The sequence below is a fragment of the Anaerocolumna sp. AGMB13020 genome (assembly GCF_033100115.1).
Lineage (GTDB): Bacteria > Bacillota > Clostridia > Lachnospirales > Lachnospiraceae > Anaerocolumna.
Genome location: NZ_CP136910.1, coordinates 5,273,014 through 5,330,684 on the forward strand (window position 1 = coordinate 5,273,014; position 57,671 = coordinate 5,330,684).

The 57,671-nt window shown below is 40.2% G+C and carries 48 protein-coding genes (2 of these 48 only partly in view); 44 read left to right on the plus strand and 4 right to left on the minus strand.

From position 1 onward, the window contains the following. The 11 genes from miaB to R2R35_RS22180 form a co-directional block, all read left to right on the plus strand. On the plus strand, positions 1-432 hold the end of the coding sequence (gene miaB / locus R2R35_RS22130) for a tRNA (N6-isopentenyl adenosine(37)-C2)-methylthiotransferase MiaB (protein ID WP_317732029.1). Its footprint begins 1,020 nt before the window's first position; 432 of the gene's 1,452 nt are visible here — the last part of the coding sequence; its start codon lies off the left edge, out of view; the stop codon is at positions 430-432. A 447-nt stretch (positions 433-879) separates the two neighbouring features. Next, the gene (rny, locus tag R2R35_RS22135) at positions 880-2,430 is read left to right on the plus strand and encodes a ribonuclease Y (RefSeq protein ID WP_317734840.1); all 1,551 of its coding nucleotides are present in this window, start codon (positions 880-882) and stop codon (positions 2,428-2,430) included. A 362-nt stretch (positions 2,431-2,792) separates the two neighbouring features. Then, entirely contained in the window at positions 2,793-3,593 is an 801-nt protein-coding gene (proC, locus tag R2R35_RS22140) for a pyrroline-5-carboxylate reductase (RefSeq protein ID WP_317732030.1), read from the plus strand. A gap of 62 nt (positions 3,594-3,655) precedes the next feature. Next, positions 3,656-4,192 (plus strand): NUDIX hydrolase, encoded by a 537-nt coding sequence (locus tag R2R35_RS22145; protein ID WP_317732031.1) that lies wholly within the window; start codon positions 3,656-3,658, stop codon positions 4,190-4,192. Between the two features lie 83 nt (positions 4,193-4,275). Next, complete coding sequence (locus R2R35_RS22150; protein WP_317732032.1) at positions 4,276-4,881, plus strand: stage II sporulation protein M; 606 nt, start codon at positions 4,276-4,278, stop codon at positions 4,879-4,881. A gap of 548 nt (positions 4,882-5,429) precedes the next feature. After that, positions 5,430-5,807, plus strand: a complete 378-nt coding sequence (locus R2R35_RS22155) for a BlaI/MecI/CopY family transcriptional regulator (RefSeq protein WP_317732033.1) — start codon at positions 5,430-5,432, stop codon at positions 5,805-5,807. Position 5,808: 1 nt separating this feature from the next. After that, on the plus strand, positions 5,809-6,894 hold the full coding sequence (locus R2R35_RS22160; protein ID WP_317732034.1) for a M56 family metallopeptidase: 1,086 nt from the start codon (positions 5,809-5,811) through the stop codon (positions 6,892-6,894). 68 nt (positions 6,895-6,962) lie between these two features. After that, positions 6,963-7,826, plus strand: a complete 864-nt coding sequence (locus R2R35_RS22165) for an ABC transporter ATP-binding protein (protein WP_317732035.1) — start codon at positions 6,963-6,965, stop codon at positions 7,824-7,826. Next, positions 7,823-9,994: a hypothetical protein gene (locus R2R35_RS22170; RefSeq protein ID WP_317732036.1), complete on the plus strand. Its 2,172-nt coding sequence runs from the start codon at positions 7,823-7,825 to the stop codon at positions 9,992-9,994. Before R2R35_RS22165 ends, R2R35_RS22170 begins: the two co-directional genes overlap by 4 nt. Next, positions 9,987-10,703, plus strand: a complete 717-nt coding sequence (locus tag R2R35_RS22175; RefSeq protein WP_317732037.1) for a hypothetical protein — start codon at positions 9,987-9,989, stop codon at positions 10,701-10,703. The genes R2R35_RS22170 and R2R35_RS22175 overlap by 8 nt, the downstream gene beginning before the upstream one ends. Positions 10,704-10,912: 209 nt before the next feature. Then, on the plus strand, positions 10,913-11,797 hold the full coding sequence (locus R2R35_RS22180) for a tyrosine recombinase (RefSeq protein WP_317732038.1): 885 nt from the start codon (positions 10,913-10,915) through the stop codon (positions 11,795-11,797). A 356-nt stretch (positions 11,798-12,153) separates the two neighbouring features. Here R2R35_RS22180 and R2R35_RS22185 read toward each other — a convergent pair whose 3' ends face one another. Continuing rightward, positions 12,154-13,182, minus strand: a complete 1,029-nt coding sequence (locus R2R35_RS22185; protein ID WP_317732039.1) for a 3-deoxy-7-phosphoheptulonate synthase — start codon at positions 13,180-13,182, stop codon at positions 12,154-12,156. Positions 13,183-13,520: 338 nt separating this feature from the next. On the opposite strand from R2R35_RS22185, the gene R2R35_RS22190 reads away from it, so the two are divergent. The 6 genes from R2R35_RS22190 to R2R35_RS22215 all read left to right on the plus strand — a co-directional run bounded on the left by R2R35_RS22190 (position 13,521) and on the right by R2R35_RS22215 (position 18,866). Then, on the plus strand, positions 13,521-14,846 hold the full coding sequence (locus R2R35_RS22190; protein ID WP_317732040.1) for a pyrimidine-nucleoside phosphorylase: 1,326 nt from the start codon (positions 13,521-13,523) through the stop codon (positions 14,844-14,846). A 21-nt stretch (positions 14,847-14,867) separates the two neighbouring features. Further along, positions 14,868-15,422, plus strand: a complete 555-nt coding sequence (locus tag R2R35_RS22195) for a hypothetical protein (protein WP_317732041.1) — start codon at positions 14,868-14,870, stop codon at positions 15,420-15,422. Between the two features lie 84 nt (positions 15,423-15,506). Continuing rightward, positions 15,507-15,854, plus strand: coding sequence for a YmaF family protein (locus R2R35_RS22200; protein WP_317732042.1), 348 nt, complete (start codon positions 15,507-15,509; stop codon positions 15,852-15,854). Between the two features lie 309 nt (positions 15,855-16,163). Then, positions 16,164-16,409 (plus strand): PRD domain-containing protein, encoded by a 246-nt coding sequence (locus R2R35_RS22205; protein ID WP_442872259.1) that lies wholly within the window; start codon positions 16,164-16,166, stop codon positions 16,407-16,409. A 92-nt stretch (positions 16,410-16,501) separates the two neighbouring features. Then, entirely contained in the window at positions 16,502-17,680 is a 1,179-nt protein-coding gene (locus R2R35_RS22210) for an MFS transporter (RefSeq protein ID WP_317732044.1), read from the plus strand. Positions 17,681-17,885: 205 nt separating this feature from the next. Continuing rightward, positions 17,886-18,866 (plus strand): family 43 glycosylhydrolase, encoded by a 981-nt coding sequence (locus R2R35_RS22215; RefSeq protein ID WP_317732045.1) that lies wholly within the window; start codon positions 17,886-17,888, stop codon positions 18,864-18,866. 114 nt (positions 18,867-18,980) lie between these two features. On the opposite strand, the gene R2R35_RS22220 is transcribed toward R2R35_RS22215, so the two are convergent. Then, positions 18,981-19,922, minus strand: a complete 942-nt coding sequence (locus R2R35_RS22220; RefSeq protein ID WP_317732046.1) for an ArsR/SmtB family transcription factor — start codon at positions 19,920-19,922, stop codon at positions 18,981-18,983. Between the two features lie 400 nt (positions 19,923-20,322). Between R2R35_RS22220 and R2R35_RS22225 the strand changes: the two genes are divergently transcribed. Continuing rightward, a complete protein-coding gene (locus tag R2R35_RS22225; protein ID WP_317732047.1) occupies positions 20,323-21,975 on the plus strand; it encodes a glycoside hydrolase family 43 protein in 1,653 nt (550 codons plus the stop codon). A 191-nt stretch (positions 21,976-22,166) separates the two neighbouring features. Here the strand turns inward: R2R35_RS22225 and R2R35_RS22230 are convergent, their stop codons facing one another. After that, a complete protein-coding gene (locus R2R35_RS22230; protein ID WP_317732048.1) occupies positions 22,167-23,138 on the minus strand; it encodes an ArsR/SmtB family transcription factor in 972 nt (323 codons plus the stop codon). Between the two features lie 331 nt (positions 23,139-23,469). Between R2R35_RS22230 and R2R35_RS22235 the strand changes: the two genes are divergently transcribed. The 8 genes from R2R35_RS22235 to R2R35_RS22270 are packed head-to-tail and all read left to right on the plus strand — an operon-like array spanning position 23,470 to position 36,214. Then, a complete protein-coding gene (locus tag R2R35_RS22235) occupies positions 23,470-26,436 on the plus strand; it encodes an extracellular solute-binding protein (RefSeq protein ID WP_317732049.1) in 2,967 nt (988 codons plus the stop codon). 24 nt (positions 26,437-26,460) lie between these two features. Further along, positions 26,461-27,369 (plus strand): carbohydrate ABC transporter permease, encoded by a 909-nt coding sequence (locus R2R35_RS22240; protein WP_317732050.1) that lies wholly within the window; start codon positions 26,461-26,463, stop codon positions 27,367-27,369. 16 nt (positions 27,370-27,385) lie between these two features. Next, positions 27,386-28,264: a carbohydrate ABC transporter permease gene (locus R2R35_RS22245; RefSeq protein ID WP_317732051.1), complete on the plus strand. Its 879-nt coding sequence runs from the start codon at positions 27,386-27,388 to the stop codon at positions 28,262-28,264. A gap of 29 nt (positions 28,265-28,293) precedes the next feature. Continuing rightward, positions 28,294-30,351: a YIP1 family protein gene (locus R2R35_RS22250; RefSeq protein WP_317732052.1), complete on the plus strand. Its 2,058-nt coding sequence runs from the start codon at positions 28,294-28,296 to the stop codon at positions 30,349-30,351. Then, positions 30,344-32,677, plus strand: a complete 2,334-nt coding sequence (locus tag R2R35_RS22255) for a DUF5696 domain-containing protein (protein WP_317732053.1) — start codon at positions 30,344-30,346, stop codon at positions 32,675-32,677. Before R2R35_RS22250 ends, R2R35_RS22255 begins: the two co-directional genes overlap by 8 nt. After that, positions 32,677-33,660 (plus strand): carbohydrate ABC transporter permease, encoded by a 984-nt coding sequence (locus tag R2R35_RS22260; RefSeq protein ID WP_317732054.1) that lies wholly within the window; start codon positions 32,677-32,679, stop codon positions 33,658-33,660. The genes R2R35_RS22255 and R2R35_RS22260 overlap by 1 nt, the downstream gene beginning before the upstream one ends. Then, a complete protein-coding gene (locus R2R35_RS22265; protein WP_317732055.1) occupies positions 33,657-34,649 on the plus strand; it encodes a carbohydrate ABC transporter permease in 993 nt (330 codons plus the stop codon). The genes R2R35_RS22260 and R2R35_RS22265 overlap by 4 nt, the downstream gene beginning before the upstream one ends. Before the next feature lie 56 nt (positions 34,650-34,705). Beyond that, positions 34,706-36,214 carry an extracellular solute-binding protein gene (locus R2R35_RS22270; protein ID WP_317732056.1) on the plus strand — a complete coding sequence of 503 codons (1,509 nt, stop codon included), beginning with the start codon at positions 34,706-34,708 and terminating at the stop codon, positions 36,212-36,214. A gap of 444 nt (positions 36,215-36,658) precedes the next feature. On the opposite strand, the gene R2R35_RS22275 is transcribed toward R2R35_RS22270, so the two are convergent. Continuing rightward, positions 36,659-37,036, minus strand: coding sequence for a zinc ribbon domain-containing protein (locus R2R35_RS22275; protein ID WP_317732057.1), 378 nt, complete (start codon positions 37,034-37,036; stop codon positions 36,659-36,661). A gap of 660 nt (positions 37,037-37,696) precedes the next feature. Here R2R35_RS22275 and R2R35_RS22280 point away from each other — a divergent pair. From R2R35_RS22280 to lgt, 18 genes are all read left to right on the plus strand, one after another. Further along, positions 37,697-38,617 carry a serine hydrolase domain-containing protein gene (locus R2R35_RS22280; RefSeq protein WP_317732058.1) on the plus strand — a complete coding sequence of 307 codons (921 nt, stop codon included), beginning with the start codon at positions 37,697-37,699 and terminating at the stop codon, positions 38,615-38,617. Positions 38,618-38,882: 265 nt separating this feature from the next. Further along, entirely contained in the window at positions 38,883-39,677 is a 795-nt protein-coding gene (proC, locus tag R2R35_RS22285) for a pyrroline-5-carboxylate reductase (RefSeq protein ID WP_317732059.1), read from the plus strand. A 3-nt stretch (positions 39,678-39,680) separates the two neighbouring features. Further along, positions 39,681-40,001: a pyrimidine/purine nucleoside phosphorylase gene (gene ppnP, locus R2R35_RS22290; RefSeq protein WP_317732060.1), complete on the plus strand. Its 321-nt coding sequence runs from the start codon at positions 39,681-39,683 to the stop codon at positions 39,999-40,001. A 606-nt stretch (positions 40,002-40,607) separates the two neighbouring features. Then, positions 40,608-42,089, plus strand: a complete 1,482-nt coding sequence (locus R2R35_RS22295; protein ID WP_317732061.1) for a UDP-N-acetylmuramoyl-L-alanyl-D-glutamate--2,6-diaminopimelate ligase — start codon at positions 40,608-40,610, stop codon at positions 42,087-42,089. A gap of 20 nt (positions 42,090-42,109) precedes the next feature. After that, entirely contained in the window at positions 42,110-43,603 is a 1,494-nt protein-coding gene (locus R2R35_RS22300) for a UDP-N-acetylmuramoyl-tripeptide--D-alanyl-D-alanine ligase (protein ID WP_317732062.1), read from the plus strand. Between the two features lie 33 nt (positions 43,604-43,636). Continuing rightward, a complete protein-coding gene (gene priA, locus R2R35_RS22305) occupies positions 43,637-45,877 on the plus strand; it encodes a replication restart helicase PriA (protein ID WP_317732063.1) in 2,241 nt (746 codons plus the stop codon). Positions 45,878-46,362: 485 nt separating this feature from the next. Beyond that, positions 46,363-46,836: a peptide deformylase gene (gene def / locus R2R35_RS22310; protein WP_317732064.1), complete on the plus strand. Its 474-nt coding sequence runs from the start codon at positions 46,363-46,365 to the stop codon at positions 46,834-46,836. Positions 46,837-46,851: 15 nt separating this feature from the next. Continuing rightward, positions 46,852-47,781, plus strand: coding sequence for a methionyl-tRNA formyltransferase (gene fmt, locus R2R35_RS22315; protein ID WP_317732065.1), 930 nt, complete (start codon positions 46,852-46,854; stop codon positions 47,779-47,781). Between the two features lie 85 nt (positions 47,782-47,866). Next, positions 47,867-48,568 carry a zinc metallopeptidase gene (locus R2R35_RS22320; protein ID WP_317732066.1) on the plus strand — a complete coding sequence of 234 codons (702 nt, stop codon included), beginning with the start codon at positions 47,867-47,869 and terminating at the stop codon, positions 48,566-48,568. Beyond that, a complete protein-coding gene (rsmB, locus tag R2R35_RS22325; protein WP_317732067.1) occupies positions 48,561-49,937 on the plus strand; it encodes a 16S rRNA (cytosine(967)-C(5))-methyltransferase RsmB in 1,377 nt (458 codons plus the stop codon). The genes R2R35_RS22320 and rsmB overlap by 8 nt, the downstream gene beginning before the upstream one ends. Positions 49,938-50,112: 175 nt before the next feature. After that, positions 50,113-51,156, plus strand: a complete 1,044-nt coding sequence (gene rlmN / locus R2R35_RS22330; protein ID WP_317734843.1) for a 23S rRNA (adenine(2503)-C(2))-methyltransferase RlmN — start codon at positions 50,113-50,115, stop codon at positions 51,154-51,156. A gap of 29 nt (positions 51,157-51,185) precedes the next feature. Then, a complete protein-coding gene (locus tag R2R35_RS22335) occupies positions 51,186-51,911 on the plus strand; it encodes a Stp1/IreP family PP2C-type Ser/Thr phosphatase (protein ID WP_317732068.1) in 726 nt (241 codons plus the stop codon). A 14-nt stretch (positions 51,912-51,925) separates the two neighbouring features. Next, the gene (pknB, locus tag R2R35_RS22340) at positions 51,926-54,094 is read left to right on the plus strand and encodes a Stk1 family PASTA domain-containing Ser/Thr kinase (RefSeq protein ID WP_317732069.1); all 2,169 of its coding nucleotides are present in this window, start codon (positions 51,926-51,928) and stop codon (positions 54,092-54,094) included. 1 nt (position 54,095) lies between these two features. Further along, positions 54,096-54,977 carry a ribosome small subunit-dependent GTPase A gene (gene rsgA / locus R2R35_RS22345; RefSeq protein WP_317732070.1) on the plus strand — a complete coding sequence of 294 codons (882 nt, stop codon included), beginning with the start codon at positions 54,096-54,098 and terminating at the stop codon, positions 54,975-54,977. A gap of 96 nt (positions 54,978-55,073) precedes the next feature. After that, a complete protein-coding gene (rpe, locus tag R2R35_RS22350; protein WP_317734844.1) occupies positions 55,074-55,742 on the plus strand; it encodes a ribulose-phosphate 3-epimerase in 669 nt (222 codons plus the stop codon). An 81-nt stretch (positions 55,743-55,823) separates the two neighbouring features. Beyond that, positions 55,824-56,477 carry a thiamine diphosphokinase gene (locus R2R35_RS22355; RefSeq protein ID WP_317732071.1) on the plus strand — a complete coding sequence of 218 codons (654 nt, stop codon included), beginning with the start codon at positions 55,824-55,826 and terminating at the stop codon, positions 56,475-56,477. Between the two features lie 13 nt (positions 56,478-56,490). Further along, positions 56,491-57,588 (plus strand): redox-regulated ATPase YchF, encoded by a 1,098-nt coding sequence (gene ychF / locus R2R35_RS22360; RefSeq protein ID WP_317732072.1) that lies wholly within the window; start codon positions 56,491-56,493, stop codon positions 57,586-57,588. Between the two features lie 14 nt (positions 57,589-57,602). Further along, a protein-coding gene (lgt, locus tag R2R35_RS22365) for a prolipoprotein diacylglyceryl transferase (RefSeq protein ID WP_317732073.1) crosses the window boundary here: on the plus strand, positions 57,603-57,671 show its beginning. It continues 867 nt past the right edge of the window; 69 of the gene's 936 nt are visible here — the first part of the coding sequence; the start codon lies at positions 57,603-57,605; its stop codon lies off the right edge, out of view.

Sequence of the window (57,671 nt, forward strand, 5' to 3'; positions counted from 1 at the left end):
GATATTTCCCTGACTACAGACATTATTATTGGCTTCCCGGGTGAGACGGAGGAGGATTTCTTAGAGACCCTGGAGGTTGTGGAAAAAGTGCGTTATGACAGTGCGTACACCTTTCTTTATTCCAAACGTTCCGGTACTCCCGCTTCGGTAATGGAGAATCAGGTAGAAGAATTGGTTGCCAAGGATCGTTTTGACAGATTGCTAAAGGTGGTTCAGAAGATTTCCTCCGAAATGACAGCAAGAGTAGCAGGAAATGTGGAAGAAGTACTGGTAGAAGAGATAAATGGGCAGGATCCTTCTCTTATGACTGGAAGGCTCAGCAATAATATTCTTGTACATTTTAAAGGATCTGAGGAACAGATCGGTAAAATAGTTAAGGTTAAGCTGGCTGAATGCAAAGGATTTTATTATATGGGAGAACTATGTAATTGATATAAATTTTTGTACCTATAAAAGCATAAAATACCTTAGTTTAAGCATTTTTATACTTTGACAGGGAAATGAAAATCAATGAAAGGGTCTATAATACTAAATAGAAGCCAACAAGATAAGTTGAATCATAATAATCTATTTCTTCAGGTTATTTGATCCTGAAAAATCGATTATAGGGTTCAACTTATTTATCTTTCTGTAAATGAAAACATCCAATATAATAACCTTTTTCTTATTACTGGAAGAAAATAATTATTTTATAGAACTGTTAGCAAGAATATAAGAAAGTCATGATGGGTTTTAGGTTATTGTGTCTAATTTCGGTGGAATTTGACATAATGCATAAAAATTTAATGGGGATACTTGACATACTCATGAAAACAGTATAAAATTTATATGTTGTATATTTGTACAATGAAAATTCAATAAGGAGGTGCTCCAGTGCCGATACCAGTTTGGGTAATAATAACTATTATTGCAACCTCGGCCATCGTTGTTCCTCTTGTCTGGAAACTTGCTATTTCCTACCATGTTAAGGTTGTAGAAGCCAAGATAGGTACTGCAGAAGAAAAAGCAAGGGAAATCATAGATGAAGCTTTAAAAACAGCTGAAACTAAGAAAAGAGAAGCCTTACTTGAAGCAAAGGAAGAGTCTTTAAAGACTAAGAATGAGTTAGAGAAGGAAACGAAGGAAAGACGAGCAGAAGTTCAACGTTATGAAAAAAGGGTTCTGTCCAAGGAAGAAACCTTAGACAGGAAAATCGAAGCACTCGAGAAGAAAGAATCCAGACTCTCTGCAAAAGAGGCTGAACTTGACAAAATCAAGGCAGAAGCTGAAGAGCTTCATGCAAGACAGCTGCAGGAATTGGAGAAGATTTCAGGACTTACCTCCGAACAAGCGAAAGAATATCTTTTAAAGACAGTTGAAGACGAAGTTAAGCATGAAACTGCAATGTTAGTTAAGGAACTTGAAAGCAAAGCAAAAGAAGAAGCAGACAAAAAAGCAAAGGATTATGTTGTTACTGCAATACAGAAATGCGCAGCAGATCATGTGGCAGAAACTACCATATCCGTTGTACAGCTTCCAAATGATGAGATGAAAGGAAGAATTATCGGAAGGGAAGGAAGGAACATTCGTACCCTTGAGACCCTTACAGGTGTTGATCTTATAATTGATGATACTCCTGAAGCCGTAATTCTATCCGGATTTGACCCTATCAGAAGAGAAGTGGCAAGAATTGCCCTTGAAAAGCTGATTGTGGACGGACGAATCCATCCTGCAAGAATTGAAGAGATGGTGGAAAAGGCTCAAAAAGAAGTTGAAGTCATGATTCGAGAAGAAGGTGAAGCAGCAACTCTTGAAGTTGGTGTTCATGGAATTCATCCTGAGCTTGTCAGACTTCTCGGTAAGATGAAGTTTAGAACAAGTTATGGACAAAATGCTTTAAAACATTCTATAGAAGTTGCCCAATTATCCGGATTACTTGCCGGTGAGATAGGCGTTGATATCAGAATGGCAAAGAGAGCCGGATTACTGCATGATATTGGTAAATCTGTTGACCATGAAATGGAAGGCTCACATATTCAAATCGGTGTTGATTTGTGCAGAAAGTATAAGGAATCTGCAATTGTAATTAATGCAGTAGAATCCCATCACGGCGATGTGGAACCTGAATCATTGATTGCGTGCATCGTACAGGCTGCGGACACCATTTCGGCTGCGAGACCAGGTGCCAGAAGAGAAACATTAGAAACATACACAAACAGATTGAAACAATTAGAAGATATCTCCAATAGCTTTAAGGGAGTAGATAAGTCATTTGCGATACAAGCAGGCAGAGAAGTACGTATTATGGTAGTGCCAGATCAGATATCTGATGCAGACATGATATTACTTGCCCGTGACATATCAAAGCAAATTGAGTCTGAGCTGGAGTATCCGGGTCAGATTAAGGTTAATGTAATCAGGGAATCACGAGTGACAGATTACGCAAAATAATGAATAGTTATTAAGATGGTCGAAATTCCTAATATAGGAATTTCGCCATCTTTTTTTGAAATCAGGTAATTTAATACTTTAATCTGATAAAATGATATGGTTTAAGCTGGCATTGAGGAAGTATGAAATAAAGGGCTTACGCATTCTGAATTGTTGTATTACCATATTTGTAAGCAGATGCTGTAGGTAATGGGCAGCTAATGTGATAAAGTAGTTTTATACTTCTTATTTGGACTATAACTTAATAGGGCTTGCAATATAATGGGAGATAGTTTGTTATTTGTTAGATTTTGTGATATTATTAGTATACAAGTCCTGATAAAAAATTCAGGGTAGCAGGGAATGGAACCAGGAGGATTACAATGGATAAAATCGGATTTATAGGTGTCGGTAATATGGGATTACCAATGCTTATGGGAGCTGTAAAGGTGTTTGGAAAGGAATCTCTTTTGTTTAATTGTGTGAGAGCTGAAAGAAAAGAATTCATAAATCAAAAGACCGGAGTTAATTTTGCAAATAACAACAAGGAGTTGGTCCAGTCCTGTAAATATATTGTATTAGCGGTTAAACCTCAGTTTTTTCATGAGGTATATGCTGATATAAAGGATAGTCTGACAACGGAGCATATCTTGATTTCTGCAGCGGCAGGTATTACGATTGCTGCTATGAAAGAGGCACTTGGTGTTTCAGTCAGAGTTGTTCGCTCTATGCCAAATACTCCCGCCCTTGTAGGAGAAGGAATGACAGCAGTCTGCTATTCCAAAGATGAGTACACTAAGGTTGAGAAAGAACTGCTTCACAGGTTCTTTGAAGCTTTTGGTAAATACGAGGAGTTTGAGGAAGGTTATATAAATGCTTTAATCTGTGCCAGCGGCAGTTCACCGGCATACGTTTATATGTTTATTGAAGCGTTGGCAGACAGCGCAGTAAAGTATGGGATTCCAAGAGAGAAGGCATACAAGCTGACCGCTCAGGCAGTACTGGGAGCAGCAAAGATGGTATTGGAAACAGGAGAGCATCCCGGAAAATTAAAGGATCAGGTGTGTTCTCCAGGTGGAACCACAATAGCTGCCGTAGCAGCTCTGGAAGAATCCGGATTTCGCAATGCGGTAATGAAAGCCACGGATGCCTGCTACGAAAAGGCGGTATCTCTTAGTAAATAAAATAGTGAAAAGTACTGGTGCTTGGAAATAAAAGGTGCCAGAGAAAATAGATGGGAGTAAATATGGATAACGAATATAAGCGTTTAAAAAGAACACCAGTCCACAAAGGTCATATCATTGATGTCTATACAGACACTATGGGACTGCCAAGCGGAAAGACAGCTGATTGGGATTTTATCAGTCATAAGGGGGCGGCTGCTATTGTCCCGGTTACGGAGGATGGCAAGATTATTATGGTCAGACAATACAGAAATGCAGTGGAAAAATATACCCTTGAGATACCTGCTGGAGGCCTGAATCCCGGAGAAGATATGAAAACCTGTGCCGGAAGAGAATTAGAGGAGGAGACAGGTTACAGAACAGATCGGATTGAGCATTTATTTGATCTTTATACAACGGTTGCTTTCTGTAATGAAAAAATAGGCATCTATTATACAGAGCATTTAATTCCTTCGAAGCAGAACCCTGATGAAGATGAATTCGTATCAGTGGAAAGCTATACGGTAGAGGAGCTGGTTAATTTTATTTTTACAGGGCAGATTGAAGATGCGAAAACGATTGCAGCCATTTTGGCTTATAAAACCAAACGAAATAAATAACTTATCTATGCCGGCTTAATAGCCGGCATTATTTTTGTATAAGCTTCATATGTTATCTTATAGACGTTGGCACAGGTGTTATTATGGATTTTGTGAAGCAGCAATTGCGCAGACTGGGAGAAGTAAAGGCCGGTCTGCTGTTAATGGCAATGGGAGCTGTTCTCGGTATCGTATTCGCCAGAGTATTTAAGAGCTTCTATCAGGGGAATATAAATATATTGGATAAAGATTATTTGTATCAGATAAGGACAGCCTCCATCGATTATAAGTTATTATTGAAATATGTATACTGGGATCTTTTTAAGAATTTTATACTCTTTTGGATGGTATGTGTAACCTCCCTTGGTATTCCGTTTATTTGCCTATGCCTGGTTTATCTCGGATTTCAGGGTAGCTTTTTTATCTCGGTAATCCTTATGAAATATCATTTTAAGGGACTCTTATTGATCTTTGGTTACACTTTCCCTCAATATCTGATTTACATACCGGTTGCACTGATTTCCATTCGATGCGCATATTGGCTCTGCAAGAGTCTGCGATATGACATGACTAGTAAGAAAGGAAAAAGAGAAAAGATTGGAAAATATATGTTTCTGGTAATATTATTGGGGATGGTTCTGGCACTGGGAGGACTATCGGAGGCTTATATAGGCTCCTATATAATCAGAAAAATATTGTATTTCTTTTAAGCTGGGATACGGGAGATTCTTAACATGTTTCAGGTTTGCCAAAACAAAAGTTATTAAAGGAGCAAAAGTTCAGCTGGATTAGTAGAGGCGATAGACAATAAGCAATAAGTCTATGGCCTCTATTATTATAGCTAAAGATATTTTAGGCAATTGTAAAAAAAGAATTGACTTTTATTTTAGACAAGTGTAAAATATGATTATAATTGTTAAAATAAGGGTTTTGATTTGAATTTAGGAGAGAAAGAAACAGACAGAAAGAGGGAAGGACAGAAGGTTAGAAGGAAAAAAGGAAAAAAGGAAAAAAGGAAAAAAGGACAAAAGGATAGAAGGACAGGAGGACAGGAGGACAGGAGGACAGAAGAACAGAAGGAGAGATGGAAAAATAGATATGTAAACAGAAGGTGATTTATAGTGAGAAGAAGAGTGCTGAATAAAAAATTTAAATGACGGAAGTGTAAAGAGGGCCGGATGATATCAAAAGACATAGAAAAACAGCATAAAAAACAGCATAAAAGACAGCATAAAAGACAGCGGAAAGAGAGGCTAATATGAAAGACATTAAGAAACTACCGGAGGCAGAATTTGAAATAATGAAAGTTATCTGGATGAATGAACCGCCTATTACTACGAATATAATTATGGAGCAGTTGGGGAATACCCGTGGATGGAAAGCGCCTACAATTATTTCTTTGATGCTTCGATTGGTAGATAAAGGTTTTCTTAAGACAGAAAAGAATGGAAAAGAGCGAATTTACTTTCCCTTAATCACCCGAGATGACTATCTTAAGCTGGAAACAGGAAACTTTATGAAAAACTATCATGAGAACTCTTTTCTTAGCCTTGTCAATACCCTTTATGATGATAAAAAAGTCAATGACAAGGACCTGGAGGAACTGATGGAGTGGGTTAAAAGCAGGAGGAAATAGCATGGAGAGAATTTTGGAATTACTTGTGGCAAACTCTGCTGCCATGTCGTTGTTAATCATCTGCTTTCTTATCCTAACACCACGATTGCTGAACAGATATCATGCCAAATGGATCTATTATTCCTGGCTGTTTCTTGTAATCGGTTTAGTTATCCCCTTCCGTATACATTTTCAAATCATGTTTGAACGTCCCTCAAGTGAACCCATATTTATTTACAATTATTATCAGGGCAATGACCAGGATATGTATCTGAGGGAAGGAAAGGAGACTGAGAGTGAAAGCCTCCCCTCACATCAGATAATTGAAAGCGTATGGCTTATTGGATTCATAAGTTTTATCCTTTGCCAGGGACGAAAGCATTACCGATTCACAAAGCTGTTAAGGCGTTGGGGAGAAGAGGATAAGGCTTCTGCGGAATACAAGCAGTTGCAGAAGCTAAGCCGTGATATGGGAATATCAAAACCTGTCAGATTACTGATTAGCCCATGTATTTCAAGTCCAATGCAGATAGGCTTTGTAAAACCGGTTTTAGTACTTCCTGCTATGGATTTATCCGATGAAGAGCTTTCTCTGATATTGCGGCATGAGCTGATTCATTTTATAAGAAAGGATCTTTGGTATAAGGGCTTGGTGCTGATAGCAACAGCAATCAATTGGTTTAATCCTCTGGTATACCTTATGGGCAAAGCAATCGGAGAGCAATGCGAATTATCCTGTGATTATGAAGTGGTGAAAGGCTCTGATACCGAGAAAAAAATACGGTATTGTGAAACGATTATAGGAATGATGCAGGGGCTTTCCAAAGCAGAGCCAGTTTTTTCTGCCAATTTATCAAATGGTAGGAAGGGCATAATGAAAAGAATCTATTCTATTATGGATGGTAGCGAGAAGAAAGCAGGTGCCGTGATACTAGGTATGGCCTTATTCGGAATCATACTGACAGGAGTCGATTTTAACACAACAACGGTACAAACAGTAATTGCTGTAACCACTGATATAACCACTGAAATAATTGAGGCAGGGGAAGACGAAGAAATTGGTGTCAGCTCAGAAAGCAGTTATTATTTGGACAGGCAGATGAAATAATTCAGGGATTAAGGTTATAGGTAGTTTAATTTGGAAAGAGAAATTTCTAATATAGAAAGGGGTTTATAATGGATATCTCAATTAATCAGATCAATAAAATTTATCCGGGAGGGAAAAAGGCTCTTAATGATGTTACCATTGAGATGAAAAGTCCTAACTTAATCGGATTGGTTGGACCAAATGGTGCCGGTAAATCAACACTTATGAAACTGCTGGTAGCTGAATTGCTGCCTACTTCCGGTAATATAGCAGTGAATGGAGTGGAATTACTAAAAAATGAAAAAAAATTAAAAGCTTCATTGGGTTATCTGCCTCAGACCTTTGGTTTATATGATGAGCTGACAGTATATCAGTTTTTGGATTACATGGCTGCTTTAAAAGGAATTAAGAATAGTAAAGAAGCGATTAAGGAAGCAATAAAGGAAACGAATCTGGGGGAGAAAAGCAAATCCAAGATCAAAACGCTCTCAGGAGGACAAAGACAAAGAGTTGGTATCGCACAGGCATTCCTTGGCAATCCTGATTTGCTTATATTTGATGAACCTACCGTAGGGCTTGATCCCGAGGAAAGAATAAATTTCCGAAATCTGTTTTCAAAAAAAGCAGAGGATAAAATCGTAATATTATCTACCCATATTATTGAGGATGTACAATCTATCTGCAACCGGCTGATTGTATTACATGAAGGCAGAATACGATATGACGGTACACCGGAGGAGCTAATCTTAATGGCCTGGGAGCATGTAGGTATCCTGGAAGAGGATAAGCAAGCAGAACAGGGGGATTACCATGTAACAACCCGCATCAATACTGCAAATGGGGTGAGATGCCGTATCGTAGCCAAGGAATTACCTCCGGAGGCCAAGCAAACGGAGCCCACTTTAGAGGATGCTTATATGTATCTGATAACCAGAGAGGATGTGGACATATGAATTTCCTGACCTATCTAAAAGTTGAAACAGGGCGTATCCTTCGAGCCAGATTTACCTGGTGTATTCTGCTTCTTACTGTTCTTACTCCGCTGGCTGGGTATTTCCTCTACAAACCTTCTAATACCTTAATGAGATCAGCGGCTTATATTGCTAACCCTGCACTGGCAGGTGCATTTGGAGGTGCTTTTCTATTTTCCATATTAGCTCTTTATGAATTTGATATGGTACATAGAAATAGAACTGCCGTGATAACAGACAGTATCGTATCACCGGTTCTGCTTAATGTCGTAAGGATGACATCGCTAATAATAGCTGCAATCCTATGTGGTATCCTGTTAACAATCCTGTATCTGCCGTATACAGTAATTGTGCTTGGAACTGTATTTCAGCTGTCCTTATATTTAAAATGCTTCTGGTTTGTCACGGTTCCTGCCTATATCATTGCTGTATTGGCAGTAACGGGAATATATCAAATCGTAAAACGGGTGGATATAAGCTTCCTTCTCTTTTTTATTTTTGCCTGCGCTAATTTAACGGGATTAATGTATAACAGCTTTATCTTGCGTTGGATTAACCCGGTGATTCCGGTACTCTCCGACGATTTTGGCAACACCTATGTATTGATGATGGTATTGTATAACAGAATATTCTGGCTGCTTTTACTTGGCGGTATCTGGATATTTTCATTACTATGCGTTCGCAGATATGCGAAAGGTCTACCTGGTTCCCTGATTCATAACAGCAGAAAGGTGTTTTTGCCGATTATGTCCATCGTTATGATCGCAGGTTCTGTCTGCTTATATAACGAACAGCCTTTTATTGATAACAGCCCTCTTGAAATAAATTACGATGCCTATAATAAACTGGTCTATAACGAACAAATACAGCTTAAGAAATATTATGTTCAGATAACGCCGGATGTAAAAAGCGGACAACAGCATGGAATACAGACGCTTCAATTGATAAATGACAGCGGTCAGGAGCAGGTGGGTATGGTATCTGTTAATCCCGGTTACAAAATTCTTAAGATGACTGCCAATTCAAAAGCTATTGATTATACTGATCTTGAAGATGATGATTTAAATCAGAAACAAATCAGCTTTACCCTGCCAAAGGACAAAGAGATAGAGCTTGTTATTGAATATGGAGGTTTTCCTAAGTTATGGAGTATTGAAGAAACCTTTCCCGGACAAACGGAAATTAGCAAGGATTATATATTTCTTGTAAATCAGGATTTTGCTCCCCTTCCAGGCTTTTATGGTGCCGAGGAAACCATTGCGGACATTACAGTGCCTTCCAATCTGATACCTGTTACGGCAGGAGATACCATAGAGGTGCTTCAGGAGAATAAGGATGGTACAACAACCTGGCGAAGCACCGGTGGAGGAATTATCTGGCATCTTTATGCTGCGGAGTATGATGTGAAGCATATTGAAGCTGCTGGAGCCAAGATTGATTTTTATTACAGTGCCAAACATAAAGCTGCTATGGAACGTGTTAAGGTTGATGATACATTAAAGGAAGTATTTGAATATTGCAGTAAGCATTATGGTGCCTTTCCTTTTATAACAGAAGAACATCCCTTTAAGCTGGTAGAACTCACCGCTTATATGGGAGGCGGATTTGCGATGGACGGTATAAGTGTAATGGATGAAAACTGCTTCAGTGAAGAAGGTTTAAAAGACCCACTAAAAGGAGCTTCAGGCAATGAAGTTATGGCACATGAAATCATACATCAGTGGTGGGGCCTTGGAAAGATGTTTCCCTGGGATACTGATAGCGGATGGTCTGGCGAAGGCTTGACGGTTTATACCACCTACCGGTTAATGAAGGAAAAGTATGGTTCGGAGTATGCCAGGAAACATTACGTTGATGTATGGGAAAAGGAAGTTTCAGACTATTATCTAAATTTTTACCACAGAAATCCTGAATACCTGAACAAACTGCCGGAAACTTATCAGGCAAGGATTAAAAACTCAAAAATTACTGTTATGAATTACTGTGAAATTCCACTTAAGATCCTAAAGGCCGAAGGGCTGGTAGGGGGAGAAGAAAAAATGGATCAGATACTGGCTGAAATATTTGGTAATTCGAACCAGCCGGAACTGAGTTATCAAGAGTTTCTTGATGCCTGCGGTCTGACAAAGGAGGACTTAAACCTTGATTAAATTATTTGGATATGAAGCAAAACGGCTGTTGTGGAACAAATTCTATATAATACTTTTTGCAATTACTATATTCAATGGCTGGTATACCTTATTTGGTAATGTAATTATGGGAATTTCGAATACAGCACCTTTCTCACCCTGGAGCTTTGGTTATTATCTGGCGCAGGTAATGCCTGTTCAATTAATCTGTACTTTATTTTTTGTTACCTATATCTATTCGGCGAAAGAAAAAAGTGTCCAGCGGTTAACTCTTGCGACTTCGATGGATACGGTGAAGTTTATGCTGGTCCGCATTACTGTTATCACGATTGGGTATTTGCTTTTATGCATTGGTGTCCTTGTACTTGGTTTCACCTTTTATGCTGTGGTATTTCAGTTAAAGGATTTTTCAGCGTTTCTTCTGCCGGCTCTTGTAGTGCTGATTCCCCCTGTAATATTTGTGCTGGGAATCGGATTAATAGCCGGAAGGTTTCATAACAGTCTGGTTTATGGATTGATGGCAGTAATTTTTATCATCAGTTTTATTGGTTTACCCTATACCGTGGATTTAATAGGCGGAGGTGTCTTCCTGCATTATCCGATTGCTTTGGGTTCGCTGGATCCGGCATTTGCTCTGCCTGTGTCATTTGTACTTGGCAGAATTGGCTATACAGCAATTGGATTGGCATTGATTTGTTATTGCTGTAAAGCTGAAGTTAAAAGAACTTAGAGGGAATATTGCACTTTCTTATAAACCATGTGACTAGTACTGTCTTGTATAATTATTGATTAATATCAGTGTCTTAAACTTTTAGGGAGTATAGGAATGAATATAACCTCAAAGAACTGTAATATTTGATTTGCAATTCCCAAAACTAGCAATTATAATGATAATAACAGGACATATGTTATATTATTTCGTTAAAGGAGAATTGCTGTATGAAGGCTGCACTGCAGGAATTTATTACATATATGACAGAGGTTAAGAATGCAAGTGTAAACACCTGTCTTTCTTACAAAAATGATTTGACCAAGTTAATCAATTACATGTATAAGCAAAACATTACGGAAGAAGATAAAATCAGCGAAACCAGTTTAAATTCCTACGTTCTGACTCTGGAAAAGGAGGGATTGTCACCGGCTACGGTTTCCAGGAATATTGCTTCTATCAAAGCATTTATCTTATATCTTATCAAGCATGGTAAAATGAAGCATGACCCCACAGAGAGAATGAAGTCTCCTAAAATTGAAAAGAAGCCTCATACTTCCCTGTCAACGGAAGAAGTGAGCGGACTATTGGATCAGCCAAATATCAATACCATAAAAGGTATGAGAGATAAGGCCATGCTGGAACTGCTATATGCTACAGGTATCAGGGTAACGGAACTTATATCCATCAAACTGGAGGATCTGAACCTTAAGAACAGATTTCTAAGATGTGCCGGTGCCAAAAAAGAAAGGCTTATTCCTTTTGGAAATATGGCCAAGCATGCTCTTGAGAATTATTTCAGCTTTGGCAGACCGAATCTGGTAGGAAGTGTAAGTACGGATTTTCTCTTTACGAACCTTTCTGGAGAGCCTATGAGCCGTCAGGGATTTTGGAAGCTGCTGAAGAGTTATGGAAAAAATGCCGGAATTACCATGGAAATAACACCGCAGATTCTAAGAAACTCATTTGCTGCACATATGATTGAAAATGGAGCAGATTTAAGAAGCATTCAGGAATTTTTGGGCCATGCGGATATCTCCACTACGCAATTTTATTTACAGAGCGGGGACCGGAAGCTGACGAAAGTATATACAGATACACATCCGAGGGCTTAGCATTCGAAATTGAAAGGTCATATTAAATATAACAATGCAAGAAAATGAAGTATACAGGAATTGTAAGAGAGAAATTATAGGCGCTTTTTCACCAAGGCTTTAACCTTAAGAGTGTTAATCGTGATATGGATTACAGGGGAGTTGCTGTTATGCCATCAATTGATTGGAACAGGGATTCCTGCATATGTAGGATATAAATATAACAAAGGCTGCTGTTTTAAACTTAGCAGGAAGACATTTATTGATTATCTCCCTGTTTATGTGTTAAAACAGTAGCCTTGTGCATTATTATACAATTTTATAACAGAATAGTAAGGGACTGTTAGGAAAGCGGACTAAGTTTAGTCCAGAATTCGTTAAATGTGATCAGCTATTGCATAAATCAGCTTTTCGGATTCAGCCCATCCTAAGCAGGCGTCGGTTATGGATTTTCCGTAGGTGTGTTCTGATACCTTCTGATTACCAGGCTCGATATAGCTTTCGATCATAACACCTTTTACCAGTTTGGAGATATCCGGATTCACGGATCTGCTGTGCAGGATTTCCTTGACAATACGGGGCTGCTCAAAATACAGCTTATTGGAATTGGCATGGTTCGCGTCTATGATGGCAGCGGGATAAGTGAGCTCTCTTTCATTATACATTTCGAGCAGATGTATCAAATCTTCATAGTGATAATTGGTAATAGCCTGTCCGTGTTTGTTGACAGCACCTCTTAATATACAGTGCGCCAGAGGATTGCCTGTGGTTTTTACCTCATAGGCACGGTAGAGGAAGGTATGAGAAGCTTGTGCGGCTACACAGGAATTCAGCATGACAGATAAATCTCCGCTGGTGGGATTCTTCATGCCGGCAGGGCAGTCGATGCCACTGATGGTGAGGCGGTGCTGCTGGTTTTCTACGGAACGTGCGCCTACGGCCACATAAGAGAGGATATCCTCCACATAAGGCCAGTTCTCTGGATAAAGCATTTCATCAGCAGCGGTAAGGCCGGTCTCTTTGATTGCCCTTAAGTGAATTTTTCTCATGGCTATAAGACCTTCCTGCAAGTCAGGTTTCTTTTCGGGATCCGGCTGATGGGCGATGCCCTTGTAGCCCTCTCCGGTAGTACGGGGTTTATTGGTATAGATTCTTGGTATCAGAATTAACTTATCCTTAACCTTCTCCTGTACTTTGGCAAGTCTGTTAATGTAATCGCAGACAGAATCTTCATTATCAGCAGAGCAAGGTCCTATAATTACTATAAATTTATCGGATTTCTCCATGAAAACGTCTTTGATCTCTTGGTCTCTTTCTGCTTTAGCAAGTCGTTCCTGTTCTGTCAGAGAATAAGTACTCAGTAGTTCGGCAGGAGATATAACTTCTTTTCGGTAATCGAAACTCATAATAATGCTCCTTTGCGTATAGTAGTCAAAACTTATTATAGAGCATTGTATCTTTTTTTGAAAGCCAAGTCAACAAAATTTATAAATATGCAAAGTCCTAAATGAAAAGCATCAAATATGCTTTTCATATTATATCCTCCTAGGTCTGATGTGTGTATTTTTGGGGTCTGACAGGTGTATTTTTAAGGTTTAAGTTGAATAATACCACTTAAAAGAATATAATAATAAGGAACCCTTTAAGGTGTGTATGCGAAGGAAATACAGTTATCATACACATCCTGATGATTGGAAAAAAAGAAACTCAAATAAATAGATGGAACCCGATGGAGGAAATTATAATGAACATGTATGACCTTATTACAAAAAAGAAAAATGGACAGGCTTTGACCGAAGATGAGATTACTTTTATCGTAGATGGCTTTACAAAAGGTACAATTCCCGATTATCAGATGTCAGCCTTTTTAATGGCAGTATGCTTAAAAGGCATGAACAAGGAAGAGACCATAGCTTTGACCATGGCTATGGCAGCCAGTGGAGATATGTTGGACCTTTCAGAAATTGAAGGGGTTAAGGTGGATAAACACAGTACCGGTGGAGTGGGAGATAAGACTTCCATGGTGCTCTCTCCTATGGTGGCATCACTGGGGATTCCGGTTGCCAAGATGTCAGGCAGAGGGCTGGGGCATACAGGCGGTACCATTGACAAGCTGGAGAGCTTTGAAGGATTTTCAACGGCTATTCCAACGGAACAGTTTATCGCCAATGTCAACCGCATGAAGATGGCAATTGTAGGACAGACAGCGAATCTTGCTCCGGCGGATAAGAAAATTTATGCTTTAAGAGATGTAACAGCCACAGTGGACAATATTTCATTAATAGCCAGCAGTATCATGAGTAAAAAAATTGCCTCCGGTGCAGATGTAATTGTACTGGATGTAAAGACAGGCAGTGGCGCATTTATGAAGACTTTGGATGAATCCATTGCATTAGCCCAGGCTATGGTGGAAATTGGTAACGGTGTTGGAAGAGAGACGTTCGCCGTAATTACAGATATGAATGAGCCCCTTGGAAATGCAGTGGGTAATTCCATTGAAGTAAAAGAAGCCATTGATACCTTAAATGGAAAAGGGCCAAAGGATCTTCTGGAAGTAAGCTTAACCCTTGGAAGCTATATGGTTTATGGTGCCGGGAAAGCTGCAACGGTAGAAGAGGCAAGAAAAGCCTTGGAAGCTACGATAACAGACCGTACAGCCTTGGATAAATTTGCGGAATTTGTACGTGCACAGGGTGGGGATGACAGTTCTGTATATGATACGGATAAATTCCCTAAAGCAACTATCATAGAAGAAGTTAAGGCTCTTACAGAGGGTTATGTTACCTCTATTATAACAGATGAGATCGGAATGACTTCCCTTGTTTTAGGCGGTGGAAGAGAAACAAAGGATAGCGAAATTGATTTAGCAGTTGGAATTGAGATTGTTAAAAAAATCGGTGATAAGATCAATAAAGGAGATACTCTTGCAGTGCTTTATGGCAATGTTCCTGCGAAGGTTGAGGCAGCAAGACAAAGGCTGCTTGGAGCTTATGTTATAGGTTCACAGCAGGTAGAGCCGGTGAAGTATATTTACGGTATTGTTACCAGAGACGGACTTAAATTGTTCTGATAGATAAAAGGAGAGTCATAGATGGAGGACAAAAGGGGACCCGCAGCCGGACAATTATTTTTGGATAAAGAGAAGAAACTCCTTCAGTTTATTCTGATTGCAACTAATCAGGATAACGGGAAAGAGATTGCGGTATATCAGGATTTATCGGGGGATTATAAGGTTTATGCCAAAGAGTTAAGCAGCTTTCTTAGAGTAATGATTCCGTATGAACCATCAATTCCGTATGAATCATCAATTCCGTACGAATCATCAACTCCGTATGAATCATCAACTCAGCCCAATGTAATACAAGACATGGAAGAGATTAAGACCAGACTTAAGGAAACAGCTTTTGTTCCGGAGGAGAAGGATGCTGTCAGCCCTGTCCTGCTTGCATTTCTTGACGCTGACACCTACGAGGAGAAGCTGAATGTCCTGATTGGCTGCCGTAAGAACCTGACAGACAGGATTGTAAACCATATGGCAATCTCTATTGATTGTATTGTAGAAGACGGCGATATGGAAGAACGAATCAACAATCTTATTTATTGTCTGAAGACCCATGCCAGATTTGAAGACAAGAGGCTTCGTTAAGGTTAGCACCCTTTTTATACAATAAGCATATGATACTCTTAGGCACAAAAGCATACAGGATGGTGTCTTAAGGAGTTGAAGAGCTTGCATTATATAAAATTAAGAATGAATAGCAATGACTCACAATATAAGAATCATGTGCATGAAGTGCAGGGATATGTGAAGATGGCAGAAGATAAGCACTATCACAAATTTTCTTTTGTTACCGGAGAGGCTGTGTTTACAGGGAATGGTGAACATTATCATGAAATTGCCTTTCATACGGATAATGCGGAGGGACATTTTCACACTTTTGAGGGAAAGACTTATAGGGCTGTACCCATGGGCGACAGACATGTACATTACCTGGAAGGAGATACCTCTAACGAGAATGGGCACAGACATGGCTTTCGTCTGGTTACATTAATGAATAATCCCACAGACATTTTATAGAAGCATAATTAGAGATAGATGATCTTTGAGAAAATTTTTCATGTGTTCTTACATTTTAAATAGATCAATTGCTATTTTGTTGTTCAGAAGAAAAATGATAATATGCAGATAGTATGCCCGGAGTCTGAACTATGGCTCTGGGTTTTTGACATTGCTTTTCATTTTATCAACGCACAGCACAATAATCCGTATAATGCTAACAATCGTATTATAACGCAGACATTAAAGGATATTCTGGATATTGTTAAATATAATTTCATACTTTGTTAGGATGAAGAAAGTATTGCTTATTCCAGATTTACAACACATTTGAGGCTTTTTGCCCAAAGGCTGCTTACAGACTGCCAGATGCCGGAGGAATCAAATGACCTTTTGTATCATCAAATAATATCCAATTGCAAAAAGGAACATGCCTGTGTGAAGAAGGTTGGAAAGTATATTCAGGAAAGGTTCCAAACAGCTTTGACGGCTACCGAAGAATTATATCTGACAATCCATATTCACAGAGTACTGGGAGAGTACAATCAAAAAAAAGGAGGCACGGCAGAAATATAGCCCGCGATTGCGGACAAACATGAGTTTATATGATAAACTTTCATTATCTTGAAATAATTATTCGTATAAAGTGGACGGATGGGAGCTATAAGGTGAAGAAAATTTCTAAATATCAGGAGATAATATTCCTGGCAATGGTATCATTATTCTGGTTTGCGCAATATGTTTATATGCCATATCAGACCATGTATTTAACGGCATATGGAGTCACAAGCAGTTTTGTGGGAGTAGTAATAGGGGCATATGGAATATCACAATTACTGCTTCGTTTTCCTATCGGGTTAATGGCAGATTCCGCAGGACGGCATAAGCTGTTTATTGTGACTGGTGCATTGGCAGCAGGAATGGCTTCCCTTATAAGAATTTTTTGGCCTGGAGGTGCGGGATTTCTGGCAGCGAACCTTTTATCCGGGCTTGCTTCCTCTATGTGGATATCTTTTATGGTATTCTATACCAACTGTTATGTAGATAATCAGCAGCAGACTGCAACCAGCCGTATCATCCTCTTTAATAATTTGGGCATTCTTTTGGGATTTGTCACCAGTGCACTACTTTATGACTGGCTGGGTATGCAAACGATCTGTATTTTAAGTTTTGCGGCAGGCGCACTTGCATTTTGTCTGGGTCTGCTGATAAAAGAACCAAAGGAAAACCATGAAACCATAGCTGTGAGGAAATTGATAAAAATATGTTTGAATAAAAGGATCTGGATGTTTGCCTTTATTGCCCTGATTCAGCAAGGAATCCAATTGTCAACGACCATGTCGTTTACTTCTCAGATATTGAGAGATTTAGGAGCAACAGGAGCAAAAGTAGGGCTGGCGTCCATTGTCTATATGATTTCTGCTGTCGGTTTTTCGGGATTTGCTTCCTCGAGGTTCTGTGTTAAGAGAGGACCAAAGTTTTGGATTCCTTTGGTATTGGTATTTATCGCATTGTACTGTATTCTGGTACCAAGCGTAAATTCTGTCCCTGTTATTTTCCTGCTTCAAATATTACCTGGTATGTCCACGGGAATTCTTTTTTCTTTTGCAACCTCAGAAGCCATGAAAGAGGTGCCAAAAGAAAAAAAATCAACTGCTATGGGATTCTTTCAGGCATTTTATGCTATAGGAATGACACTGTTTCCTGTTCTTACCGGGGATATAGCATCCAGATTTAATATACGGACCGCATATTTTGTATTGGCTGGAATTGCAGTTATGGGTTGCTTTTTTGTATTATATTTTTACATATCAAAAGATAAGTTAAAAAAAGTTGTTAGGCATTGAATACAGACTGGAAGAAGTCCAATTGCTCTTATGCTGGCTGAAAGCAAGATGTCGTTTATAGATAATTAAAACCAGTTGACAAGTAACATAGGTATAAGCTATTATTTTAATATGTTTAGAAAATTATAAAATATTTTAATATTATACGAATGTTATGCAGAAGAAAGACTGGAATTGTTATTTTGCAACAGAATGAGAGGAATTTATGAACAGAGATAACTTTAAAGAAACCTATTATAACAAACCCTTAATAACCGAAAGGGCTGATCCCTATGTATATCTGCATAGTGATGGATATTATTACTTCACTGCATCTGTACCTGCCTATGATAAAATTATACTTCGTAAAGCCAAGGAACTGAAAGGGCTTGCAGCTGCTGAGGAGCAGGTTATATGGAACAAACATGAAAGTGGTCTTATGAGCTACCATATATGGGCGCCGGAGCTTCACTATATAGATGGGAACTGGTACATCTACTTTGCAGCCGGTGAGAAAGAGGATATCTGGCGAATCAGACCTTATGTATTGACCTGTAAAGAAGCTGATCCGGCAACCGGCAGTTGGGAGGAGCTTGGCCCGATGCAGAGTACCGATGAGGATGAGTTTTCCTTCCGGTCTTTTTCCCTGGATGCAACGGTATTTGAAAATAACGGCAGGAATTATTATGTATGGGCAGAAAAAGTAGGTGTTGGTAAGATGATATCCAACCTGTATATCGCTGAATTAGAAACACCCTGGAAATTAAAGACAGTTCAAGTGCTCTTAACTACCCCGGATTACAGTTGGGAAAGGGTAGGCTACTGGGTAGACGAAGGTCCGGCGGTGTTGAAACGCGACAACCGGATTTTCCTTACCTTTTCATCCAGCGCTACCGGAGAATGTTATTGCGTGGGAATGCTTTATGCAGATACAGCCTCTGACCTGTTAGACCCAATATCCTGGAGAAAACTGAATCAACCGGTACTTACTTCTGATAGAGAAAAAGGAGTTTTCGGGCCTGGACATAACAGCTTCACGAAATCGGAAGATGGTACAAAAGACATTATGGTATTCCATGCCCGACAATATGATGAGATAATTGGCGACAGTTTAAGGGATCCGGGAAGACATGCCATGCTGCTGGAAGTGAAATGGGATGATCGCAATATGCCGGTATTTTCCCTGGAGAATAAAATAAATCCTTAGAATAACGCCATTATAGGGTATAGATTAACCTGGTAATTACGAAAGGCTGATGCATTTGATAAGTGTTCATTTGCAGCAGCCTTTCTATTGTTGTAGTAGCAGTTATAGAGTTTACTAATTGGAAGTTAACGGAAGGTTATCTTCTTGGGGGCTGAAATGGATTCGTACATTCATATTCTGATTATAATTGCCGAAGTTTCTGCCAAATATGGTTAAGCCACCTACATGCTCGGAGTCTTCCTTAACAGATAAGCGGAATTTAATTGTACTCTTATAGTCAAAATTAAATTCCTTTAAAGAAATATTTGATATCTGGATACCGTCAAGATATGTGCCGGTATTATTTATTGTAATATTCTTAAGCATTCCATATTGATTCCAGTTGTTATACCACCAGTCTGGTGTGAAGATTCCTTTGACATCCCCGAAATCTCCGGGACTCGTCCACATACCGATGGTTGTACCGTTTAAAGAAAAATAGATATCAGAAGGCCAGACATTGTTAATACCAGGGGCCTCTGAACTAAGTTCGGCAGAGATGGATATCTGATCGATTTTCTGGTACGCAGGAACAAAATTGGGAATCACATATTCTACATAACCCTTTGTAAACCATAAAATATCTGAATCCACTCTGCCGGGATGAGCAAAGTATCTGGGATCGTCTACTTCACCAATAAGCTGAGAGGCAGTTGCAAGTCCGCAGGTGGGATATATCTGAAAATCAGTATAATGACCTACACGTATCTCAGTTTCATAGATGTTCTTTCTGTATTCTTCCGTCTCGAATTCAATCAGTATCTTATCCAGATAAACCATACATTTCTTTTGATTGCCGTGACCAGCTGATTCATTGACAATGGAGACAATTCCGCAATCCTCCAGCTTTTTAATATGGCTCGTCAGTGCACCGTTGGTAATGTTTAAGCTGGAAGCCAGCTCATTCATATTCATACCCTTGTTTTTCAGTAACAATTTAATTATGGTGATTCTCACATCGGAACCAAGTGCTTTAAAAACATCCAGGCCTTCATCCAGGGTTTTAATGTGCAGCATATAGTTTATTATCCTCCTTTGGTTATCTGCCTATAACCTTTTCTATGCCTGTGAGACAGGAAGCAGCCTTGCAAACATAGAAAAGACTACAAGTACTTACATATACTGGATCCGATTCGTAAACAATAAAAACTCACGTTATCCGCAATGATTAAGTAAATTATATTGTAAAATCTAAAATAAATCAAGTTATCCTATAGGGAGTTCCTAAATGTTATTATAACTTATTTTCATACAGCAGAACTGCCATAATTCTAATAGTAAACTGAAAGAGTATTAAAAGGATTGACATTTCGCAGAAATACAGATATCATAAAGTTGTTTAGTTATAAATAAAATAGTTTATTTTTAAGTCAACAATAAGATATATACAGTCAAATGAATAAAAGGAGCAGGTGTAGTGAAGAAAAAGCTGATAACAGCAATGGTTATAATGTGCATGGGTTTCGCAGCTGGTTGTTCAACAGAGAATAATGAAGGAAAAACTGTTGAGAAACAGAGTGATGCTGCAGCAACAGAGGAGAGTAAGGGGGAGGAAGCGGATATGACAAATGAAAGCAACAAAAAAAGTACCGGGATGAAGGAAACTACTAAAAGGGATGGGGATTTCGTTAAAAAAACGGAGGAGGGAGCTGATACATATAAGATATTGATACCTGAGGATATAAAGCTAACTGCAGATAAGCCTGTTACCTATGATTTTCAAAATGTATCCGTTCATGACCCCTCTGTTCTTAAAAGTAATGGTGTTTATTACATATTTGGCTCTCATTTGGCAGGAGCTAAATCGGAGGATCTTATAAACTGGACCTTAATCGGATCCGGTGTAACAGCAAACAATCCCATTATACCGGATGCGAAAAAGGAAATGGAGGAAGCTTTCAAGTGGGCGAAGACAGAGACCTTTTGGGCGCCGGATGTAATACAGTTGGCTGACGGCAGATATTATATGTATTACTGCACCTGTGAGGGCAGTTCACCCTTAGCAAGCCTTGGAATTGCGGTGTCTGACAAGGTGGAAGGACCTTATAAGGATTTGGGCATTATATTAAAATCGGGTATGGGAGCAGAGGTGTTAAGTGAAGCGGGAGATATCTATGATGCCACAAAACAACCCAATGTTGTTGATCCCTGTGTATATTATGATACAGAGGGCAGGCTCTTTATGATGTACGGATCCTACTCCGGCGGCATATTTGTTCTGGAGCTGGATCCTCAAACGGGTTTTCCCCTGGAAAAAGGTTATGGAAAGAAGATACTTGGCGGTAATCATGTAAGGATTGAAGGGGCTTTCGTGCAATACAGTCCGGAAACGGAATATTATTATATGTTCTTAAGTTTTGGAGGTCTGGATTCCGATGGCGGTTACAATATACGCGTGGCTAGATCTGAAAACCCGGATGGACCTTACTATGATGCAGCAGGTAATGATATGATACATTGTAAAGGTGCTGACGGTACATTTTTCAATGATGCTTCCATTTATAAATATGGTACGAAGCTGATGGGAAATTTCCGATTTGCCTGGGTGGAAGGAGAAGAAAATAAAATTAGAACGGGATATGTATCTCCGGGACATAATTCCACTTATTATGAGGAGGAAAGCGGGAAGTATTTCCTGCTATTTCATACCAGATTTGAAGCAAAAGGGGAAGGGCATGAAGTAAGAGTTCATCAGATGTACATGAATGAAGAGGGTTGGCCTGTAGTTCTTCCTTACCGCTATGTGGGTGAGACAATCGGGTCTTATCAAGAAGATGAAGTGGCAGGAATCTATAAGTATATTAACCACGGTAATACTATAAGTGCAGAGGTTACTGTCTCGGAACTAATTGAGTTAACAAGTGACCATAAGATCATCGGAGCGGCTGCTGGCAGCTGGAAGCTGAAGGAGGATGGAAGAACTCTTGAGCTTGAGATAGAAAACGAAGTATATAACGGTGTAGTAAGCCTCCAGTGGGATGAACCGGGGAAAAAGAATGTTATGGTATTTACAGCCCTATCTGAGAAGGGCATAGCAATATGGGGCAGTGGATTGGAAGTGATTGAATAAAGACAGAGTGGCGCGGGGATATGATTCGCAGTGCCACTTATTCATTAAAGAGTGACTGAGACTTGGTATATTAAGCTCAGGAGGGTGGGATACAAAAGACGCGCTTTCACTAATGTGACAGCGCGTCTTTGCCAGAGTCTGATAAACCGGATTCTTTGTTTTATATGTAAATTGATTCTTTTGTATTTGTCTTAAGCCTGCAGGCTCTGTAGAGCTGCCTTGTGGGAAGCAACAGACTGGCTGCTGTCATCCAGAGGGCTGTAGTGTATCCTGACCTTTATATCCTGGTTATAATTGCCGAAGTTTCGTCCAAAAATCGTCAATCCGCCTACATGTTGTGCGTCATCTGGAATAGCCAGCTTGAATTTGATATTACTGCCGTAATTTAAGTTCAGATCCTTTAGACATACCTCAGAAATCTGCAGGCCATCAATGAAGGTTCCGTTCTCATTGATAACGATCAGTTTTAATAAGCCGTACTGATTCCAGTTGGGATACCACCAGTCAGGGGTAAAGATTCCCTTCACATCACCGAAATCTCCGGGACTGGTCCAGGTGCCAAGGCATATTTCGTTCAGGTAAAAATGTATATCGGAAGGCCAGGCATCATTAATACCAGGGGCTTCGGAGCTTAATTCTGCTGAAATGGTAATTTGGTCTATTTTTTGTGAAATCGGTATGAAATTTGGTATCACATATTCTACAAAACCTCGTGTAAACCATAAGATATCGCTGTCTACACGGCTTGGATGTGCAAAGTATCTGGCATCATCCACTTCGCCGATGAGCTGGGCAGAAGTAGCCAGCCCGCAGGTGGGAAATACCTGATAACCGGAATAATGGCCGATCTTTATTTCGGTTTCGTAGATGTTTTTCTTATTTTCTTCACTTTCCAATTCTACTAAAATCTTGTCCAGGTGGACCATACATTTCTTTTGATTACCGTGGCCTGCTGATTCACTGACAATCGAGACAATTCCGCAGTCCTCCAATTTCTTAATATGGCTGGTCAAAGCACCATTGGTGATATTTAAGCCGGCGGCCAGTTCGTTCATATTCATACCTTTATTTTTAATTAAAAGCTTTATGATAGAAATCCTGACTTCGGAACCGAGAGCTTTAAACACATCCAGACCTTCATCCAGTGTTTTAATATGCAGCATGCATGATGCCTCCCTTTTATCAAGTATTAAAATATTATAAAGTAAAAACTAAAATAAATCAATAGTAAAGTAAAAAGTAAAACAATGGCAGAATATATGTAATCATATAGAATAAAATAAATAATAACAAGCAAGTTGTAAAATGTGCACAAAAAATATAATTTAAATATTGACATATAGGAATTATGTATATATAATTAAAAACAAGTTTATATAAATCTAAAATATTTTAGAACAAAAATGAAACGTAGTAAAAACTAAAATAATTTAGAAGAATATTCAGGTGTCATGTTTCCATTAGCAAAAACAATAATGTATGGAGGGACTAGGAATGAGGCGCAAGAAGTTAAGCCGTTTTATTGCTTTGACAGTTATGACTGCCGTCATGTCCGGCAGTATAACCGGCTTTGCAGAAAAGGAAAACAGTCAGGAGACAGCAGGTACTTCCGCAAATGCAGAATACACCAATGATATGATTGGAAGAAATTATACGGTTGTCAGTAAAAACTACACCTATAGCGCATACACGGGAGAAAAACAAGAATTTTCCACGGAAGATGCCTATGTAGAAGGCTCTGGTGGCAGTCTGGTGACGGATAATTATCAATACAAAAATAAGGTACTTAATCTAAAGATTGGCGAAACCGGTTCTTTTCTAATTAATGCGCCGGAGGATGCAGTTTACTGTATCAGCTTTGATTATCTGAATGATTCGGATTCCATATTGCCTGTTCAGATGACGCTTTCCGTGAATGGAGAAGTTCCTTTTTACGAAGCAAGCCGTCTGGTATTTGAAAATACCTGGGTGGACAAAGGCGAGATCAGCTATGACCGGTATGGGAATGAGCTTGTTTCTGTCCCGGATAAATTAGTCCGTTGGGAAAATAAATACATAATGGATGCCAGTTACCGTTATTCCACACCTTTGGCAGTAGAACTTAAAAAAGGTGAAAATAAATTGGATCTGACTGTATCGGAAGGAAGCATCCTTCTTGGAAATATCTATCTGGAAACAGAACCCCAGGTTATGGAGGAGGTTCAAAGGGAACCGGCAAAGGGAAATAACCTGATTATCGTAGAAGCAGAAGATACTGCTTACCGTAACGATTCTTCCATCCGACCCAGTTCTGAATTCGACACAGCCCTGACTCCTTATAAGACTTCCAATAAGGTTCTGAACATTTTAGACGGTGCTTCCTTTAAAGAGGCAGGACAGTCGGTAACCTATGAATTCAATACAGAACAGGCGGGCTGGTATAATATCGGCTTTGCCTATAAACAATCGGATAAAGCGGACTTTCCTGTGTTTGCTGACATCCTCATTGACGGAAAACTTCCGGAAACAGTGTTCAGGGCCTATCCCTTTGCTTACACCAGAAGCTATAAGAATATGACGGTAAAGGATGAGAACAAGGACAATGCTTCTGTTTATCTGGAAGCAGGAACCCATACCCTGACCCTGACCATAAGCGGCGATAATACAAGAATTGTATTGGAAACTGTTGACCGTATTATGAGTGAGATTAACGATCTTGCCCTTGAAATTACAAAAGTAGCGGGTAAGAACAAAGATAAATACAGAGATCTCAATTTAGTAAAATACATACCTGATGTACAGGACAGACTGATAAAGTGGGCAGAGCAGTTAGAAACATTACAGGATGGTGTAAAAAAATATAATCCTGGGGTTAAGAAAATCGCTGCTTTTTCACCTTTAAGCGTTGCTTCCAGCGGTTTACGAAGTCTTGCCAAGGAGCCAAACAACATTCCATACAGAATCAACGAATTGGCACAGAGTACCAACTCCGTTACACAGTATCTGGCGAACCTTATCGATACAGTGAATCGTAATGCCTTAAGTCTTGATAAGATTTATATTTATCAAAAAGATGCAAAACTTCCGAAGGGAGCAGGTTTCTTTAAAAGCATTTATTTAAATGTTTCAAGATTTTTCTCCTCCTTTACCAATCAGGCTTATTCCTCGGCAAGTGTGGATAAAGAACATCTGCAGGTATGGGTAAACCGCTCCAGACAGCATGTGGAAATTCTGCAAAAGATGATCGATGAAGAGTTTACACCAGAGACCGGGATCAAAGTGGACGTCTCCATCATGCCGGATCAGAATAAGCTGGTGCTTGCCAATGCTTCCGGAGAAGCACCTGATGTTGCTGCATCCATTAATTATTCCATACCTTTTGAACTTGGTATCAGAGGTGCCATAAAGGATTTGACGGAATATGAGGATTACAGGGAAGTGTTATCCAGAAGTACGGAAGGCCTTTTGATTCCTTCTGTTATAGGAGATGGTATTTATGCAGTGCCGGAGACCATAAATTTCTGGGTTTTATATTATAGAACAGATATTATGAATAAATTAGGCCTGGAGGTGCCAAATACCATTCAGGAGGTAAAGGAAATGCTGCCGGAACTTCAGATGAGGGGCTTAAACTTCTATTATCCCACTGCCGGTATGTCATCATTAAAGACCTTTCATGGAACTACACCGCTATTATTTCAATACGGTGCCTCACTTTACGGTAAGACTGCCGGGGATACCATGGTCAACAGCGACAAGGCCATGAAAGGGCTAACGGAACTGACAGAGTTATTTACGATCTATAATCTGCCGGCTGATGTTCCGAGCTTCTATCAGCATTTCAGGAACGGAGATATGCCAATCGGAATTGCTGAGTATAACATGTATAATCTTCTTACCAATGCCGCACCGGAAATAGCAAATTCCTGGGATATTGCTTTGGTACCAGGTGTGGAGGATGAGAGCGGAGAAGTCAAACGTTATGCTTCCGGTGGTGCTGAGAGCTGTGTAATCTTTAACAGTACGAAAGAGCGGGAAGAAATGGCCTGGAAATATCTGAAATGGTGGACAGATAAAGAGACCCAGGTAGAATTCGGTCAGACCCTGCAGGTTACCTATGGTGATGAATATATCTGGAATACTGCTAATACGGAAGCCTTTACCGAGCTCCCCTGGAAATCAGAGGATAAGAAGGTCATCCTGGAGCAGACAGAATGGATGTTGGAAGCTCCAAGAATCCTGGGAACATATATGGTTGAGCGAGAACTGAGCAACTCCTATAACAAAGTAGTAATAGACGGTAAAGACCTGAGAACTACCATTGATTCTTCCGTAAAAAGAATTGACCGGGAAACAGAGCGAAAGCTGATGGAATTCGGGTACCTGTCAGAGGACGGCACAGTTCTTAAGGAATATGAAGTGCCGGATATCGAGACTGTCAGACAGATATTGTCAGGACAGGAAAGCAGGACACAAGAATAAAAGAAAGGCATTAATGGTATAGAGATGAAAAAAAGAAGTAAAATTGCCAGAAAAGAATATGGTAACAAGCAGGCCTATGTATTTTTAGGACCATACCTGATACTGTTTATAATATTTATCGTCGTTCCCATCGCCATCGCCATTGGATTATCCTTTACCAATTTTAATACACTGGAAAAACCGAATTTCGTCGGTTTCATGAATTACATAACCCTTTTGACCAAAGATGAGATCTTTATGCAATATGTACTGCCTAATACGGTGACCTATGCCTTGATCGTGGGTCCAGGAGGATATGCTCTGTCCTTTTTACTGGCCTGGGCATTGGCACAGCTTTCACCGGCACCAAGAACCATACTGGCATTGATTTTATATTCTCCTTCTATAACCGCCGGTGTTGCCATGACCTCTCTTTGGAAAATATTATTCAGCGGGGATCAGACAGGTTACATTAATGCCTGGCTGATCAATGCCGGTATACTTACAGAACCTATTCGCTGGCTGACGGATGTCCGTTTCCTGCTGCCGATAATTATCCTTATCGGTTTATGGAGCAGTATGGGAGTTGGTTTCCTGGCCATTCTGGCAGGTATCTTAAATTCAGACGAAAGCTTGTATGAAGCAGCTGCAATTGACGGAGTTAAGAATCGTTTTCAGGAAATGATATATATAACAATTCCTACCATGAAACCTCAGATGCTCTTTGCAGCGGTTATGACTATTGTAGGAGCTTTTCAAAACGGTGCAATCGGAGTGCAGCTGGCAGGAGCCAATCCAACGCCTGGATATGCAGGACAGCTCATTGTAAACCACATCGAGGATTATGGCTTCATCCGTTATGAAATGGGATATGCTGCGGCTGTATCCGTAGTGCTGTTAGGAATCGTTTATCTATTCTCCACAGTTTCCAAACGGTTATTTCAGTCAGAATAGAGAGGAGGAGTAAAGAATGGCCAGATACAAAGGCAGTAGGATAAATCCGAAGAAATTTGAAAGAGGACAGATCAAGATCATACTTATGGTTTTACCCCTTGCTCTGTTTATGTTATTTCCTATTATATTTATTTTTTGTCACGCCTTCAAACCCATGGATGAATTATTTGCTTACCCTCCCAGATTTTTTGTATCAAGACCCAGTCTTGATAATTTTGAGAATCTGTTTCGTACAGCCAGGACATCGGGTATACCCTTAAGCAGATATGTATTTAATACTGTTTTGGTTACCGTGCTTGTAGTGCTGGGGTCAGTGGTTCTATCCACCATGGCGGGTTTTGCCTTATCAAAACTCCGCTTTAAGGGGAAATTTGCAATTATGGAACTTAACAATGCTGCACTGATGTTCGTACCCATTGCAGTAATGATTCCAAGATACCTAACCATTAATACACTCGGTATTACGAATACCTATCTGGCACATATCCTGCCGCTGATCTCCATGCCGGTATGTCTGTTCCTAATCAAACAGTTTATTGACCAGGTTCCGGATGCGTTAATTGAAGCTGCCTATATCGATGGAGCCAGTGATTTCAGGGTATATAGAAAAATTATTCTTCCCCTGATCAGGCCTGCGATTGCTACAGGAGCTCTTTTGGCTTTCCAGCAGGTATGGGGAGATCTCCAGAGTTCAACTTACTATATCAGTAATGACGGACTGCGGACTCTGGCCTTTTATATGAGTACCTTGACCAGTGCCACGAGCAGTAATACCATTGCAGGTCAGGGTATGGCAGCAGCAGCCTCACTGATTATGTTTATTCCGAATCTTATTCTGTTTATCATACTGCAGCGTAACGTAATGAACACAATGGCACATTCGGGTATTAAATAGAGAGGATAAGAAGTGGAGGAGATTGTATTATGTGTAATAAATTGCTGCAAAGAGGTCTGAAACAAAGATTATTACTTCTTTCCCTGTGCCTGATTACTTGCATGTTGCTGACCGGGATAACGGTGTTTGCAGAAACACCTTATAAGACCTTTACCCAGGACGGCTACGGCAGAATCGTGGAAACCCAGACTGCTTATGTGCCCTTTTCATCCATCACAAAAATCGGAGACCTGTCCTTTAAAGGCGCAATGGACATGAAAATCCTGGGGGATGAGATATACATAGCCGATACAGAAGGCAAAAGAGTGCTGGTATCCGACCTGGAGGGTAATTTCCTTCGGGTATACGGAGAAGGTACTTTGAAAAATCCTACGGGTATCTTTGTTACAGCCGATAAGACGTTATATGTGGCTGACAAGGAAGCGGGGAAAGTTATTATTTTTAACAATGCCGGTGAAGTTGTCAAAGAGTATACGAAACCGGAGCATCCGCTCTATGGTGAAGAGATGGCCTTTAAACCGCAGAAGATTGCAGTGGATTCCAAGGGTATCATGTATATCATCTGCGAAGGTAATACCAACGGTATCGTGCAGATAAGCCCCACAGAAGGGGGAACCTTCTTAGGGTACTTTGGTACCAATATGACATCCACCAGTTTACTGGATATTTTTCGCAGAATCGTGCTTACCGATGAACAGTTAGCCAAGCTGCCGAAGAATCTGCCTCCAACTCCAAACAATTTGATGATTGATAAAAAGGGTATGGTATATACCACAACCCAGGGAGTTGGTACGTATTCATTAAAGAAACTGAATGTAGCCGGTAAGAATCTGCTGGAACCGGATAGCTATGATCTCTTGCCTACGGCAGTAACAGTCGGAAATTATGAAAATATCTATATGCTGTCAGAAGACGGTTATGTGTACGAATATAACAAGAACGGCAGTACCCTGTTTATTTTCGGAGGAAAGGATTCGGGACGCCTTCGAATCGGACTATTTCAAAAAGCTGCTGCTATCGGAGTAGATAAAAATAATCGTCTCTACGTACTGGATCAGGAGAAAAACGAGATTCAGGTATTTGAGACCACGGAATTTACGGACCTTGTCCATGAAGCACTGTATCTGTACCAGAATGGTGAATATACCAAAAGCAAGGAGCCGCTTAACCGCATCCTGGATATGAACAGCCTGTTCGATTATGCGAACATGGCAATGGGGCAGGCTTACCTGCAGGAAGAAAACTATACGCTGGCTTTGAAATATTTCAGAATGGCAAAGGACTTTCAGGGATATTCCGATGCATTTTGGGAAGTTAGAAATGTATGGCTGAATAAAAATCTGATTCCCGGTGTTGGAATACTGCTTGGACTCTTTTTTCTGAGGAAGGGAGTTAAGTACCTGCAAAAGAAGCGAAAGACCTTTTCCTCCGTAATTACCCTTAAGGATAAGCTGTTTCATAAGCCTCTTATTAGCAGATTAAACTATACGATGTATTTTATGAAGCATCCAATAGACGGCTGTTACGGCGTAAGAAGAGAAGCAAAAGCTTCCTATGCCAGTGCAAATATTCTGCTGGCAGTGTTTATGGTGGTCTATCTGGTGAATAAATATGCTACCGGTTTTATACTCAAAACGGTGATGGACGGCAGATATGATATATTTACCGATGTGCTGTATCTGCTTGGAATTTTTCTTCTTATGACAGCCTGTACCTATCTGATCAGTACCATAAATGACGGCGAAGGCACCTTCAAACAGTTGTACACGGCATTTGTATATGCACTCGGTCCTTACATGATAATAAAACCACTGGTTATCGTTATCAGTAATATTATTACTTACAATGAGGTATTCCTTGTGAGGTTTTCGAACTTCTGCATGTATACCTGGGTGGTCATACTGCTGTTCCTGGCGGTAAAGGAGATTAATAATTACACAGTAAAAGAGACCGTTAAGGTTATTCTTCTTACCTTTTTCTGTGCACTGATTGCAGCTTTATTGTTATTTATCCTGTATGTATTAGTGTCTCAGGTAAAAGATTTCGCACAGGCAATTTACGGAGAGGTGGTGTATCGGCTTGAATAGAAAAATAAGAAAGAACAAAAAGCAGGCGGTTGTCTTAGCTGCTTGTGCACTGCTTGCAGTCTGCTCTGTCAGTGCCTTGCTTTCAAAGCAGATAAAAGCAGTATCAGGCAGTTCAGACAGCGTTTTGCATAGTACCTCCTATACTGCCAGTGAGACACTTAAACTTTCTGATAACAGCAAGGTCAAATCGGATTATTCGGAATCAGAACAGTTAACAGATGAGGTGATTGTGAGTAATCCCGGCAATACCTTAAAGGGCCATCAGCTGATAGCAGAAAATAAGAAGTATCAGATGTATTTCAAAGAAGAAGCATTGTCAATTATTATCCGCGATAAAAATACCGGTGCTGTTATGGAATCCATTGTGGAAGAGGATGACGGTAAAAGTAATGCCTCCTGGCAGTCCTTTATGAAATCCGGTGTAGTACTTCAGGTGTTAAAAGGAATAAATATTGTTCCTACTACCGTGGATATACGAAAGGCCGAGAAAGAGGTCACACTCAAGGAGGACGGTTTTCTTGCTAAAGTATCCTTAAAAGAGTATGGTATTAAATTCCAATTGGAAGTAACTCTTACAGAGGATGGTTATACGGCAGAAATTCCCTCTGATTCCATTGAAGAAACCTCGGAGGAGTATAAAATCGGTGAAATTTATGTTTACCCTTTCTTAGGTAATACCTATTTAGGGGAACGAAAGGGTTATATGTTCATCCCTGACGGAAACGGAGCATTAATTTATCTGGAGGATAATGAAGGCAGATTTTCCTCTAACTTCTCCCAGTATGTTTATGGTATGAATGCAGGGCTTGATGAAGCCTATACCTTATCCCTGCTTTGGGGCGAATATCAAAGCGTAAATGAAGCAGAAAAAATCATGGCACCGGTATTTGGTATGGTACATACGGATTCTGAGATGGGGTATCTGGGAATTATCGAAAGCGGTGACTACAGTGCCAAGATAGAAGCCTATCCAAATGGTGCTTACACGGATTATAACTGGATTTGTTCTAAATTCGTGCTGAGGCAGATATATACACAGCCTACCGGTAACAAAGAGGGCTCTGTGGTTACAAGACAGGCAAAACGAAATGAATTTGACATACGAATCCATTACCGTTTTGTATCCGGTGAGAAAGCTGATTATACCGGTCTGGCTTTAAGCTACAGAGAATATCTGCTGAATGCCGGCGAGCTTGTTAAAAAAGAAGATGATTTTAAGATAAGGCTGGATTTCCTGGGAATCGACAAAGAGAACTGGCTGATCTTCAAACGGAATGTCACGATGACGACGGTTGATAATATACGTTCCATGTATCAGGATTTAAGAGCGGAGGGTGTTACTGATATCTTTACTGTCTATAAAGGCTGGCAGAAAGGCGGAATCAATGCAGTACCGATTACTTCCTATAAAGCAGACGGCGATATCGGCGGAACGAAAGAGCTGACGAAGCTGATTAAGGAGTCCAAAGAGCAGGGCATCGATATCTATCTGGCACAGGATGCACTCAGGATTAACCCCACCCTGCGAAATGCCAACTTTAACATTATGAAACAGATTACCAAGAGGGTATACCAGGAAAATACCTATAAGGATGTATTTAGCAGTTTTCGTTATCTAACCCCTTCCCGTACAGCAGAGACTCTTAAAACATCCGCTGCTTCCTATAAGAAGAGTGAGATTAAGAATCTTATGTTAAGCGGTATCAGTAACATCCTGTTTACTTATTCAAATAAAGGAACGGTATATTCCAGAGTGAATACAGCCGGCAGTTATGAGGCCGCAGTAAAGGAACTGGATACGGACTTTAGCCTGGTACTGGAAAAACCTTTCGAGTTCCTGTGGAAATATTCGGACGGTATCAATGAGATGCCGGCAGCCTCCTCTAATTATATCTTTACCGATGAAGAGGTTCCTTTCCTGTCTATTGTATTTAAGGGCGTGCTGCCTATGTATTCGGAATACATCAACTTCGAGGCAAATAAGCAGGAATTTTTCTTGAAGCTCGCAGAGATGGGAATCAATCCGTCCTTTTACATAACCTATGAAGATCCGGCAGGGTTACAGTATACCAATTCCTCCGACTTATACAGCTCTAAGTACAGTGTATACAAGGAATATATCCTATCCTATTATAAAGAGCTGAAAGAAGTCCATGAAAAGACCGAGGGAGCTATGATAACGGATCACAAACAGTATGCCAATGGTCTGACAGTTGTTACCTATGACAACGGGATAAGGGTATATGTAAATTATAGTACAACCGCCGCAATCCAGGCAGATGGCTATGAAATAGATCCTATGTCTTTTAAGGTAGGTGAGCCGTAATGAAGAAGAACAGAAAAAGCAAATTAAAAAGAAGAGAGTCCCTCATGGGGTATGTATTTGTAGCACCCTGGATGATAGGAGCATTGGTCTTTCTGATTGTTCCTTTGATACAGTCCTTTTATTACAGTCTGCAAAATGTAAAAATTACTCCAAAGGGAAGAGTTTTTCACTTTATTAAATTTCAAAATTATACAGATATCTTTCGTTTGGACCCGCTATTCCTGGAAGATCTTACAGGATATCTGCTGGATACCCTGTTATCCGTACCGGTTATTGTAGTGTTCTCCTTGATTATAGCAATGCTGTTAAATGGAAAGATGAAAGGTAAGGGACTCTTTCGAACGATTTATTTCCTTCCAGTTATCGTAGTAAGCGGACCGGTTATGGCACAGCTGGCGGATCAGGGAGCTGCCAGCATCCCGGCCATGAATGTATCTGCTATTACCTCCATATTGGGAGACCTGCTGCCAAATTTACTGGTAGAACCCATAGTTGGGCTGTTTAACAACATGATTATGGTGCTTTGGTATTCCGGGGTGCAAATACTCATATTCCTGGCGGCCATTCAAAAGATTGACAGTACACTTTATGAAGCGGCTAAGATTGACGGTGGCTCCGGCTGGGAATGCTTCTGGAAGATAACCCTGCCGACAATCAAACCGATGATTCTGCTCAATGCAGTATATACCGTTATCTTTCTGTCCAATAACGAACAGAATGTAATTATTACCTCTATTTATAATGATATGTTTGCGATAAACAGAGGTTATGGCTTTGCATCTGCTAAAGCCTGGGTATATTCCCTGGTGGTTTGCCTTCTGGTAATTTTCATTGCACTATTATTAAGGAATAAAAAAGATAATTACATAACAGAAGTAAAAAAGGAAAAGAAACGTATTCAAAAGATTGAGAAGGAAAGACGTCAGTTAAGGAACAGACAGGCAAGACGCAGTAAAGGCTTAAAAAGGGAGGGAAGCAATTGAAAACGAATAAGACCAAACTGAATGATAAAGTTAATTTTGTGGCTCCCAAACTTAATAAGGATAAGCTGAAAAAGTATATGATGGGTTCCAAGGACAGACAGGGTTTTCTGCCCATGCTGATTAAATATATCCTGTTAATCGGTATTGGTTTTGTATATCTTTATCCTTTGCTATACATGATCAGCACCAGCCTGATGTCCCTGGATGATTTGCTGGATGCTTCGATTAAATGGATTCCTTCACAGTTTTATATGGGGAATTATAAGAATGCCTTTAAGGTTATGAATTTTTGGAATTCCCTTAAGGACAGTTTAATTCTTGCCGGATTGCCCACACTGCTGCAGGTTGCCACCTGTGCGGTGATAGGTTACGGTTTTGCAAGGTTTGAATTCAGAGGAAAGAAAATCATGCTGGCAATCCTGATATTTTCCTTTATATTGCCGGCACAGGTTACCATGATGCCTACCTATGTACTGTTTACCAATCTTAAATTGATTGGAACGCTCCATGCTTTTAATCTTCCGGCCTTACTGGGGCAGGGAATCAAAGCACAGATTTTTATCCTGATTTTTTATCAGTTCTTTAAACAAGTGCCTCAGGCATTAATAGAAGCTGCACATATCGACGGTGCCGGTTATTTCAGGTCTTTTTTCAGAATTTCCCTGCCGTCAGCAGCACCGGCTATACTTGTAGTATTTTTATTTTCCATAGTATGGTACTGGAATGAATCCTATTTGACAACGCTGTTTATATCCGGAAAGGGAACCAGCAGTGCCAATGCCTGGACCTCTCTTGTAGTAGAGCTTAAGAACTTTGAGAGTATCTATGAACAATATAATCAGGGTAGTCAGCAGCAATTGGGGAATATCAACGAATCCATAAAAATGGCAGGCACCATGTTAAGCATTCTGCCGCTGTTACTGATGTACGTCTTCCTGCAAAAGTATTTTGTAGAGAGTATCGACCGTACGGGAATTACAGGAGAATAATGAAGCGAAAGCTTCTATTCTAATAAATGGATAAACAAAAAAGGAGGATGTTTTAAATGCAAAACATGAAAAAGGTATTAAGTCTTTTACTTGTACTTACTATGGTTATTTCCATGGCTGCCTGCAGCTCAGGTAACAAAAATACCACTGGCGGAAAAAACGGTGTGGAAGTAAGTACAAACAATGGGGGAAACGATGCAGAAACTACACCGGCAGAAGGGGATGGTGAAACTGCAGCTGCTGAAAAATCCTTACCACCAATGACAGCTGATGAAATAACATTAACTTATGTATCCTGGGAGAATGAAGTTCTGACGAAACACCTGGCAGAACAGTTTATGAAGAAGTATCCCAATATCAAAGTAGAAGTTGTTACCCTCGCTTTGGATGGTTACAATGATTCCTTGTTAAATCTGGTAGCTACTGGTCAGATGCCTGATGCCTTCTGGATTTTAGGTGAGTGTGATTTCGCTATTAACAATCAGCTTTTAGGTGATATGACAGAGTATTGGGAGAACGATCCGGAAGCGGATAATGTCCTGACAACCATTAATGATGGAAAGTTTGGTTATTACGGAACGGATAAGAAATGGGCAACACCTGTTAAATTCTTCCCCGAAGTAGTATTTGCCAACAAGACAGTATTTGATAAATTAAATGTGGAAATGCCCTCTACTGACTGGACCTGGGAAGATATGGTTGAATCCATTAAGAAGATGACCGTTCCCGAGCAGGGAATGTACGGTTTTAACCAGTACAGAACCATGGTAACCTGGTATCCTGTTGCCTCTGATGACAATGTTTGGGGTGAGTTCGGATGGGACGGTACTAAATTTGATATGACAAACTGGGCTGACGGTCTTAACATGCAGGCTGAGCTTATAAATGGTAAATATCACGCACCTGCTTTTGATTCAGATGAAGCAGAAGCAGCTTTCGGTGACAGAACTATGTGGGCTGCTTACTCCGGTAAGGTTGCTTATCAGTTTGATGCATGGTGGACTTTCAATAATTTATTTGCTACCCAGGAATACTTAGATCTTGGTCTTGTATATGTTCCTTATAACGTACCCAGAGCAAAAGGAACTACAAGCAGCCATTCCATGGGAACTCTTGATTTTGGCGGAATTTCTTCTGCTACTGAACATCCAAGAGAAGCCTATGAGTTATTAAAATTCATGAACTGGAACGAAGAAGGCTGGATGGCGAAGCTGGATGCTTACAGTACACTGACTAATGCAGATGGCACAAAGCTTTCCATGGATGCTCTTCCAATTACTTTAAGTACTGCAGTTTGGGATAAAGTGAGAACCTTCTTCCCTGGAGCAGACGATGCTTATGGAAGAGGACCATATTTTGATGCTTTCCTTGCAAATTGCAAAGAACCGATACCTTATGGCGGAACAATTATTCCGGGATTTGGTACCTTTATTGCAGAAGGATATGCAGGTGCTGAGAATGAGGTATTAAACAATGGTGTGAATGCACATGACCTTGCACCGGATCTGACAGAAAAAGCAAATGCGGCAAATGCAGCTGCGATGGAAGTTCTTAAGGCACAATAAAGAGAAATGAGTTAGATGCAAGGAGATTTCTATAAGGGGTAGGAGTAGTATAAAATACATACGTTGGTAGAAGTTGATTGAGTGAGTGGTGAAAGGCTGGTCTTTTACAAGGGGACGGCGAATTGCACAAAGCAGAAAGTACTCATGCTTCTTATCCCTTTCCATAGGCGCATTCGCTCTTTCAGCTTTGTGCAATTCGCCTGATACTTTATGGAAACAAGGTTTTTTGGCACTTGCATCAATATTGATGAGGTATTAGTTTAAAGGATAGGACTTTGGTTTACTGGCAGTATGAAAGCCATGTACTTAAGCCTTTGATTCCCCAGAGTGATGAATTTGATAGTAAGCTTGTACAAAGATAATTGCCGTAGCAGATGATTTGATTTTTCTGCTGCGGCAATTTTTTGTATATGGAATTAATTGGTTGAGACAAGTGCTGACTCGTTATAGAAGTCTGTTACCGCATTTCGGACAATATGTAAAATCAGCACTGCATTGATATCCACAGTGTGAACAGTGCAAATCTCCGCCATATTTACTTTGATGTACGTTGTTTGTCAGGTCTTCATCGGTTAAGGTAACCGCTTCTCCTTTGGCAATTTTCTTCCCTAAATCATTGTCCAGCAAGTATACGGAACCACAGCAGGTTGCCGTGGCATAATATCTGACATTCCAGCGGAATATTGGAAGAAAGAATAAAGTGAAGTTCGTATAAGTCATAAAGACCTCCAGCCGGCCAAATTTACCGCAGGCTTTACAGACCATGGTCTGATGAAAGGACAGTCTTTTTTCTCCCTGTGAAATACCCATAATAAAGAACATAATAGTATTATTCCTTTCCGTCAATGTTGCAGTACTCTGGTTGATTATATTTTGATGTAGTGCTTATAAGTATTTTTTAGTATAGCATAATCAGATGTATAATGCTATTTACAATTCCTTTATAAGAGGAGGAGGTTTCGGTTTTGGAAGTGTACGAAAACCCGGCTTGCTCTTTAGACATTTTTGTTCGGAGAAGAACCCTTATTCCACAAAACTACAGAAATTGCTTAAGGCAGTCCAGAATAAACCAAACTCGCGTATATTTGGTTGTGACAGCGGGAGTGTGTTGTACGCTCAGACAGTGGTTTATTCTGGATTTGGCGCAATTCCTGTAGTTTAAGTGTCATAAGGAACCTTTCCGAGACAAAAACTTCCAAAGTGCAAGCCGGGTTTTCTGAAGTTTTAAAGATATAAAAAGGGTGTTTTAGTATTAGAAGAAATTGGTGTAAATTAAATGATGAGAAGTAGAATTAAAATAAATAAAGTAGTATAATTATTTGAAGGAAGAATTTCTGTTCACGACCCATATATACTCTCGAATTGTGATTATATTATAGAAATGGGTATAGGTGGAGGAAGTGATGGCGGAGAGGTTATTGCAATTGGTACACCTTTAGAGCTTAAGGCTAATACAAATTCAATTATTGGACGGTATTTAAAATGAGCATTGATTTACAGATCGACGAGTATATAAAACAAAAGCGTTATCGTCAGATTAATAGCGTTATTGTTTGCAGGGATAGTGAGATTATAGCTGAACGCTACTTTAATAATTTCGATGCAAATAGTCGTAATCCTATAAAATCGGTTGCAAAAAGTATTATGTCTATCGCTGCTGGTATTGCCTTAGATAAAGGATTGATTTCAAGCTTAGAAGAGCGTGTTTCAAAGTTTATACCAGAGTTTAACGAGGGACGTGACCCTTTTCATAAAATGATTACGATTAAGCATTTACTTACGATGAGTTCGGGCATTTTTTGGAATGGTGGGGTTCATTATCATTGCCCAATGTTAACACAAATGAGGCATAGCGGGGATTGGATTTCACATATTGCAGATTGTGCTGTTGTAGACAGACCTGGTACAAAATATAATTACAAAGAATGGGATGTTATTTTACTTGCGAAAGTACTTGACGCGGCTTGTGGGGATATGTTCGATTTCATTAATGATAATCTTTATAAGCTTCTTGAAATTAAAAGTGACCGATGGTATAAAAGCAATTGTAGAGTTTATTATAGCGTTGCAGATGGTGACGAGGGTAAAAACGAAAGCTATTCAAACCTCACTGCAAGAGATATGTTAAAAATCGGTCAGCTTTTTTTACAAAATGGCTATTATAAGGGTAAGCAAATTATTTCAGCCGATTATATAAAGCAAGCTATTAGCTCATCAAATGTTAATATAGGATATGGGTATTTATGGTGGCGTGGCGATAACTGGTATGCCTGCAAGGGTTATGGTGGGCAAAATATCTTTGTTAATCCAGACAAGTCCTTAATTGTAGTAACACAGGCTACTCCAACTTCAAGAGGAATGAGCTATAATGATATCATCTGGTTTTCTGAGCGCTTATGTTAATCTGAACTGAGTTGTGGAGCTTGATCAGAGACCATACAGAACCTGCTCCATTCCATAACTGAGAATCAAAGTATGATTTTTCTTCAATTATGATAATCCAATACTCAGAATAACACTTTACATTCTGACAATAAGAGCTGTATACAAAAGTTATTAATTGTTAAGGTTGTCCTCAGTTACATTCTAATGAAATAACCCTGTTACAGTGGGTGAAATAGTATAGTATTCTTCGTACAAAGTATAAAAAGTACAGAAAGGAAATGGTATGAAATTAGGATTTATCGGTTGCGGTAATATGGCAGCGGCTATGATTGGAGGCATAACGGCTAATGGGATTTGCAGTGCAGAAGATATTTTTGCTTCGGATTCTTATGAACCGGCACTGGAAAAAGCCAGGGATCAATTACAAATTAAGGTCAGCGGTGATAACAAGACTGTAGTAAATGAAGCAGATATCCTGTTTTTAGCGGTAAAACCTCAATATTATGAAGCTGTGATTAATGAAATCAAGGATTGTATACAGGATAACCAGATTATAGTAACGATAGCACCCGGTAAAACCCTTGACTGGCTGTCTAAGACCTTTGGAAGATCATTAAAAATTATCCGCTGTATGCCGAATACTCCTGCATTGGTAGGGGAAGGTATAACAGGAGTTTGCAGCAACGACCTGGTAACAGTGAAAGAACTGGAGCTGGTGTGCGGGATATTAAGCGGGTTTGGCAAGGCCGAAGTATTACCGGAGAAACTTATGGATGTAGTAGTAGCTGTAAGCGGAAGTTCCCCGGCTTATGTATTTATGTTTATCGAAGCAATGGCAGATGCAGCTGTAGCAGATGGAATGCCAAGAGCGCAGGCGTATCAATTTGCTGCACAGGCAGTGTATGGAAGTGCTAAAATGGTTCTTGAAACTGGCAAACATCCTGGTGAATTAAAAGATATGGTATGCTCTCCGGGAGGGACTACCATAGAGGCTGTCAGGGTTCTGGAGCAAAAGGGTTTTCGTAGTGCTGTAATTGAAGCCATGAAAGCCTGCACGACTAAATCGAAGGGACTTTAGAAAATGAAATTTGAAAACGTGGATGTAGTAAAAGAAGCAAATGTATATTTTGACGGAAAGGTTAACAGCCGGACAATTTGTTTTAAAAATGGAGAGAGAAAAACTCTGGGATTTATGCTGGCAGGTGAGTATGAATTTGCTACCGGAGCTGAGGAACTGATGGAAGTCCTAGGAGGAGAAATGGATATCTGTCTGCCCGGAGAATCCTCCTATACCACTTACAAAACAGGAGAAAATTTTGTGGTTCCGGCTGACTCCAAGTTCGAGATTATTGTAAGAACCTACAGTGATTACTGTTGTTCTTATAAAGAAGCAGCGAAATAAAAATGCTTATGCCATAAGCTCCATTTTCCTCTTCTAGTAACATCCTTCAATCATTTACTGTGCAGTGCCTTTCACAGCTAACACCTGAAACTAAATAATGGAAATAATGGGAGTATACAGATAATTGAGGATTTTGTTTTGGCGTTTTGTATCGAAAGGCTCCATATGCCACTTAAGTGACAGCAGCCGTGACTAGCGAAAAAAGTGCCAGTGTCTGAGCAGCAGCAAGCTACCGAAGCCTCAGCGTTCCAGCGAGTTTGGCACTTTTTCCGCTTCCAGGAACGGCTGCTGTCGCTTTAGTGGCATACGGAGCCTTGAGTAACAAAACGAAAAAACAAAATTCTCAATTATCGTCCGTTTCCCCAACATCCCTTTCTGCATTTGTCCTGCACAACTCCTCAGCTGACATTGACAAGGAAAATCCAGTGTTATATAATGAATGAAAGTATGGGTATTCTATTACCTTGAGATAAAGCCCGTCCGGGTAAGCTTGGATGGGCTTTTCTGTTGGAAAATGCAAGGATGCCCAAAGTATGGAATATGAGTATTTCCCGTTCATATATTATATTAATTCAGCCATAGTACAGGGCTATAGAGGAGGTATTTATGCAGCTTAAGAAATTGTTGGAAAAAACTGAATATACACTGGTAAGAGGGACTTTGGATATGGAAATTCTGGATCTAGTATATGATTCCAGAAAAGTAAACCCAGGTTCCGTTTTTGTATGCATCAAAGGTTTTAAGAGTGACGGACATGATTATGCCAGGGAGGTTGCAGAAAAAGGAGCCAGAGTTCTGGTAGTTTCCGAGGAAGTGGAAGTTGACGGTGAGGTTACGGTACTTCGTGTTGCAGATACCAGACTGGCACTCGCAGAGCTTTCAGCAGCCTACTTTGACCACCCGGCAGCAAAGCTTAAGACCATCGGCATTACCGGAACCAAAGGTAAAACTACCACCTCCTATATGGTACGTTCCATCCTGGAAAATGCAGGTATTAAAACAGGACTTCTGGGAACCATAGAAGTCATTATTGGAGAAAAGGTCATTCCGGCAGCCAATACAACCCCGGAATCCTACCAGATTCAGGAGTACTTTGCAAAAATGGTCGAAGAGGGCTGTGAAGCAGTGGTTATGGAGGTCTCTTCACAGGGGTTGATGCTTTCAAGAGTTGGCGGCTTTACCTTTGATTACGGTATTTTTACAAATATTGAGCCGGACCATATCGGTCCCGATGAACACAAGGATTTTGAAGAATATATGGCTTGCAAGGGGCTTCTCTTTAAACAGTGCCTGGTGGGAATTGCAAATGCAGATGATTCTCATATGGAGGAGGTACTAAAGGGACATTCCTGTAAGCTTGAAACTTACAGCCTGGAGAAAGAAGCAGACTTAATGGCTTGCAATATAAACCTTCACATGATGGATGGAAGCCTTGGTGTAAATTATGATTTGAAAGGACTGCTGAACTACTCCGTACATTTAAATCTGCCGGGTAAGTTTAATGTTTACAATTCGCTGACGGCCATTGCCATCTGCAGACATTTTGGAATCAAGGAAGAGAATATAAAGAAAGCTCTTTTATCCGTTAAAGTAAAAGGAAGAGTTGAGCCGGTATCCATATCCTCTAATTTTTCCATGATGATAGATTATGCCCATAATGCCATGTCCCTGAAAAGCCTGCTTACTACCATTAAGGAATATGAACCCAAAAGACTGGTATGCCTTTTTGGCTGCGGCGGTAACCGTTCGAAGTTAAGACGGTATGAGATGGGTGAAATATCATCAAATCTTGCAGACCTTACCGTTGTTACCTCTGATAACCCTAGATTTGAAGAACCGGAGGAAATCTTAAAGGATATCATAACCGGTGTAAAGAAAGGTCCGGGCGAATATATTGCAATCATTGACAGAAAAGAAGCCATAAAATTTTGTATTGAAAATGCCAGGGCAGGTGATGTTATTATCCTTGCAGGTAAAGGCCATGAAGATTATCAGGAAGTAAAAGGCGTTAAATACAAGATGGACGAAAGAGACCTGATTCGTCAGGCTGTTGATGAAATAAGAGCAGAAGGTAAAGTTGTTCTATAAGACCGGAATGGAGAAATGAAATGAATGAATTAAAGATAAAAGAAATTGTTCTTGCTACGAAAGGAAAACTACTTTGGGGAAATGAGGACATCAATATTTCGGAGGTATTGACAAATTCCGGGAAAGCAGTAGCAGGTTCTCTCTTTGTCCCTATCGTTGGTGAGAGAGTAGACGGACACGATTACGTTCAGGATGCTTTTTTACATGGAGCAGCAGCCTGTCTGTCACACAAGGAATTGCCAGAGGTAGAAGGCAGAGCCTGCATCCTGGTAGAAGATACCTTACAGGCGTTACAGGCACTTGGCACCTATTATAGAGAAAAATACCCCATACCTGTGATCGGGATTACCGGAAGCGTTGGAAAGACCACGACAAAGGAAATGGTTTCGGCAGCCCTGGAGGTATCCCATAACGTGCTTAAAACCGTAGGAAATATGAACAGTCAGGTAGGGCTGCCCATAATGATGCTTAAGCTTAAGAAAGAGCATGAACTGGGTGTAATAGAGATGGGAATGAGCGAAGAAGGCGAGATGGCTAGGCTTTGCAGCATAGCCCAGCCGGAAGCAGCGGTCATGACCAACATTGGGGTATCTCATATAGCACAGTTAAAAACCAGGGAAAATATCAGAAAAGAAAAGATGAATATTATCAATTCCTTTGTTAAGGGTAATGTTCTGGTTCTAAATGGAGATGACGATCTGCTGGGAGAAGCTGCACTGGTATGGGAAAAAAGAGAGATAGGCATTGACCTGTCCCCCCTAACAGCAGAAAAGCTGAAAGAATGCCAGGTAATAACCTATGGTATACAAGGCAGCTATGATTTTACGGCTTCTGATATTAAAACCATAGCAGAGGAGACTACCTTCCGGGTGACATATCCAAAGACGAAAAAAGATTTAAAGACAGATATCCTGTCCGAGAAGCTTCTGCCTGATAGTGGGATAGTTACAGAAACCGTCTCAGAGGTAGTTGTTCTAAAGGTACCTGGAATTCACAATGTCTATAATGCACTGGCAGCCCTGGCCATAGCCTGGCATTATGGAATCCCCGTAAGCAAAGCAAAAGAAGGACTTAAGAATTACAGACCCATTGCTATGAGAGGCCAGATTGTAAGCTCTAATGGTATGAAAATAATCGATGATTCCTACAATGCGAGTCCTGATTCCATGAAGAGCGGTATAGGTGTATTAAAAGAACTGGAGCATGTCACAAGGCGTATTGCAGTTCTTGCTGATGTAAAGGAACTGGGTGAGATTTCACAGCAATGCCATTATGAAGTGGGTGAATATATTGCCGAGGTAAACCTTGACTGTGTTGTTACGGTGGGAACAGAAGCCCGCTATATCACAAAGGCGATACAGGATAAGAAAGCTCAAATCGAGACCCATTCTTTTGAGAATAATAAAGAAGCAGTAAGTTTCTTAAAAGGTTACTTGAAGACTGGAGACGGTATATTGGTAAAAGGTTCCAGAGGAATGGAGACCGATGAGATTGTAAAAGAGCTATTACAATAGATAGATGAAATACAGGAAGGTGGTGATAAGGTAATGAAATATGCAGATATCATAGTAGACATTTCACATGAAGATCTGGACCGTACCTATCAATACCTGATACCGGAAGCGTTTAGAGACCGTGCTTTAATCGGAGCCCAGGTGCTCATTCCCTTTGGAAAAGGAAACAGACAGATAAAGGGATATATTACCGGTTTGTCTGATAAAGCAAAATGGAAAGAAGAAGCTATAAAGCCTATTACTTCTCTGGCAGACGATACTCTGATGATTGAAGGTCAGCTGATCAGTCTGGCAGCCTGGATGCGGAACACGTTTGGTTCCACCATGAATGAAGCACTAAAAACAGTGATTCCTGTTAAAAAGATCGTTAAGCAAAAAGAGGATAAGAAGATTAAGGTGCTTCTGACAGTACCGGAGCTAAAAGAAGCGCTGAATACAGAGAAACGTAAAAATAATAAAGGCAGAATCCGTTTAATAGAAGAGTTGTTAAAGGGAGAAGCGCTAGATTATGAATATGTCAGGAATAAGCTGAATATCTCTCCCTCTACCATTAAGGATCTTGAAAAGCTGGGTATAATAAAGACAGAAGCAAATGTCTTGTATCGAAATCCAGTAAGCGACTATAAGGTGGTTGAAAAAACGGTAATCCTTAGTGACAAGCAGCAGGAAATAGCGGATGATTTTATCAAAGATTACAGAGCAGGTATACGAAGGACCTGCCTTTTATATGGTGTTACCGGCAGTGGTAAAACAGAAGTATATATTAATATAATAGAAGAAATGCTAAGACTTGGGAAACAGGTTATTGTGCTGATACCGGAAATTTCCCTTACCTACCAGACCGTTATGCGTTTTTTACAAAAGTTTGGGGACCGTGTATCAATTATGAATTCAAAATTGTCCGGCGGGGAAAAATATGACCAGTATCTTCGAGCAAAAAACGGTGATATTGATATTATCATTGGACCCAGATCGGCTCTCTTCACCCCTTTTAAGAATCTTGGCCTCATAATAATGGACGAAGAGCATGAAGGAAGTTATAAAAGTGAGAATCCACCGAAATATCATGCCAGGGAAACTGCCATTGAAAGAGCAAGGCTATCGGGAGCCAGTGTACTTTTAGGTTCTGCGACTCCTTCCCTGGAATCCTACAAGAAAGCTCTGGAGGGTGAATATACCCTTTACCGACTGGAAGCCAGAGAAGGTACGAGGCAAATGCCCTCTATCTGGACGGAGGACCTGCGAGAGGAATTAAAGGCTAGAAATAAATCCATATTCAGCAGAAGACTAAAAAATCTTATGGAAGACCGGTTGAAAAAGGGAGAACAGATTATGCTTTTTATCAACCGCAGAGGTTATGCAGGATTTATTTCCTGCAGAAGCTGTGGTTTTGTCTTAAAATGCCCTCATTGCGATATTTCTCTCACTTCTCATAACAATGGCAGGATGGTCTGTCATTACTGCGGACATGAGGAGGATTACCCGAAAACCTGTCCTTCCTGTGGCTCGAAATATATAGCAGCTTTTGGCACCGGGACTCAGAAGGTTGAGGAAATGGTACGAAAAGAATTTCCTTATGCAAGAATTCTTCGTATGGATATGGATACCACGAAAAAAAAGGGAGGTCATGAAGAAATACTTGCCGCCTTTTCCAAAGGGCAGGCAGATATTTTGGTGGGAACACAGATGATCGTAAAAGGCCATGATTTTCCAAAAGTTACCCTGGTGGGTATTCTGGCAGCGGATCTTTCCCTTCATGCAGCAGATTTTCGTGCATCAGAAAGGACTTTTCAGCTCCTGACACAGGCAGCAGGCAGAGCGGGAAGAGCTGAACTGCCGGGAGAAGTGGTGATACAGACTTACCAGCCGGAGCATCATAGTATTGTTTATGCAGGAAAAGGTGACTATGAAGGCTTTTATAAGCAGGAGATGCTGTTTCGCAAATTGATGTCCTATCCTCCGGCTTCCCATATTCTTGCAGTACTTATTGCTTCAAAAGAAGAGGGAAAAGGAATAGAAGCAGCTGAGTTTTTAACTGACAGCTTAAAACAATGGGAAAAAGAGGAGGAACTGAAAGAGTATCATATTATCGGACCTTCGCCGGCCAGCCTGTCAAAGGTCAATGATATTTACCGGTTCTGCTTATATATAAAGGAAGAAGATTACAACAGACTGATTGCTGCTAAGGATTTTTTGGACGGTTTTTACCGTTTTTCTGATAAATTTCAAGGAATTGTCGTCCAATTTGACTTTAATCCGATGAACAGTTATTGATTTTCGGTATAAAAATAGGTAAAATGGAGTGGTAATATAAAATTGATTAACGGTGGTTTTTGGATAAGCGATGGCCAAGGGGAGTTTTTCACAAGGGGACGGCAAATTGCACAAACCAGAAAACCCCTTGCTTCAATTCCAAGGCATAAGAAGTCCTAATTCTCTGGAAATTTTGTGCTGGGCATCTTCTTAAACAGATAACTCGCTGCACTCAAACAATCTGTTTGAGAAGATAGCACAAAGTTTCCAGAGAAAAGGGCTTCTAATGCCTTTCCATAGGCGCAATGGTTTTTTTGGTTTGCGCAATTTGCCTGTACTTGAAGTGTAAATATGGGGGTGGCACTTTAATCATTAATTGTAATATAAAATAATTATGTTTTTGGAAGATAAGTAAAAATCAGTTAATTCTTACATTTTTTATTGAAGTGAGAAGGCTGGATAATAATTAAACTTGTTTTTATAGATTAAAAGAGAGGATAATGGAAATGGCAATTCGCAATATTAGAAAAATCGGAGATTCCATCTTAAATAAGAGAGCAAAAGAAATTACAGAAATGACCCCGAAAATTAAGACTTTGATTCAGGATATGCTAGATACCATGTATGATGCTTACGGTGTGGGTCTTGCAGCCCCTCAGGTGGGTATACTGAAACGTCTTATCGTTATTGATGTTTCAGAAGACGGTGATTCGCCTATAATACTTATAAACCCTGAAATATTAGAAACTGACGGCGAGCAGGTGGGTGAGGAAGGCTGTCTTAGTGTTCCTGGAAAATCAGGGGTAGTAAAGAGACCCAATTATGCCAAGGTAAAAGCTTTCAATGAAAATATGGAAGAAGTTGTTGTGGAAGGAACAGAATTGTTAGCAAGAGCTCTTTGCCATGAAATCGATCATTTAAATGGCGAGCTGTATGTAGATAAGGTAATCGGAGAGCTTCATTCCAATACCGAAGAATAAAGGAGTAGCAGACACATGAATATTGTTTATATGGGAACACCGGCGATTGCAGCGGTTATCTTAAAAGATCTTCATGAAGCCGGTCATAGGATTATAGGGGCTGTGACGCAGCAGGATAAGCCGAAGGGAAGAGGCAATCAGGTGCAATATTCCGCAGTGAAGGAAATGGCATTAAGCCTTAACATACCGGTATTTCAGCCAAGACGGGTAAAAGAACCGGAATTTATTGAGATTTTAAAGCAGTTAAATCCGGATGTTATCGTTGTGGCAGCCTTTGGCCAGATCCTGTCAAAGGTTATTTTGGAACTTCCGAAGTTTGGTTGTATTAACGTACATGCTTCTTTGCTTCCTAAGTACAGGGGATCAGCACCTATTCAATGGAGTATCATTGAAGGAGAAGAAAAAACCGGTATTACCATAATGCATATGGATGAGGGAATTGATACTGGTGATATGATCAGCAAAAAGGAAATTACTCTTTCACCCAAAGAGACCTTTGGAACGTTACATGATAAGCTGGCGGAAGCAGCAGGGCCTTTATTAATTCATGCACTTGCGGATATCGAAGCAGGAAGAGCAACAAGAACCAGGCAGGGGGACAGTAACTCTATGTATGCCAGGATTCTTGATAAATCTCTGGGGCACATTGATTTTTCCCAGCCTGCCATTAAGATTGAAAGACTTATCAGAGGATTGAATCCATGGCCTAGTGCATTTACCTTCCTTGAAGGGAAAATGCTTAAGATCTGGGATGCGGATGTTGAGCCTGCCCAAGAAAATGGCGCACCAGGTGAAATTATCGCGGTAAGAAAAGATGCCGTATTGGTTCAGACAGGGGAAGGTATTCTTGCTGTCAAAGAACTGCAGTTAGAGGGAAAGAAAAGAATGACTTCAGAAAGCTTTTTGAGGGGATATGAAGTGAAAGCAAATACTGTTTTACAATAAAGTCTAAAAAGCAGCTGCCAGAAAGGACAGAAAGTTTTACAAGAGTGTCTGATGCGGTAACTGTTTTTGAAAAGGAGGAATTTATATGTTTCCATATTTTTACGGACTGGATCCCACATATATTTTGGTTATAATAGGTGCCGTACTTGTGCTGGGGGCCTCAGCTTTAGTGAATTTGACCTTCGGGAAATATTCGGCTGTCAGAAGCTTGTCAGGAATGACAGGTGCCCAGGCTGCACAGCGAATCTTAAATCAGGCAGGTATCTATGACGTTTCCATAGAACACATAAATGGTAAGTTGACCGATCATTATGATCCATCAAATAAAGTGCTGAGATTGTCTGACAGTGTATACGGTGATTCCTCCGTCGCTGCTATTGGTGTTGCCGCCCATGAGTGCGGGCATGCCATCCAGCACCAGCATGGATATGTGCCGCTTCGTCTGAGGACTGCTATCGTACCTCTTGCTAATTTTGGCTCAAAGATTTCCTGGCCTCTGATTATATTGGGAGTTTTCTTAAGCTGGTCGCAGACATTAATCTATGCAGGAATTATACTCTTTTCCCTGGCGGTATTGTTTCAGATCATAACCTTGCCCGTTGAGTTTAACGCTTCCAGGAGGGCGGTAAAGATATTGGATGATTCTGGTATTCTATATGGTGAAGAGGTTCAAATAACAAAGAAAGTTCTAGGCGCTGCAGCACTTACTTATGTTGCAGGTGCGGCAGCATCCGTTCTGCAGCTGCTAAGGTTAATAAGAATATTCGGAGGCAATAACCGTGACTGATACAAAAGTGGTTACAAGAAATACCAGGGAAATTGCTCTGGATATACTCATAGAGATTCTGGAAAAAGGAGATTTCAGCCACACGCTTCTTAACAGAACATTAAAAACGTATTCTGATCTTACCAAACAAGACAGAAGCTTTATAACCAGACTGGTGGAGGGGACCCTTGAGAGGCTGTTAACCCTGGACTTTTATATCAATAGTTATTCCAGTGTAAAAGTCGGGAAAATGAAGCCATTGATAAGGACCCTTCTTCGTCTTTCTGTGTACCAGTTAAAATATATGGATCAGGTTCCGGACAGCGCTGTCTGCAATGAGGCAGTTAAGCTGGCTGGAAAACGAGGCTTTAAGAGCCTTTCCGGTTTTATGAACGGAGTACTTAGAAATATCGCCAGAAATACCAAAGAAGATTACCATTCCCTTGAGCAGAAGGACCGGATAGGATATCTGGAGGTAGCTTATTCAACACCTCGCTGGATGATTGAGAAATGGTTAAAGGAATACTCCTATGAGACAGTAAAGGGAATGCTTGCTGCTCAGTTTGAAGAGAGCAGAGGAACTACAGTTAGGGTCAACCAGTCTGTTAATACCCCGGAGGAGTTATTAGAGATACTGAAAAAAGAAAATATAGCAGCAGCAAAGGGTATTTATAATGATACGGCACTTAAGCTGTTAAACTATGAAACCATGGATGCAATCAAAGCCTTTTCTGATGGCAGATTTACGGTACAGGATGAAAGCTCCATGCTTATAGGGTTTATTTCCGATGTAAAAGCAGGAGATTATATTATTGATGTCTGTGCAGCTCCAGGTGGTAAATCTCTTCATGTGGCAGATCTTCTTAAAGGTTCAGGGAAAGTGGATGCCAGGGACCTTACTGAGTATAAGGTGTCCTTAATCAATGAGAACATTGCCAGGTTGGGCTATGACAATATAGAAGCATGCTGTATGGATGCCAAAGAGCTGGATGAGGAGAGCGTTGGGAAGGCAGATATCGTGATTGCGGACCTGCCCTGTTCCGGTCTTGGTGTTATTGGAAAGAAACCTGACATAAAGTATAATATGACAGAAGAAAAACAAAAGGAACTAATCAAGCTGCAGCGTGAAATATTAACAACAGTAAGCCAGTATGTCAAAGAAGAAGGAACCTTGATATACAGCACCTGTACCGTTAATAAGGATGAAAATCTGGATAATGTTGAATGGTTCGTAAGGAATTTTCCGTTTCAGCTGGAGAGTATTGAAAAATACCTTCCGGAAAATATCAGTTCTGATACAAAACAAATGGGGTATTTGCAATTAATACCCGGAATACACAATACAGACGGTTTTTTTATGGCAAGACTTAAAAAACTGAAATGTTTATGAAAAGTTGATATTCGCGAAAGAGGTTAGTTGAAAACAAAAGCACATTTTCAACTACGGATACAGGAATATCAATTGAAATTGATATTCACGAAGAGGTTAGTTGAAAACAAAAAGCACATTTTCAACTACGGATACAGGAATATCATTTAAAGTTGATATTCACGAAAGGGTTAAAATGGACAAAACAGATATTAAATCCTTAGATTTGGAGGAGTTAAAGAGCTTTATAACAAAAGCTGGTGAGAAACCTTTCAGAGCTTCGCAAATTTACGAATGGCTGCATGTAAAACTGGCCTGGGATTTTGAAGAGATGTCAAATGTTTCAAAAACTTTAAGGACATACCTGACAGAGAATGCAGATCTTAAGAAGCTGACCCTTGTCAGGACCCTTACTTCTAAAACTGGTGAAACCTCCAAATTCCTATTTCAGTTAGAGGATGGCAACCTTTTAGAATGTGTACTTATGAAATATCATCACGGAAACAGTGTATGCATTTCCTCCCAGGTAGGCTGTAAGATGGGCTGCAGATTCTGTGCCTCGACATTAAATGGCTTTGCGAGAAATCTCACAGCTTCTGAAATGTTGAATCAGATATATATGGTACAGAGGATAACCGGTGAAAGAGTTTCTAACGTGGTGGTTATGGGAACGGGAGAACCCCTTGATAATTACGACAATCTGGTTTCCTTCATTAAGAAATTAACGGATGATAAGGGGCTTCATATCAGTCAGAGAAACATAACAGTATCAACCTGCGGACTGGCAGATAGGATCAGGCAGTTGGCGGATGAGGAGCTGCAAATAACGCTGGCGCTCTCTCTCCATGCTTCAAATGATGCAACAAGAAAAGAGCTGATGCCCATAGCAAACCGATATTCTATCGCTGAGGTGTTGGCAGCCTGTGATTATTATTTCGAAAAGACCGGCAGACGAATGACCTTCGAATACAGTCTGATAGCCGGAGAGAATGATAAAGAGGAGCAGGCAAAGGAACTGGCAAAGCTGTTAAAGGGTAAAAATGCACACGTGAATCTTATACCGGTTAACCCGATTAAAGAGCGTAATTACAAGCAATCACAGGTCGAAAGTATCCACAAATTCAAATTAATACTTGAAAAATACGGAATAAATGTTACTATTAGAAGAGAAATGGGAACAGATATAGACGCTGCCTGTGGACAATTAAGAAAAAGTTACATGGAAGAAACTTCCGGTTAAAACCGAAAGGAAGTTAAGGAGGTGCAGACATGAAATCATTTTCGATAACAGATACAGGAATAGCCAGGCTTGTCAATCAGGACTATGTTTATGCCAATGAGGATGGAATTGGCGAACTACCGAATTTATTTATTGTTGCCGATGGCATGGGAGGACACAATGCCGGCGATTATGCCTCCAGATTCTGTGTAGAGACTTTTATTGAAATCATCGAAAAAACAGAGGTCAGTCAACCGGTGGGAGCCATGTCCCAGGGTATCCTGTTAACAAATGAGAGACTGTTAAAGGAAGCTGATTCGAAACCAGAATTACAAGGTATGGGAACTACCTTTGTAGTAGCAACTGTTATAAATAACAACCTTTATGTAGCAAATGTTGGTGACAGCCGCTTATATTTAATCAGAAATAAGAACATAAGGCAGATTACAGAGGATCATTCCCTCGTTGAGGAAATGGTAAGAAACGGTGAAATAGAACGGGATAAGGCGCGTTTTCATCCCAATAAGAATATTATCACAAGGGCAATAGGAGCCGGTGAATCGGTAATACCGGATTACTTCGAAGTGGAGTTATGTCCTGAGGATGTGGTGCTAATGTGCTCTGATGGCCTTTCCAATATGATGGATGATTTGGATATTCTGTCAGTTGTGAATTGTTATAATGAGGATTTAAAAAGTGCCTGTTTGGAACTTATAAACAAAGCCAATGAAAACGGCGGAAAAGACAATATTTCCGTGGTTATGCTAAAATTGTAAGAAGAGGTGAGAACATGTTAAAACCGGGTATGTATATCAGCGACCGCTACGAAATAATAGACAAAGTAGGTTCCGGTGGTATGGCAGATGTTTATAAAGCCAAGTGCCATCGGTTAAACCGTTATGTAGCTATTAAAGTTCTTAAGCCGGAATTCAGTGATGACACGAATTTTGTTAAGAAATTCAGAGGAGAAGCTCAATCTGCAGCAGGTTTGTCACACCCAAATATCGTAAGCGTATATGATGTAGGAGAAGATAATGGTCTATATTATATTGTAATGGAATTGGTTGAGGGTATCACTTTAAAGCACTTTATCGAAAGAAAAGGTAAGCTGGAAGTGAAAGAAGCTGTGGGCATTGCCATACAGATAGCAATGGGTATGGAAGCGGCTCATATAAATCATATTATTCATAGAGATATCAAACCCCAGAACATCATTATTTCTAAGGAAGGTAAAGTTAAGGTTACTGATTTCGGTATTGCAAAAGCCACCAATTCCAATACGATTACCTCAAATGCAATGGGGTCTGTACACTATCTTTCACCGGAGCAGGCAAGAGGTGGTTACAGTGATGAGAAAAGTGATATTTATTCACTTGGTATAACCATGTATGAGATGTTGTCCGGAGAAGTGCCCTTTGTGGGAGACAATACAGTTTCTGTAGCTCTTTTGCATATACAGGGGGAAGCTATTCCCTTAAGGGAAATTGACCCGTCCATACCACCAAGTATAGAAAAGATAATTCAGAAATGTATGCAGAAGAAGCCCGAGAGAAGGTACCTCTCAGCTTCTGAACTGATAACGGATTTAAAGCGTTCCATTTCGAATCCAAATGGAGATTTTGTCGTGATTCCAGCAGCAGGTGTTTCTGATTCTCCCACGATAACAATATCAGAGGATGAAGTTAGCCACATCAAAACGGCGTCTACCCAACCTGGCAGAAATACAGGAAACCTGGAAGGAAAAATGAACAATACCAATCCTGACCTAAAGCATACTTCGACTAATTTGAATTTAAAATCCAAGGAGGACGACGAGGAGGATATTGATCAGGTTGATCCAAGAGTGGAGAAGATTATATTTATCGGATCAATTGTAGCCGGTGTAATACTGGTCATTTTGATTATTTTCTTTGTCATTAATATATTTCATCTTTTCCCGGGGAATAAAGACAACAATCTTCCGTCGGACGAAATAACAGCTACTGTTACACCTTCTGCTGAACCCACAGATGAAGCAGCTACAACTGTTATCATGCCTTCCGTTGTAGGCTATTCCTTTGAGGATGCTGAAAAGAGACTGAAAGCAAAGTCAGAGGATTTGCGGATTAAGGCAGAAGAAAAGACCTCTGATAAATATGAGAAGGGGATAGTAATTGAACAGTACCCGGCTTCAGAAGCTGAAATAGACAGCGACGGTGAAGTAAAGTTGGTTGTAAGTTTGGGACCGGAGACCTTCCCACTTCCTGATGTATATAATCTAGGTGATAGTCAAGCTTCTACGACATTAACTGACAGCGGCCTTGTAATAAAACATGAATATGCTTTTGATGATAATATTGTTGAGGGTAATGTTATCTCAACAGAACCTATTAAAGGAACTTCCGTTAAAAAGGGAGATACCATCATATTAATTATGAGTAAAGGACCTGAAAAGACTACTGTTTTGGTTCCTGATGTACTGAATTCAAGTAAAGCAGATGCCATTGCCAAGTTAAAGGATAATAACCTGGTAGAAGGTAGTATAACCGAGGATTACTCTGACACTTATGCGAAAGGAAAGGTAATGGGACAGAGCAAGAGCGGTGGTTCTGAAGTGACCAGAGGTACAGCCATTGATCTTGTAATCAGTTTAGGCCCTGATGCAAGACCGACCTCCTATACAGGTTCTGTAACCATAGATGAAAATCCTTTTGACTACCCGGGAGACAGCGGCATTGTACTGTTCCAGCTGTTCCAGAATGGAAAAAGCACTGATCTGGAGAAGAGAACAATGAACTACGACAGTTTTCCTGTTACGCTGCCTATAACCAGCAGCAGTGGTTCTGATGCAACGGTATCTATGATGATAGGCAGAGATGCGGAAGAAGGCGACTCTGGAGCGGTATTAGAAAGCGGAAGATGGGTTGTTTATGAGGAATACGGAACCGCCTGGGACGTAGAATTTACGGCGGAGCGATAAGATGAAGGGAAAGATATTAAAAGGTATTGGCGGCTTTTATTATGTATTTACAGAGAAGGAACAACTTTATGAATGCAAGGCAAAAGGGATCTTTCGAAATCAGAATATTAAGCCGCTGGTAGGCGATGACGTGGAGATGGACATTCTGGATGAGGAGATGAAAAAAGGTAATATCATTCATATCCTTGAGCGGACAAATGAACTTATCCGGCCTGCTGTAGCAAATGTGGACCAGGCAATGATTATTTTTGCCGCTGCCAAACCTGCTCCGAATCTTAATCTGCTGGATCGCTTTTTGATACTAATGCTGCAGCAGAAGGTTGAAACCATTATTTGCTTTAACAAAACGGACGTAGTTACAGAAAAAGAAATTTCTTTGTTAGAGGAAACTTATCGTAATTGTGGCTATAAGACATTGTTTACCAGTACCTTTACAGAGGAGGGGATAAACTCTGCAAAGGAGCTGCTGGCTCATAGGACTACGGTGCTTGCAGGGCCTTCTGGCGTTGGTAAATCTTCCATCATAAATCTGCTCTCTCCGGAAGCTAATACAAAAACCGGTGAAATCAGTGAAAAGATACAAAGAGGAAAACATACAACGAGACACTCAGAACTTATAGCTGTTGGGGATGAGACTTTTGTTATGGATACACCGGGATTTAGTTCCCTGTATCTTGAAGGTCTGGAGAAAGATGAGTTAAAAGATTTTTTTCCGGAATTTAAGCAATACGATTCACAATGCAGATTCTTAGGCTGCATGCATCTGAATGAACCGGACTGCAATGTAAAAGAAGCCTTAAAGAATGGGAGAATCAGTAAAATACGATATAAAAATTATAAAGATTTGTTTGAAGAATTAAATAACAAAAAAAAGAAATTTTAGGGTGCAGGATAGCACCCTAAATGCCGCTAAACAGTGGTGGAATACAAGGACAGGACAGGAATTCAATCGGAGTATTGGATATTCAGAAAAGAGGTTATTATGTATAAATTGGCACCTTCAATTTTGGCTGCGGACTTTTTTAGACTTGGTGAATATATTAAAGAAGCGGAAGCGGCCGGAGTGGAATACCTCCACATTGATGTAATGGATGGTGAATTTGTCCCCAGTATATCATTTGGAACTCCGATCATAAAATCCATAAGAAAGGAATCCAGGCTTGTTTTTGATGTTCATCTTATGGTAGAGGAGCCGATACGTTATCTGGAGGATTTTAAGGAAGCGGGTGCTGATATTATAACTGTTCATGCAGAGGCCTGCAAGCATCTTCACAGAACAGTTTCTAAGATCAAAGAACTGGGGTTGAAGGCTGGTGTTTCTCTGAATCCGGCAACACCTCTCTCTGCCCTTGATTACATTCTGGATGAAGTTGATATGATCCTCATCATGAGTGTAAATCCGGGGTATGGCGGACAGGCTTTTCTGCCTCTTTCCATGAACAAAATCAGGAGTTTGAAAAAAATCCTTGATGAAAAACAGTTAAAAGTGGATATTGAGGTTGATGGCGGAATCAGTGCCTCCAATGTTGAAGAAGTTATAAAAGCAGGTGCTAATGTTATTGTTGCTGGAACTGCGGTATTCGGAGGCAATATTACCGAAAATGTAAAGGCTTTTCAGGAAGTATTTCGTAAGCATGAGGTTGGTTGATAATTATACCGTTTTGTTTAAGCAGGTTTTTCATGAACAACGGATGAAGGAAGTTCAATTAATAGTAAGGATGAAATTGTGATGAGTGATGGAATACTTATAATCACCGGTGGTGAGATAACCTTCCCCTTTGTGAGGGATTATCTTGCCGGAAGAAGTTTTGATAAAGTGATAGCAGTGGATAGAGGACTTATGGCAGCGAAACAGCTGAATCTTGCTGTGGATTATGCAGTAGGAGATTTTGACTCAGTATCGGAGGAAGTCATAACTTATTATAAGCAGAAAAGCGGTGTTCAGATTGTAGAATACAATCCCATGAAAGATGCTACTGATACGGAACTTGCCCTTGATCTGGCTGTATCCTTAGAACCGGAGCAAATTCTTATCCTTGGTGCTACGGGAACCAGAGCGGATCACATGCTTGCTAACATAGGGCTGTTGTATATGCCTTTGACAAAGAAAATTAGAACAACTCTGATTGATAAAAATAATAAAATTTATATGATAAATCATGATGCGGTTTTATACCGTAACAAGCTTCATGGTCCCAATGTATCCTTGCTTCCCTTTACAGAGACAGTAGATAAGATTACTCTAAAGGGTTTTAAATATCCCCTTGATGAGTATACCTTAAAGTTAGGCAGCAGTATTGGAATCAGTAATGAAGTAACGGAAGAAAGAGCAGAAATCATATTAGGGTCAGGCATCCTTCTTGTGATTGAAGCAAAAGACTGAAAGGAAGAAATATATGAAACTAGGTATAGTAGGTTTACCCAATGTAGGTAAAAGCACACTTTTTAATTCTCTCACAAAAGCAGGAGCGGAATCCGCGAATTATCCTTTTTGCACCATAGATCCTAACGTAGGAATTGTTGCAGTACCGGATGAAAGGTTGAAAGTATTAGGTGATCTTTATCATACTGAAAAAATAGTTCCTGCTGCAATTGAATTTGTAGATATTGCAGGTCTTGTCAAGGGAGCCTCTAAAGGTGAAGGCCTCGGAAATCAGTTTCTCTCTAATATCAGAGAAGTAGATGCTATTGTCCATGTGGTACGTTGCTTTGAAGACAGCAATATTATCCATGTTGATGGCAGCGTTGAACCATTAAGAGATATAGAGACTATTAATCTGGAATTAATTTTCTCTGATTTGGAGATAATTGAAAGAAGAATAGCAAGAACTTCAAAGGGTGCCAAAAATGATAAGACACTTGCAAAAGAATTGGAACTTTTGGAAAGACTAAAAAGTCATCTGGAAGAAGGAAATCTTGCCAAGAGCTTTGAGGTTTCAGATGAGGAAGAAGCTGTTCTTGTAACCTCATTTAACCTGCTTACCTATAAGCCTGTAATCTATGCGGCGAATGTAAAGGAAGAAGACCTTTCCGACGATGGAGTGACGAATAGCCAGGTAGCCCAAGTCAGAGAATTTGCAGCAAAGGAAGGCTCGGAAGTATTTGTTATCTGTGCGCAGATAGAACAGGAAATTGCCGAGCTTGATGAGGAAGAAAAGAAAATGTTCTTAGAAGATCTGGGACTGAAAGAATCCGGTCTTGAGAAATTGATTGCTGCCAGTTATAGCATTCTTGGACTGATCAGCTATTTGACGGCAGGACCGAAGGAAACCAAAGCCTGGACGATTCAAAAAGGAACCAAAGCTCCTCAGGCGGCTGGCAAGATACACTCGGATTTTGAACGAGGTTTTATACGAGCAGAAATCGTCAGCTATTCAAACCTTACGGAATGCGGTAACTTTAATCTTGCAAAAGAAAAAGGTCTGGTCCGTTCAGAGGGTAAAGAATATGTAGTTCAGGATGGAGATGTTGTTCTATTCCGGTTTAATGTTTAAGAAAGCGGTGATGTATGATGCTATTAAATGCTGGTACGAATATTAATTTTCCGAATCTGGGAATCAAACTTAAGGATGTAGGC

Coding starts and splice junctions, on each gene's coding strand:
- proC (WP_317732030.1), top strand. CDS start 2,793: ATGGATAAAATCGGATTTATAGGTGTCGGTAATATGGGATTACCAATG.
- R2R35_RS22145 (WP_317732031.1), top strand. CDS start 3,656: ATGGATAACGAATATAAGCGTTTAAAAAGAACACCAGTCCACAAAGGT.
- R2R35_RS22150 (WP_317732032.1), top strand. CDS start 4,276: ATGGATTTTGTGAAGCAGCAATTGCGCAGACTGGGAGAAGTAAAGGCC.
- R2R35_RS22155 (WP_317732033.1), top strand. CDS start 5,430: ATGAAAGACATTAAGAAACTACCGGAGGCAGAATTTGAAATAATGAAA.
- R2R35_RS22160 (WP_317732034.1), top strand. CDS start 5,809: ATGGAGAGAATTTTGGAATTACTTGTGGCAAACTCTGCTGCCATGTCG.
- R2R35_RS22165 (WP_317732035.1), top strand. CDS start 6,963: ATGGATATCTCAATTAATCAGATCAATAAAATTTATCCGGGAGGGAAA.
- R2R35_RS22170 (WP_317732036.1), top strand. CDS start 7,823: ATGAATTTCCTGACCTATCTAAAAGTTGAAACAGGGCGTATCCTTCGA.
- R2R35_RS22180 (WP_317732038.1), top strand. CDS start 10,913: ATGAAGGCTGCACTGCAGGAATTTATTACATATATGACAGAGGTTAAG.
- R2R35_RS22185 (WP_317732039.1), bottom strand. CDS start 13,182: ATGAGTTTCGATTACCGAAAAGAAGTTATATCTCCTGCCGAACTACTG.
- R2R35_RS22190 (WP_317732040.1), top strand. CDS start 13,521: ATGAACATGTATGACCTTATTACAAAAAAGAAAAATGGACAGGCTTTG.
- R2R35_RS22195 (WP_317732041.1), top strand. CDS start 14,868: ATGGAGGACAAAAGGGGACCCGCAGCCGGACAATTATTTTTGGATAAA.
- R2R35_RS22215 (WP_317732045.1), top strand. CDS start 17,886: ATGAACAGAGATAACTTTAAAGAAACCTATTATAACAAACCCTTAATA.
- R2R35_RS22220 (WP_317732046.1), bottom strand. CDS start 19,922: ATGCTGCACATTAAAACCCTGGATGAAGGCCTGGATGTTTTTAAAGCA.
- R2R35_RS22230 (WP_317732048.1), bottom strand. CDS start 23,138: ATGCTGCATATTAAAACACTGGATGAAGGTCTGGATGTGTTTAAAGCT.
- R2R35_RS22235 (WP_317732049.1), top strand. CDS start 23,470: ATGAGGCGCAAGAAGTTAAGCCGTTTTATTGCTTTGACAGTTATGACT.
- R2R35_RS22240 (WP_317732050.1), top strand. CDS start 26,461: ATGAAAAAAAGAAGTAAAATTGCCAGAAAAGAATATGGTAACAAGCAG.
- R2R35_RS22245 (WP_317732051.1), top strand. CDS start 27,386: ATGGCCAGATACAAAGGCAGTAGGATAAATCCGAAGAAATTTGAAAGA.
- R2R35_RS22250 (WP_317732052.1), top strand. CDS start 28,294: ATGTGTAATAAATTGCTGCAAAGAGGTCTGAAACAAAGATTATTACTT.
- R2R35_RS22260 (WP_317732054.1), top strand. CDS start 32,677: ATGAAGAAGAACAGAAAAAGCAAATTAAAAAGAAGAGAGTCCCTCATG.
- R2R35_RS22270 (WP_317732056.1), top strand. CDS start 34,706: ATGCAAAACATGAAAAAGGTATTAAGTCTTTTACTTGTACTTACTATG.
- R2R35_RS22275 (WP_317732057.1), bottom strand. CDS start 37,036: ATGTTCTTTATTATGGGTATTTCACAGGGAGAAAAAAGACTGTCCTTT.
- R2R35_RS22280 (WP_317732058.1), top strand. CDS start 37,697: ATGAGCATTGATTTACAGATCGACGAGTATATAAAACAAAAGCGTTAT.
- proC (WP_317732059.1), top strand. CDS start 38,883: ATGAAATTAGGATTTATCGGTTGCGGTAATATGGCAGCGGCTATGATT.
- ppnP (WP_317732060.1), top strand. CDS start 39,681: ATGAAATTTGAAAACGTGGATGTAGTAAAAGAAGCAAATGTATATTTT.
- R2R35_RS22295 (WP_317732061.1), top strand. CDS start 40,608: ATGCAGCTTAAGAAATTGTTGGAAAAAACTGAATATACACTGGTAAGA.
- R2R35_RS22300 (WP_317732062.1), top strand. CDS start 42,110: ATGAATGAATTAAAGATAAAAGAAATTGTTCTTGCTACGAAAGGAAAA.
- priA (WP_317732063.1), top strand. CDS start 43,637: ATGAAATATGCAGATATCATAGTAGACATTTCACATGAAGATCTGGAC.
- def (WP_317732064.1), top strand. CDS start 46,363: ATGGCAATTCGCAATATTAGAAAAATCGGAGATTCCATCTTAAATAAG.
- fmt (WP_317732065.1), top strand. CDS start 46,852: ATGAATATTGTTTATATGGGAACACCGGCGATTGCAGCGGTTATCTTA.
- R2R35_RS22320 (WP_317732066.1), top strand. CDS start 47,867: ATGTTTCCATATTTTTACGGACTGGATCCCACATATATTTTGGTTATA.
- rlmN (WP_317734843.1), top strand. CDS start 50,113: ATGGACAAAACAGATATTAAATCCTTAGATTTGGAGGAGTTAAAGAGC.
- R2R35_RS22335 (WP_317732068.1), top strand. CDS start 51,186: ATGAAATCATTTTCGATAACAGATACAGGAATAGCCAGGCTTGTCAAT.
- pknB (WP_317732069.1), top strand. CDS start 51,926: ATGTTAAAACCGGGTATGTATATCAGCGACCGCTACGAAATAATAGAC.
- rsgA (WP_317732070.1), top strand. CDS start 54,096: ATGAAGGGAAAGATATTAAAAGGTATTGGCGGCTTTTATTATGTATTT.
- R2R35_RS22355 (WP_317732071.1), top strand. CDS start 55,824: ATGAGTGATGGAATACTTATAATCACCGGTGGTGAGATAACCTTCCCC.
- ychF (WP_317732072.1), top strand. CDS start 56,491: ATGAAACTAGGTATAGTAGGTTTACCCAATGTAGGTAAAAGCACACTT.